This is a genomic window from Nitrincola alkalisediminis (genome assembly GCF_009821115.1).
Classification (GTDB): Bacteria; Pseudomonadota; Gammaproteobacteria; order Pseudomonadales; family Balneatricaceae; genus Nitrincola; species Nitrincola alkalisediminis.
The window spans coordinates 230687-288357 of the sequence record NZ_VYTY01000003.1 but is presented as its reverse complement, the minus strand read 5'-3'; the positions used below and the strand labels follow the sequence as shown (position 1 = coordinate 288357).

Below are 57671 nucleotides of genomic sequence, written 5' to 3'. Positions count from 1 at the left end.
ACTCACCGTGTACCAACGTTAGGCAAGCGCTAATCATCGTTTCTCGCTTGCACTTCAGTTGGCACCTTAGTGTGCCGACTGGAGTGCGACTTTGATGCTACAATAAATGCATGAGCACCTCAGAGCAGCGTGAATGGATACCCAATATCATTCTAGGACAGGATTATGACCGTCGTTATATCGATGATCCTATCCATTATGACGCCTTAGAGAATTTGGCCGTTTTTTTTGGCCGAGATATGCCCGTACACCGTCATGCCCAATATCTCCAACTGCACTATATTGACCGCGGTGACCTCTGTTTCCATATCGATGATAAAATATACCAAGCACAAGGTCCTGCCTTGGTCTTAACTCCACCTTCGGTCCCTCATTCATTTTTAACCCGTGACGATGCCTGTGGTCATGTACTCACCTTGCATCAATCCTTACTCTGGCAATTGCTTAAATCGGGTGTGAAACATGAATACGAGCATGAAGTCTGTATCTCTTTTAACGACTTAAATGAACAAGAGACGCGACATTGGCACACGCTGGTTGAAACCCTGGAGAATATTCGAGATGAATGGCAACAAAGCGATCCTTCCCGGGATTTGGCGTTGCAAACGCTGGTGATCTTGCTGCTGATTACGGTCAGCAGACTGACTCAAGCACGCGCTCAAAGCACCTCGGTCAACGTGAATATTGATGATCTACAAAGCTTTCGGATGTTTTCAAACTTAATACAAGATCATTATCGTGAACACTGGCAACTCACCGAGTACACTCGCAGCCTCGGCCTTTCAGAGAGTCGCCTACACCTCATTTGCCGCCGGATAGCCAATCGCTCCCCTAAGAAAATCATTCACGATCATTTAATTCAAGAGGCCAAACGATTACTGACCTTCAGTGACCTTTCCTGTAGCGATATCGGCTATCAATTAGGATTCAGTGATCCTGCGTATTTTGCGCGTTTTTTTAAACGCCATACGGGTGTGACAAGTCAGCAGTTTCGTCAGCAACAGCGTTAACTCCAGCAACATTCCTTAAAACGCATCCATTCAAGCATGAAAATGCGAGGGTACAGAAACCTAAATTTTTAAGTTCTGCTCCCTCGTTATTTCCGCGACTATACAGAAAAACCAGATAGATACCGCTCAGCCTGTTCACAAGCGCGACGAATCAGCTCAGGTGCCAGTTCACGAGCTGTATCCGTTTCCTGACGGCTGCGAATCCAACCTAAATAGGTGCACCCTCTCGCTGTTAGAAACAACTCCATGTGGCTCAAGTCCTCATCTGACAACACACGTTTCTGCCGATAGCCATCAATCAACGCTTGCTTAACCACCGGGTAACAAGCCTCTTCCTGAATAAAATACAAGGCTGTTGCCAGCTCAAACATATGCCAGCCAAACCCCGCATCATCAAAGTCAATCAGATGTAAGCGATTGTTTTCTGCCATGAGATTTTCTGGCACAAAGTCGGCATGAATCAAGCCATAGCGCTCAGGAGAGCGGTCATGCTTCGACAGTTCGGTGCTGAGTCGATCACGCACACGTTCCAACAACTGCCGCTGTGAATCATTCAGTAACTCAAGCTCCCAGAAACGCCCCCAGAAAGGCGCATGCCCCACTAGCCCATCATGATCCCATGCATGACGTTCAAACCCTTCTGGTAGCGTCCAATTACTGGACTGATTATGCAGTTCAGCAGCGGTACGCCCTAAGCTCGTATAAATCTCAGCGATGCGTTCAATGTCATCACCAACACCCTCCTCCATGGACCCCAACGGCACGCCATTGACCCATTCAAACAGGTCAATAGTACGAGGTTCGATGATCTTATCCGTGGTTTCACTGACGAATAGGCGTCCATCGACTGTTGGAAGTACCCTCGGCACAGCCATGCCACTTTCAAGCAGTGCAGAAATCCACTCCAGCTCGGAACGAAGGGATGCTTCGCTATGATAGCCTTGCCGATGAATACGCAGGGCGTAGGCTTGTCCAGCGTCGGTCGTCACTTTATACACCGCATTTTCGCGGTACTTCACCAAGGACAACTTGCTGCTACTCAACGCCCAGTGATCCAGGGATTTATGTGCCAATGCCAACAAGTATTCGTGTTGTTGCTCCGGGGCCAGATTTTCAAATGAATTCATACAACCTCCTGACAAGCAACCTGAGTCAATACTTCATCCAGCGTGTGCAGCAACATATCCGCGTGCTCTATCTGGAAAGGCATGGGGGGGCGCAACTTGAGAATGGCGCCATGTACCCCCGTGGTGCTGATCAGCACCCCCTTGTCACGCATCAAATTAATAACACTGCGTGCCTTAGCCTTCGCGGGTGTTTTCAAGACCCTGTCTTGTACCAACTCAACGCCAAAGAACATGCCCAGGTCACGGACCTCGCCAATGAGTTCGTGTCGTTGCTGCAGTTTCCGCAGCCCTTCAGTTACATAGGCTCCAGTGGTTACGGCGTTCTGCATCAAATTGTCGTTTTCCAATGCATCAAGCACGGCCATACCCACCGCACAGGAAACGGGCGAGCCGCCGAAGGTGTTGAAGTACATGGCTTCTTTGCTGAAGGCTTCAATCATGTCAGGGCGTGCCACCACTCCAGCCAGAGGATGGCCGTTGCCCATTGGTTTTCCCATGGTGACAATATCGGGCGTGACGTCGTACCACTGGTGAGCCCAAAAATGCTTACCGCTGCGACCAAATCCTGCCTGAACTTCATCGGCAATGAACACGCCTCCCGCTTGACGCACCTTCGCCACGGCTTTCTCCAGAAAGCCCTTAGGTACATTGAGCAAGCCTTCATTGGCAAAGTCAGGGCACACCAAAATGCCAGCCACTTGCACGCCCTCGGCGTGAAACTCATCAATGGCTTGTTGAACCTGATCGGCATAGGCTTGCGCCAGATCATCCCCTTCAAGTCCATTGAGCGGTCGATAGGAATCTGGGATCGGGAAAGACTTAACGCGCTTAGTGGTGCGCGATTCTGGCATAAAGCCCGTTCCTATCTCCGCAACCGCTTCAGTGTTCCCATGGTAGGCAAAGTTGGTCACGATAATTCCCTGCGCCCCGGTGCAAAAGCGCGCCATACGCAACGCCAGCTCGTTGGCCTCACTGCCGGTGCAGGTTAGCATGGCCATCTCTAGCCCTTCATTGAAGGTGCCAGTCAGGCGTTCCAAATAATCAACAATGTTGTTATGCAAGTAACGCGTGTGAACATTGAGGGTCGACGCCTGGCGGCTCATCGCCTCCACTACGCGAGGATTGCAGTGCCCCACATGAGGGACATTGTTGTACACGTCTAAGTAGCGCTTCCCCTCTTGATCCCAGAGCCAGACGCCCTCACCACGTACCAATTGCAGAGGTCTCTCATAAAATAGCGGGGAGTGCTGCCCCATAACACGATATCTTCTGGAAAGAAGATCCTGAACCTGATTGCTGGCCATATCGATACCCGCCTCCTCAGCTTAAATTTCATCGACTGATTCAGCGGTTAGTATTTGGTTTTCAGGCGTGAAACGGCATCCATCAAAAGATGGGGATCAACGATTCAGGTCAGCCATGATCTTGGCAACCAGCTCACTGCGAGCACGCACACCGGTCTTCTGGAAAATATGATGAAGATGGGTTTTAACCGTCGCCAACCCCAGTGAGAGCAAACTGGCAATATCTTTGTTGCCACTCCCGCGCAGAACACACTCCAACACATCCAGTTCACGATCGGTCAACGCATATTTTGTCGCGATACTTTTCCGTTCCTGATCCCTTTGCGGCATGTAAATGGCGTTCAGAGAAAACTCAATAAACGGCTGTATTTTTTGCAGCAATTGCAATTCCTCACGCGAAAAATTACCCATAGTCTCTTCACGTAAAATACTAATACCCGCAAGAATTTTTCCATCTTGGCGAAAAAACATATCGACGACATAGCGGTGGTTATAGGGCACCATAAATTTTTGGTAGTAGAGTGTTTTTTTAAGAAAATGTGGTGCAATACGCGAATCAAGCGTGACTAAGGTTTCATCACTATCGGCAAAACGTTCGGGGTTGAGAGGGTCAAGGGCACCGTACTCGGTACGATAGTCTTTTTCAATATCAGGCGTCAGATTATAGAGTAAGGCGTTGCTGTGCTGCATATTGGGATTAACGAGAAAAAAAGCCAAACCACTCGAAGCCACTAATCGGCTAATTAAAGCCAGCGCCTCGTGCTGGAAGGGATGTGCCCCCTTTAGTTCATTTATTAGCATCATATTCTGTCTCAATAGAATGTATGGCAGGCATTGGCTTAACGTCAGAGGCAATAACCAAGCCACTGAGTCTCGGGGAATCGCTATCCTAGCCTCCTGCACAGTGACAGACAGCCTGATAAAACCTCACGCTAAAAAGGCTCCCTGACGGGAGCCAAAAGTCACTTATCCGTTAAGCAGTGACCAGGGGGAAATAAACGATTACTTATGTCGATTGATAACCTGAAGCTGGGTGTACTCAAGAAGCCCTTCCACTCCAAACTCAACTCCCACGCCAGACAGTTTGCAGCCACCAAAAGGGATATGTGGCAGTACTTCTGCGTGTTTGTTGATCCAAACCGTGCCACATTCCAACTGACAAGCAACCATCTCGGCCAACTCAAGATCAGAACCCCATACCGAGCCTCCCAGACCATACTCACAGCTATTCGCCATGCGCACCGCTTCGTCTATCTCTGAGTAGGAGATAAGGGGCAACACCGGGCCAAACTGCTCTTCATCGACAAGGCGTACACCCTTCGAAACATTGGATACGATGGTTGGTGGATAAAAATACCCTGGCTCTGAGCTGGCTTCACCACCACAAATAATATGTCCCCCATTGCGACGAGCGTCCTCCACTAGCTCCGAAACCAACCGATACTGTCTGGCATTTTGCACAGGGCCAAAGGTTGTTGCAGGATTAAGTCCGTTTCCAACGACTTGCTGTGAAGCAAGATCTGCCAAAGCCTTACCCATTTCTTCATACTGACTTTCGTGGACATAGAGTCGCTTAATGGCCGCACAGGTTTGCCCCATGTTCAGAAATGCGGTGTTAAAAATGCTCTCTGCAACTTGATTGATATCCGTATCCGGAAGAACAATGGCCGCATCATTGCCACCGAGCTCAAGTGTTAATCGCTTGAGTGTATTGGCAGAATTAGACAGGATACGCTGGCCCGTCGGGGTCGACCCTGTGAAGATCACTTTATTGATGTCGATGTGGCGACTGATGGCATTGCCAATGTCGGCCTCACCCAGCACAACGTTTACAACCCCTTTAGGCAGCACTTCGTTGATAATCTGTACAAGTCGCAGCGTATTTAACGGCGTCAAACCAGAGGGTTTGGAAACAACCGTATTGCCCGCGCGCAGTGCAGGCATGATATGCCAGATCGCGATCATTAAGGGCCAGTTCCAAGGGGTGATCGAGGCAACAACGCCAAGCGGTTTTCTGTGCGCTGTCGTGTATCGGGTATCGCTATTCTCGAAAACCTGCTCTGGGATGTCCAGCTCAGCAGTATAGCGTGTCCAACCCACTGCAGCTCCGACTTCTATCTGTGCAAGAGCTAAAGGCTTACCCTGTTCCTGCACGATAATACTCGCCAGCTCATCTGCATGTTGCTCCAGATGATCCGCAATCTCGTGCAGGAGACGTTTACGCTCAGCATCCGGTGTCTGACGCCAAGTAGAGTAAGCCCTTTTCGCCGCCGCAACGGCTTGGTCAAGTTGTTCAGTACTGGCCATATTGCACTGGCAAATAATGTCTTCGGTCGCTGGATTGATGACTGAGAAGGGCTCTCCAGTACCGATGAGGGGCATACCATCAATTAGCATTGTTTTTATATTTATCATATGTATTTCCTATGAATTAAGACAAGAGACCGTCGTCTCTTGTCACCTGTTGATGTAATCGTGGTATCAGAATGGAACTACGACAACAAATTGGCCATAGACGTTGGTCTTTTTACCACCGATCTGACTCGTATTGCTGTTGTCTGGGGAGTAAACACCGATCAACGGGCTCACGATCAGATTTGGGGTAATGACCCATTCTGCATAGAGATTGATTTCTTGAGCATCATTGGCACCGCTACCCGCCTTGTCCTTAAAGTCAAAATATAGGGCACCCACGCTTAACATTTCAGTCGGTGACGCTTTGATGCCTATGTGATGCACATCAGCACCTGAGTTAAATGGACCGGCATAGTTGGCCGCAACCTCACCTTGAAACCATGTCCCATACCCACGGTTAAATCCGAAAAACAGAGGATCAAACCCCGTGTCAAAAGAGGAGTATCGGTAATTCACGCTGGGTGACCAAGGCAGGTCTGCAAAGGTCCAACCTGCTTCAACATACCAAGCATCTGCACTTGCAGAATTATCTCCTTGATCCTGGGTCACGAACTCACCCGATAAGAACAGATTCTCAACACCTGCATTACCTTGATAGCGCAGACTGACAGTTTCTTGCCCATCTCGTGCAGTTGAACCAAATGCATCAAGCCCTTTGATATAGCTGACACCAAAAATCCCTTCAGGAATCACATACTCCGTGTTGATACCCGCAAGTTCCATCTTGGACTGAGCAAGGTTATCGGACTTCAGCCAAAACAGATCAGCCCGAACGCCTTCGTCACCACCAACACGAACAATGGCCGTCCGATCAAAGGCCTGGCGACCCGCTAGCCAATAGGCACCGCCACGGTTCAGCTCTGGATCGAGTCCATCACCTAAATTCAGCGCATCTCCGTTAATAAGAAAACCATCACCGATGGAGAAACTCTGACGCCCGAAGGAAATATCCAGCCCATCTTGACCGAGAGCAGGGAATAAATCCCCAGAACGCCATCCTAGGTAAGCATCTTCCAAATCGGTCTTAGACTCCTTACCGGAGGTCAAGCCAGCAGCATCACCGTCACCCCAGGTTGCGGTACTGACTAGGTTCAGACCACCGTATACGGAGGCATTGCTTCCGCTATAGGCATGCTGGCCCGAAAAACCGTATTTGATATAGCCTTCCTGCCAATCTGAACCGCCTCCTTTGCTATTTGGCTGGTAGTTTTTTTTGCTAGAGAACACACCAAAAACAGCCTCGATATCTAAGTTTAATTCTGTGCCATTTTCACTATAGAGAGTATGCGCAGTAGCAGAACCTGACGCCAAGGCAATCGCCGAGCCAAGCAAAACTGCCGTTAAAGAAGGTTTCATATTTTTTGTCATCGGTTTATTCCTCAGCATGACTAGAGACAAGTATTTTTTATTTTCAAACGGATAATTAGGCGATTAGGATTGATGCTTCTCCTGTTTAGATTCCCGATGCTGGCTCCAAGCGTACACACCGATTGAGAGTAGAATCATAATGAACAAGGTCAGGCTAATGGGTCGTTGCAAGAAGATGGTAATATCTCCACCCGCTACGCCTAGAGCCTGTTGGGTTCTAGCCAAGAACAGCGGGCCCAAAACAAGGCCTAAAACAATGGGTACCGCAGGTATATTGTTGCGTTTTAATACATAACCGAAAATTGCAAAGCCCAGCGCAATTAAACAGTCACTGAATTGGAAGTTCTGGCTGTAACTCCCAATAAAACCCAGCACCAAAATAAAAGCGCCAATGAACCGACCGCGAATACGGGTCAGGTTAACAATCCACTTAGTCGCAAAGGTCAGGTAGGTGAATGCCACGACATTCATTAGCAGCAGTGAAATGTACAGACCGGATATAAACTCAGGCCGTTCGACAAACAACGTGGGACCCGGAATGTAGTTGTGCACCATAAAGACAGCCAGCATCATCGCCATCAAGGCATCTGCTGGAATCCCGAAAGCCAATAAGGGCACCATAACCGATCCTGTGACCGCATTATTGGATGTTTCCGTCGCAATGAGTCCCTCAGGTGCGCCATTGCCAAATTGCTCAGGTGTTTTAGAAAACTTCTGTGCCAGGGTGTATGAAAAGAACTGTGAACCAAATTCACCAACACCGGGTAACAATCCCATAACCACACCCAGCGCAGCCGAGCGAATTACCGTAACTTTGTGTTTTAACAGATCAAATACACCTGAAAAAATACCGCTTCCTGTCAACTTTGTGACCTGCGCATCATTGCCTCTTTGCGACAGCAGTATGAACGCTTGAGACATCGCAAACAGGCCAATAACAGCAGGCACCAAAGGGATACCGGACAGCAACCAGCTTTGTCCGAAGGTGTATACTTGTGTGCTATAGGAGAGGTTCAATCCAATGGTGCCCAGAAAAATGCCCAAACCCAGCATCATGGCCGCTTCAACCACATGTTTACGGTGAGCCAGCACAACAAAGACCATCCCCAAAGCCGCCAACATGGCAAACTCAGCGGAACCAAACTTGCGTGCAATCTGTGATAAAGTCGGTGCCAACATCACCAGAGAGAAGACACTAATCAGGCCACCAACAAAGGACGATGTATAGGCAATAGACAGGGCTCTTCGCGCTTCCCCGCGTTTGGCCATGGGGTAACCGTCATACGTGGTGAGCACCGCGACGGGTGTACCAGGAGTATTCAATAAAATAGCGGGGATCGCACCTCCGTACCAAGCGCCGCCATAAACACCCAACAGCAGCGACACACCCGCCAAGGGCTCCATCGAGAAACTGATAGGGAGTAGGATCGCCATGACACCTGCGGGTTCAAGTCCTGGAATAGAACCAATCGTCACACCGATGAGTGCCCCAATGATGATGGCGACGATCACATCAAACGTCGCAATTTCATTCAAGCCTAACAATATTGCATCCATAGTGATCAAACCTCTCAGAGATAGCGATTGGCAAAATCTGCCAAATGATCGGGTAAGAGTGAGTACAGCCACACATCAGGCAACCATACAGAAACAGCCACACGGAAGATGAGCACCAGCGCAATTAGAGTCGCAATCGTGGCGAGCACCCACGTCCGATTAAACAGCCGAGACAGCCATAGCAGCACCGTTACAAAAATGAACGTGGCAGGGACAAAACCAATAATGGATAGCGATTTAATATAGAGGTAAAACAGCACGGAGGAGATGAGCGCCGTTCGATAGCTATCAAGTATGGCAACCAGACTATCAAGAGGATTCTGTCGGAACACAGTACTGCGCCACACATTGCCATCACCACGTGAGAGCTGAATCACTCTAAAAGCGGAAAAAATGGCTAAGATACCCAGACCCAATAATGAGCCCATCATGGGTTGCGTATACCACCCTCGTCTGGTGTCTACCCAAGCGGCTTGCTCAGGTATTAGCATGAGCAGCACGACAGAGAGGATAAGCAAGATCCAATAAATATCGGCTTTGACAAGAGGTTTATTAGACACAGTGGTATCTCTTTTCGGATAATCGATTAATCAAAACGTCAGGAGATGAAGACGACCCGAATAAAAGGCCGTCCCCCTTACTCGAAACTACTTGTTCATGTACTCAAGCAACTCTTTGGTATTTTCGAAATCCTTGGCCACCAACTCTTCTGCCTCACGTCCGCCAATCCAGTAGATACCGGCACCGGTCGTGTTGCTGATATCTCGAACTCGATCCGAATTCAAAGCCGCTTGCGCAATGTCGGCAATTTTCTCTTTCACGCTCTCCGGTGTACCCGCCTTCACAAACAAGCCATTCCATGTCGTTTGAGTGATGCCTGTCTGCTCAGCAAGGGTGGCAATCTCGGGCGCTATACTTAGGCGTTCATGGGTTAATGAGGTCAGGATTTTGACCTCACCCGACGATAAGCAGGACAGAATCAACTGAGTTGTGGTGTTGATGATGGTCGCATCACCGGTTGCAAGCGTTGCACAGTTATTTTCATCAAAGGCAGCATCGCTGGCGATACGAATCCCTTGCTGTTCTGCAGCCTTGAAGGTAATTGCTGTTGGTAAGGCTTGATAGCCGAAATGCCCAAGGGAGATGTTATTTTCTTTGGAGTATTCCGCGAGTTCTGCCAGATTGTTATAGGGCGCATCGGCATTCGCTGCGATGACAAAGGGATAATCAAGGAAAATACCCACAGGTTCAAAGGTGTTCTGGTCGTAAGGCGCATTACCGGAATGAATGTGTGTTGTTAAAATATCGGCAACGAAGGAACCCACCATTTGACCGTCGGCTCGGGCTCTCGATACATCCAACGCCCCCACAATGCCACCACCTCCGGGCTTGTTAATAACAGATGCGGGAACGCCTGTTTGTTTATGCATTTCGTCTGCGATCATGCGCGTCACTATGTCTTCCAAATCACCCGGTGGCCAAGGTACAACAAAGCTGACCGGGCGCTTTGGATAATCGGCCACGGCCGATACAGAAGCCAAAAGCGGTGAGATTGCCAGTGTAGCAACGAACAGGGTTTTAGTTATTTTCTTCATCGTGTTACCTCGTAATTGATAGATTGACTGGTGCTATTCACTTCCCTTTCAGAGGAACGATCAGCACGGGTATGGATGTTTGTTGAATGACTTTTTGTGTCGTAGACCCAAGAAATATGCGCGATGCGGTGGAGCCTCCACGATCCCCCATCACAATTAAGTCGGCATTTTGATTTCGAGCAACGTCTACAATGACTGTGTCAGGTTTTCCGATCCTTACCTCAATTTGAGGTGCCTGCTTCAGTTTGATATCACTCGGTATTTCACTTTCCAGAAAATCTGAAATGCGTTGTTCGATTTTGGCTCGGTATTGATCCATGAGCTGACGGGTGTGTTTCAACTGGGCCTGAGAAATCAGATAATCCCGAATCATCGCATCGGCATCTGTAACCGGTGGTTCAATGGCATGCAAAAAAATGATATGCGCTTCATTTCGAACGGCTTGCTCTACAGCCATTCGAAATGCAGGGCGGCTGCCTTCCGCGATGTCAGATGCATAAACGATGGTTCTTACTTTCGGTAGCATACTGTCTTGCCCTCTTTTGCATCGTAGCGTGATTCATTACAAAAGAATTACGCTACTCTCACTATCAACCATAAGGTTGATAGTCCACTCTTTGCCGATTTCCGGCCTGTTCATATCCAAAACACCTTAACAACGTCGAGCGTTCTAACGCGTTCACAGCCGACTAAATCGGTAAGGTGCTGGATCAATAATGGGTTGAACACCGCTCACTAAATCAGCGGCCAACTGACCGGCGGCGGGACCTGTCCCAAAACCATGTCCTGAAAACCCTGTGGCCACGAAAAGACCGGGAAGGGCATTAATACGGTCAATCACCGGATTGGAGTCGGGTGTGACATCAAGCAAACCCGCCCAGGCTTCCTCAATTTTGGCTTCATCAAATGCAGGCCAAGCGGTTTTCAGGTTATTCAGTGCATCTTGATTTAGTTCATGATTGGGGAGTGGATCGTTGGTGCGAACCTGCTCAAAGGGTGTCTGAGCATCAGACGTCCAGCGCCTCTTCATCTTCAAATCATTCATAAATGCCCGCCCGAAACCGATCTTCAGAAAACTCCGTTGAGTTCGCAGTTGATCCAGATAACGGTGGCCGATCAGCAAATGATCCAGCGTGACTGGCGCATCAAGCTTGCCTCGCTGGGTGATGATGTAGCCACCATCCTGATGCTTGCGGAACGAAAAGTTGGGGCCACCCACGGCAATATCCGTTGGGCCTTTCATCGGCTGGGTGCGCAGTACAGAGCAAATCAACGGCAGAGTCGGCAATGAAATCCCCAAATTAGCGAGAAAACGACGAGACCAAGCACCTCCGGCCAACAGTACCTGTTCGCAGCGAATTTCACCCTTTTCCGTGACGACACCCGATACAGCTCCGGCTGACATAGTCAGGGTGCGAACCGCGCAGTTCTGTATCAGAATTGCGCCCTTTTTCATCGCGGCATTGGCAATAGCACTGGTGGTAATCGCAGGTTCAGCGTAACCATCTGACGGGGTATAGATCCCCCCGACCCAAGCCCCCTTGCCACCCGGAACCAACTGATCTATTCCAGCGGGTGAAAGAAGCTTGGAATCCAGCTCTAGAGGATGGACGGACTCATGCCAAGCCTCATACATCGCCATCTGTTCTTGCGTTCGTGCCAGGAACATGATGCCCGCCTGACGATACCCCACAGAGCGACCAATGCGCTCTGGCATCTGCGCCCACAGACGGTCAGCGGCCTGCGCCATCGGAACATCGCCCGCATGACGACTGGTTTTGCGAATCCATCCTAAATTGCGGGATGATTGCTCAGCGGCAATCTGGCCTTTTTCGAGTAGAACCACGGGGATATTGCGCTCGGCCAGTGCCAAAGCGGCAGTTACACCCACAATTCCCCCGCCAATTATCACCACCTGTGTCGTGACGGGCTGTTCATCTGATGTATTAACGCGTTCCAGTGCTTTTGTCATTGCAGTTGCCCTGATGCCTGTACAACGAGGCTAGCCTTGGACGGCGACCTCGATAGAGAGTATTAAGCGATGGTGATTTCTTCGACGTCGGCTTTTGACGCACCGCGATACGCGGTAACTTCAAGCTCAACCTTATAAACGTTCGAACCCAGTGGTGGGCAGGTAACGGTTGTTGCCGGGTTAATACCACGGAACTTGCTGCCAATGAATTCCATAACCTTTGGGGTGTCTTCTGGGTACTGGATGAAAACGCGTGACATCACAACGTCCGCCAGCGAGGCATCAACGGCCGCCAGTGCTCTTTCTATATTTCTAAATACCTGCTCCGTCTGCTCAATCACGTCCTCCGGAATTTCTTGGGTATCTGGGTTACGACCCGCCGTGTTGGACACGTGGATTAAGTTATCCACAGCGACGACGCGAGAATAACTCGCAATCTCTTCAAACTTGGAGCCTGTTTTAACTTTGATGATCTTGGTCATGGGTTTAATCCTAAAAATATCAACTTAATCAATTAGATTCGATGAAACTGCTTTATTTTTGAGCATCAGCGAAGGACCGGGGTGTCCCATAGATTCAAGGGAACTCCAATGTTTTTCTCACAGGCTGTGCGATAAATTTTGGTGGCCCAAGCCACATCTTCCACTGGCATGCCCCCCACCGACATGATGATGATTTCATCGTCGTTTTGACGGGCTGGCGCATCTCCGGCGAGAATCGCACCTAAGTCCTCAAGCTCATCGCTGGACATTAAGCCGTCTTCAATCATGTCCATGAAGCGCATACCCACTAAGGGGATATAATTGTGGGCAGGTTTAGGCACCTCCTCATACCAGGCTTTATAAAGCCCGATACTGTCCATTACCTTACGAACACCTGGACCGCTCATGCCATCATCGAGGCTGCAACTGGCGGGCATTGCTAAGTAAGCACCCGGCTTGACCCATTCACGTTTAACAATTGGATACTTGGAGGGATCACCGACTTCACCCGAATTGCAGTAGGTGACAATATCGGAGCCACGAACTACCTCTTCGTTGCTATCAACGACTTCAATCTGGGTGATTTGCGGGTATTCCTGTTCGACCCAGGCGATAAAGTTGTCTAGGCTCTGCTTACCGCGCCCTTTGATCTTAATCGTGTCAATACTGGGGCGAACGGCCATAAACGATGCAACCGAGGTTTTCCCCATCACACCGGGGCCGAGCAGGCCAATCACCTTAGCGTCTTTGCGTGCCAAGTGTCGCGCCCCCACACCCGGAATCGCACCGGTACGGTAAGCTGACAACAAGTTGGCTGACATATACGCCAAAGGGGCACCTGTATCGATGTCGCTTAAAATAAACATCAAAATCGAGCGAGGCAGGCCTTTTTCACGGTTAGCAATATTAGAGCCGTACCATTTAACACCACAGGTCTGAAAATCGCCGCCTAAATACGCAGGCATCGCCATCAGACGTCTATCGGCCGTCGGCTTGGGCATCGTTGCAAAGGGTGAGTTCTCTGGAAAGGTAATCATCGCGCCATGGGAGTCGCTGTTCGGCCCGGCCATCCGATAATCACCCTTGTGAAGCAGGATAAACATTTCTTCCATCGTATCCACGCAAGCGGACATATCCGTCACGCCCGCTTTGATCATGTCCGGTTCAGAAAGATAAATAAAATCAATTTTTGTATTTATAGACATTGAATCACCCGTAACTTTATATCGCGACTATGGTCTTTAGCGCCGTTTTGTCAGGTCATGATTTGGTAATCATTCCGTCACTTTTCTCGATAGTATCCCTGCCCGTCGAACGCGTATTGAATATTTACGACATTTGATCAAAAGGACTGAATTATTTTGGAATGATTATTGCTTGATTTATTTCAAATGAACCTTACTTGGTAGTTAATATGTTAAGTGTTCCTGTTAGTAACAACTCACATGTTTCGTTTAGTAACAAAATATCAGGCGCATACGTTGAGCAACCCTGGTTTGTATTAACCTCGTCGAAACACTATGACCTTGCAATTAGTAAGGATAAGATCATTTCCCAATGCTATGCATTCGAAGCGGATCATTCTGGGGGTCCGACCTTTGCGATTCCTGATGGATGTATTGATATACTGTTTGATTGTGATCAAATTAATCCTGAAGCGAAGGTCTGTGGTTCGACACTGGAGGCACGTAATGCTGAATTAAAACATCAACATAGATATTTTGGCGTGCGTTATAAGCTTGGCGTTATACCCGGTTTTCTAGGCGTTTCTGCAGATGAACTTGTGAACTGCGAGGTAAATCTTTTAGATATTATGCCAAAACTTGAGTCAGCCTTTGCACAAATTGTGAGTGAGGGTAATTTTAATAACCAAGTTGAGTTATTCAGGCGCTGTTATGAGGGTAAAACACCGAGAACTCCCTCTCCTCTCACCTTAGAAACCATTAAAATCATCTGCGAGAACAAGGGTGCTCTGCGCATCGGACAGTTAGAAGCCCTGACTGGCTACACCTGTCGCACACTGCAGCGACAGTTTCAAAGTGATATGGGCATGTCACCAAAAACCTTTAGTCGGATTGTACGCTGCCAGTTTGCCGTCCATGAGATCAACTGCCATGACGGCATAGCCTTTTCAGATCTTGCATCGGATCTTGGCTTCAGCGATCAGCCACATTTTTTACGTGAATTCAAAAAGTGCGTTTCAGCCACACCTGCCAATTATCAACGACACGTACAGCAGAGTGCTTACATGCAACGGATACGCTGTGCTTGAACCAAAAAAGTGCAATCAATCAAATTTTGCACACAAATACAGCCAATTTATAGAAGAGTGCATTTAATAAACGCGCTTTATAGAAACATATCCATAGACTTTTTCAATTTCAATTAAAATCACAAAAGTAAATTTTTATTAAAAGTGATATTCTCTATAAAATCACTCACCAAATCATATAAAATGTATACCTCACACATAACCTGTATTTAATAAGTGTACATTTTAATGCTCAAATACGAAGAATCCTTACCGCTCAAATTGCTGAAAGCCCGTGAAGCAACCATGAACTTTTTCCGCCCGGTGCTTTTGGACATTTCATTGACTGAACAACAATGGCGAATTATTCGTGCGCTCGCTGAACATAAAGAGCTTGAATCCAAACAGTTAGCTGACCTATGTTGCATTCTAAGTCCCAGTCTTACGGGTATCATTAGTCGCTTAGAACAACAAGGCTACACCCAGCGACGTCGGTCAAATGAAGACCAACGGCGTATTTTAATTAGCCTAACCGAAAAAGCAGAAACCATGTTTAAGCGCGTGACCCCGTTACTGGAAGCGCGATATCAAGAAATCACAGAGCAATACACTCAAGAGAATCTTGACCTGCTCTATGAGCTTCTGAACAAACTCACACAAATTAAACCGGTCAGTGAAGGATCAAAAACAGAATGAGTAACAGCCCTGAGTAGACCCCAAATGGATCTCATGTTTGCCAGCCTAGCTGCTGAAAACACCCAGCAGCTGGCTAGATATGAGGTGAACTATTCACTCCCCAAGGGTACGACAAACACTGGGCGTTTTGAGTGCGTGAGTGTTTTAGCCGCTGTAGACCCAAGTAGAATTTGATTGAGCGCCGAATGCTTGCGGGTCCCCATCACAATGACATCGGCATCTATTTCGTCCGCAACCTTTAGAATCACCTTCCAAGGTGTACCTTCCTCGACTCTGACGTCAACCTGAGCAATATTCAAACGATCATCGGCTTCTAGCTCTTGCTGACAGAATCGCTCCAAGCGCACAGCAACCTTGTCACGGAGTTTTTCAACCCCCTCTTTTAAAAAACCCTCGATATCGTCTTTTTCCATCATATTACTGAGCACACTCTTTGCCGTAGCGGAGACCGCCTCAATCACATGCAAGTAAGTCAGCTGGGCATCATAATGATTGCAAAGACTAACCGCGGCGCGAAAAGCAGGTCGTGAGCCCTGCTCTAGATCTGACACATAGAGTATTTTGCGAAAATTCGACAGCATGAAACCTCCTGTTATCGGTATAACAATGTTGGCAGGAACAATGAGATCTGCACCACAAAAATGATGAGCAGTAATCGCAAAATATCAGCGACCCAGAAGGGACCTACGCCTTTAAAGATTGTGCTGGTTTTTACGTCTCTTAACACAGCACTCAACACGAACACGTTCATTCCAACAGGCGGCGTAATGAGGCTAATCTCAATCGCGATCACCACCACAATCCCAAACCAAACCAGATCGTAGCCCAATGCAGCAACCAGCGGATAGAAAATCGGGATCGTTAACAGCATCATCGATAAACTCTCGAACACCATGCCCAAGATCAGGTAAATCCCTACAATGACAAGAATGACGACAATCGGCTGAACATCTAAGGAATTAACAAAGCTCAGCAGAATATCAGGAAGGCCTGCGCGGTTGATAAAGTCCGAGAAAATGAGCGCGCCTATCACCACAACCAACAGCATGACAGAGGTACGCGCCGTATCCGTTAAGGTATCAAAAAGGCTGCTCCAAGTCAGTGACTTGCGCATTAACGCAATGACAAACGCACCGCCGGCTCCAATACCCGCCGCTTCGGTGGGGGTAAAGATACCGAGGTAAATCCCTCCCATAACAATGACAAATAGCGCTAACACACCCAACACACCGCGCAAGGCGATCAAGCGTTCACGCCAAGGCGTCCGATCACCTGCAGGGCCTGCACTTGGGTTACGCCAAACCACATATTGCACAGCGCCCAAGTAAAAGAGTATGGCAATAAAACCGGGTATAAAGCCAGCCGCGAAAAGCTCACGAATACTGGTTTCCGTCAGCAAACCGTAGACCACCAGGATGACACTGGGTGGAATCAGAATGCCCAAAGACCCACCCGCGGCAATGGTCGCGGTCGCCAATGAGTCACTATAGCCATACTTACGCATCGATGGCATGGCCACCTTACTCATGGTTGCCGATGTCGCCAGACTGGAACCACTGATCGCAGAAAAGCCACCACAGGCCACAACCGTCGCCATGGCCAGTCCACCTTTTTTATGCCCTAAAAAGGCATTTGACGCCTGATACAGCTCCTGCGAAAGACCCGAGCGCATTACCAGATTTCCCATCAGGATAAACAGGGGAATCACCGACAGACTATAGTTTTGCACCGTCGAGACAACTCGGTTTGCAGCCATCGACATGGGCCCCGTCCAACGAAACGTATCCCAATTATCCCAGGATAATCCCATCATCACAGCAAAGCCGAAGAAACCAACCAACCCCATCGCAAAGGCAATCGGCATCCTCACCACGATAATTAATAACAGCAGAACAACAAAGCCGATAAGTATAACGGACATAAAAAACTACCTGTGATAGAGACTAGTTGGATTTATCTTGAAAGAAGATTCGATAAACACCGTAGGTGATCATGCCCAATGCCGTCGCCCAACTCATGATGGCGATATACTGCACGATATAACCACTGGATATGCCCAAGAACTCTGTCACTTCACCTCGACGAATCGAACGTTCGCCCAATTGATAAATGCGATGCCCAAGATAATAAAATGAACCTGAGATCACGATGGCAGACAAAAGTGATAAGCACTTAACCACAAAGGTGCTCAGATAACGGTCCAACAAATCGACAACAATATGGCCTCCTCTCCAGGTCACCACAGGCATCGCTGCAAAGATTAAGATGGCCATGCCGATTTCAGTCAATTCAATTGAACCCGGCAAGGGTTTATTGAACACATATCGGCCCACCACATCGACACAGGTAATCAACATCAAGACCATTAACATTACAGCGGCGATTAATTCGAGTAGAAAGGCCAACCAACGGATTGGCCCCTTCTCGTCATAATGTGCCTTTAACCAGGCTACAAATGACATGTGTCTCTCCTACCTAGTTTTGCTCAGCATATTCAAGCGCCAGGCGTCTCAAATCGGCCAACGCAGCGGCCGCATCGACGCCAGCACGTTGAACACTGGCGACCCATGCGTCATCCATGCCTTGAATCAACTGGTTAAATTCCTGCACCATCGGATGATTTTCATCCAACTCGATAACATTCACCCCTTTCTCACGCGCATAGGCAATACCATCAATATCGGCCTGGTCCCACTCTTTACCCGCCATTGCTGACAGCTTAAGACCCGACACACTGCGAATAGCATCCGCATCACGTGGCTCAAGTTGCTCCATAAACTCTGGATCGATGAACATCGCAAAACTGCCTAGATACAGGCCACCTGGAAAGAGGGTTAAATTAGGTGCCACCTCATCCAAACGCAATGAGCGCTGCTCTTGGGCTGGCATAAAGACACCGTCAATAACACCCTGCTGTAACATCTCATAGACACGAGGTCCAGGTGCCGCAACAGCCGTCACTTCCATACGCTCACCCAGCGCAGATTGAACACCACCCCCAATGCGTATACGTTTATTGCGTAAATCACGTAGGCTGTTAATTGGCTCACGGGTGTGCAACTGGCCGGGTCCATGCGTAATCAACGCAAGTAACTCAAGGCCTTCATACTCATTCGCCTTTGCAAAATGCGTCTCATGAACCTGCCATAATGCCGCCGAAGCTGCCTCGGCATTTACACCCATGCCAGGTTGCTCAACCGCCATAGGCAGGGTGAAACGTCCAGGCAAGTAGCCGTGGAAGCTCCATCCGGCGTTAATTACGCCATCCTCCACTAGGTCATAATAGGCGGCTGGATTACCAAGATCATGCTCAATTCGCACCGTTACTCGCCCTTCTGTCGCTTCCTCGACCCAAGCGCCCCAAGTCGGCAAGACAACGGCATTCATGGGATTGCTGGGGGGCATCCACGTGCCGACGACCAGGGTAGTAGACGCGGTTGCAAGTGATGCCCCGACCATACCAACGATGAATAGAGAGGCAGCTGTTAGACGTTTAATTTTAGTTGGGAGTGATTTCATAGTATGTCTCCAATTGTTTTTATTGTATTGCATGTCTTGAGGTTAGTAAGAACGTTTAAGACACAGTCAAAATTCAATTACCTGATGTACAATTTTTGTTTATACGGTTTGTACTTAGATCACCCTCTTGAGTATAAGTACACGTAAAAACCTTATTTTCAATGGCGTTCAACAAGAACAAACACTCAATTACTTTTAAAAAGGGCATGAATATTGTTTTTGTTATATTTTAAAACAGGATCAAGTTCCGTCATCTCGAAGGAGATCTGGCAATAGCTTTCGTTCGTGATCGGCTCCATCCAGCGACACAAGATCTCAAATACCTGATCTGCCACTTGCTGCTTCAGAGTCATGTCTCGCCCGTGACCTATCTTGAGTGTTAGGTTTATGAAGGCGAAATCTGATCGACCGTCCGCCACACGAAAGTCATCACAACGGATGGCACGACTGCGCACTCCCCCTAAAGGAAATGCCCCCGTAGACACCACATACTCATGCAACTCTTTAAACAAGGGTTGAAAGTCCAACCGATGATGCAAGTTGCCTGAATATTCAACGATAAAATGTGGCACTGAAACACCTCGCACACTGTCATCTTTCTTAAAAAATGTTTAACAATTATTCAATCGCAAACTAAATCAAATTTAATTAATATATTAAGTGATGTCAACGCTACTAAAATCTAGTTTTAATTTTTAATGAGCTTTTTTTCACGTGTCAGTAACAATGCCAGAAAGGAACCACACCCCAAAAGACCGATGACCCAACCCATTACCCACGGGGTTCCATCGTGTAATCCACTCACTAATCCGCTGGCCAAGGCACCGATTCCAAATTGAGTCGCCACGGCTATTCCGGCGGCGGCACCGGCTTGTTCAGGAAAACGTGACAAGAGACTCGCCATGCAGTTTGCGCCCAATACACCCGTGACACTGACAAAACTGAATAACGCCAGCACAATTAACGTCAGCCCACCAATATCGAATAACGTGGCGCAAAACAGCACTAAACCTGAAACCGCAGCCTGGCTTGCACCTAGCCACAATAATCGCTGTGTTCCCCACTGCCCGACGTAACGCGCATTCAAACTGACCAGCAGGATAATTCCCCCAACATTCATGCTAAACAGCCAGGCGTAAGCCTGAGGCGACACACCAAAGTAATCAATGTACACAAATGGGGAAGCCGTTATGAAGGCAAACATGCCCGCAAAGGTTAACGACATGCACAAGATGTACCCCACCGCGACGGGCTGTAGCAAAATGTTTCCATAGGCTTTATAGACAGCGGAAAAGCTCGTACCACGAGAGCTACCATGATGGGTTTCGGGTATTTTCCAGATACAAAAGACCAATACAACCAATGCAAAGATAAACAGCACCCCAAAAAGCGCGCGCCAACCTGCCAGCAAGATCAAATACCCGCCGACCAATGGCGCAATGAGCGTTGCAATCATTGTGACTAAATGCATGAGGGATAAGACTCGCGCCGCCTCACTGATTGGAAACAAATCTCGAACAATCGCTCTTGCCAAGACAGACGCCGAAGCCGCCCCCAAGGCTTGCAAAAAGCGAAATGCAATCAGCCACTGTGCTGAGCTTGCCAAGATACATGCCACACTGGCAACGAGATAAAGGCTAATACCAACCAATAAAAGCGGCCTACGCCCTAACTTGTCCGATAAAGGACCGTAGACAAGCATCCCTACAAACAGCCCAATCAAAAAGCTGCTGATGGTCAACTGAATCTCGCTTTGCACCGCACCAAGATCATCAGCGATCAAGGGCAAACTGGGCAAATACATATCAATTGACAGAGGCCCAAACGCAACCAGCGCAGCCAGCAGCACAATCAACCGATGAGGACGTGATACAGTGACCATCTAGAATCTACCTTCCTATTAAAGACGTCCAGCCGTTGCACCAGCAGCATCCGCAACAGAGGCCTGAGGTCCCGGCACTTCATCTCCCGCGACCGGTGACACAGGAAAGATTGCATTGATTTGCCCCGTTCCCGAACTACCAAAATAGGGTGAAACCACCTCTACTTTTTGATCATAGCGTGACCAGCCCAACGCCCCTAATAACATGGCGGTATCGTGCATAAAGCCTTCCCCATGGCCTTTAACCGCATACTCAGGGAGCATGGCACAAAAATCTGCCCACTCACCGGCTTCCCACATACGCACCACATCATGATCCAATCGCTCTAAAAACGGGCTCCAGACCTTCGTTGAAAAACTGGGTGCTTGGCCGTTCTGCGCAAAACGGTGAGATAACGAGCCACTGGCCAAAATTGCCACGGTACCGTCGTAGTGTTTCTCTATCGCTTGTCTAAGCGCCCAACCTAAACGCGCACTGTCATTCAAGTAGTGGGCCATGCACATCGCCGAAATGGAGACCACTTTAAAATGCTGATCTTCATTCATATAGCGCATGGGAACCAACGTGCCGTACTCTGGATCAAGCGACGTATTGGCATGCGCAAGTGTTTCAACGCCTTGTGCATTGCACTCATCCGCAATCAACTGACCTAGCTGTGGATTACCGCTGAACTCAAACTCCATATTGGAAATGAAATGGGGTAACTCATTGCTGGTGTAGGTGCCTTTGAAATGTGCACCGCAATTAATATGATAGGCGGCGTTAACCAGCCAGTGAGTATCAAACACCACCAGCGTATCAACCCCCAGCTCTCGGCAACGGCGACCAATTTCTTTATGGCCATCGATGGCGGCTTGCCGAAACCCCTTTTGAGGCCCATCTAACTCTGAAAGGTACATGGACGGTACATGCGTGATTTTAGCCGCCAATGCCAGCTTACCCATAACTTACACCTCATTACTCATCATTATATTGTTTTGCTGATCGACACTGTGACCAACTGTAAACCTGTGCTGCCATTGCCAGTAACGCGGTCAATAGGATTGCAGCGAAAATCCAAACAGGATCAAAACGAATTAACCAAGAAGCGCTCTGCGCCACCATTGAGCCCACCAATAACTGAATAAACCCCATCATGCCTGAAGCCGCACCTGTCGAACCTGCGCTGCTGCTGATTGCCGCCGTTTGTGCAACCGGTTGACTCAACCCTCTGCCCAAGATCATCAGGGCCATAGGCAAAAACAACGTAGGCAAACTCAACCCCTGCACGCAGTAAAAAATCAACAAGAGCAAGGCACCCAACACAGCCAGTCCATTTCCAATGACGATGAGTCCATCAAGATCAATATGGTGCGCCAGCCGTGTCGACATAAAACTGCCCAACAAAAACGCAAGCGACACCGTCAAAAACCAAAATCCATAATCAGCAGACGTTCCGCCAAGGCTTTCGACAACAAGATAGGGTGCGCTACCAATAAATAGATAAAATCCGCACGCTAAGGCTGTTGTCGTGAGGACATATCCTCGATACGCCACTGACTTAAGAAGTCCCTTATAAGACTGCAGTACTGAAAAAAGGCTAAGGCTGGAACGTCGCTCTGCACAGGTTTCAGGTAAATACCATAAGGCAATCAACCAAACAGTGCCTCCCATCGCAATCGATAGATAAAAGACAGACTGCCAACCACTCCATAGATTGAGCACGCCACCCAAAGCAGGTGCCAAGGTTTGGGCTAAGGCAATGGCCATCACAAGATAGCCCATTCGACCTGCAGCCCCTTGGCGTCCATACACATCCAATAAAACAGTGCGAGCCAAGGCCATGGCTGCACTCCCTCCCAATGCCTGGAGTATGCGACCTACAATCAGTGCCTCGACCGTCCCAGCCAATGCGGCGATGCCACTGCCCAGCACATGCAATCCAAAACCAACCAGAATCACTGGACGTCGACCAAAGTAATCCCCTAACTGACCACTGATCAACTGCCCAAATGCAAGGGTCAGTAGGTAAAGGGTAAACGTCAACTGCATGACACCCGCATCAACCCCCAACATCCGCGCCGCATCCGGCATTGCGGGTAGAAAGGCATTCAAGGCGAGTGGACTCGCCGTTGCCATTAAAATCAGCAAGGCCGATGCTGGCGGTGTCAGCATGGTCGAACTATAACGGATTTCGGATGACAAGAAGGCGTAACTCAGTCATGTCCTCTATGGCGTACCGTACCCCTTCACGGCCCAACCCACTGTCTTTTACACCCCCGTAGGGCATGTGATCCACTCGCCAAGAAGGAACATCACCAATGACAACGCCCCCCACCTCTAACTCATCCCAAGCTTTTTGAATTTTGTAAATATCGCGGGTAAAAATTCCAGCTTGCAATCCAAAAGCGGAGTTATTGACCTCCTGTAATGCCGCATCAAAATCCTTAAAGCGAGACAAAATCGCAACAGGTCCAAAGGCCTCTTGGGTGTTCACATCGAGAGAGGGATCGACATTTTCAAGTAAGGTCGCTTGCAGCATTGCCCCCTGACGTTCGCCACCCGCTAAGAGCGTCGCACCGTTTGAGGTGGCATCCAGCACCCAATTATGCAAACGTATCGCCTCTTTCTCAGAAATCATCGGGCCTATAAAGGTTTGCTCGTCTTTTGGGTCGCCAGACGGCAGCGCTTTAACCGCCGCCGTTAATTTATCACGCACCTCATCATAATGATCCTCGTGCACTAAGATACGCTGCACACTGATACAACTTTGACCGGATTGATAATAGGCACCAAACACGATTCGGCTAACCGCATCGTCCAGATTCGCTCCTTGATCTACAATGCACGCAGCATTGCCACCTAACTCCAGGACCACCGGTTTTTTACCGGCTTTAGCCTTAAGCTGCCAACCCACCTCGGGTGAACCAGTAAAGCTGAGTAACTTAAGGCGATCATCTGTCGTGAAAAGATCGGCACCATCACGATGGCAAGGCAAAATCGAAAAGGCACCTTTCGGCAAGTCCGTTTCCGCTAACACCTCTCCAATAATAATCGCACCAATCGGTGTTAAGCTCGCAGGCTTCAGCACAAACGGACAACCAGCCGCGATTGCAGGCGCGACTTTGTGTGCCGCAAGATTAAGCGGGAAGTTAAATGGAGATATAAACGAACAAGGACCGATAGGCACACGCTTCCACATTCCCGTATAGCCCTCGGCTCGGGGGGTAATGTCCATAGGAATCACCTCACCACCGATCCGAACCGCCTCTTCTGCTGCGATCTTAAACGTATCGATTAAGCGAGTGACCTCTCCTCGTGCATCCTTGATCGGCTTTCCAGCCTCAACACACAAAGCCTGAGCCAACTCCTCTGCCCGCTCTTGAAAGCGTTTAACACAGTGGTTCAAAATGGATTGACGCTTCCACGAAGGTAGCTTGCGCATCGGCTCTGTTGCTTGTTCAGCCGCAGCAATCGCTTGATCGATCACCGCAGCATCGGCAATCGCGACACGTGTTGCCACCTCACCTGTGAATTTATCGTAAACAATCAAATCCTGGTTGGGGGTTTGGGGCTCATTCGCAAGATAAAAGGGGTAATGTGCTCGCAACATCGCGATGTAATCTCCAGTAATTAGCTTTGCCGTTAATCGTTATCTAACGGCTAAAAAATTCATTTCAGATGACAGGAAAGACGACATTGGCCTGACCCGTTCCAGAGCTAGGGAAATACTCGCCAATCAGCTCACCTTTTCCAGAGTAGCGATCCCAGCCTAAGGCACCGAAGAGCATCGCGGTATCATGCATTCCCCCTTCGCCAGAACAGAACTGCGCATATTCAGGTAGCATTTTAAGGAAGGTGGAAATATCCCCCTGCTGCCAAAGCTCTAGAACACGCAAATCAACTTGCCGATTGAACTCACGAGAAATGGTGAAGGTACCGTTATTCTCGGCATAGAGTTCGTTTTCCCAGATTTTGTGAGATAACGATCCTGATGCCAGCAGCAGCACTTTTCGGTCACTGGCTTCAACGGCTTCGCGAATGGCCTCACCCAGTGTTTTGGAGTCTTGCAGACTGTGAACCGTGCACCAAGCCGCAATTGAAATAATGGGCATGTCACCTGGCTGCATAAAGTGCATTGGAACCAAGGTTCCGTACTCTAAATCCAATGTTTCAACCTGATGAGAAAGCGTGTGCACACCTTTTTCGGTTGCTCGAGCAGCGATGGCATCACCGAGTTCCGGATCACCGCGATATGCATAGTCCAGATTTTGGATAAAATGTGGAAACTCGTGGCTGGTGTAACGCCCTTTGAATACAGGATTACTGTTAATATGAAAGCCTGCATTCACTAACCAATGTGTATCCAACACAATCACCGTGTCCGCACCTTTTTCACGTGCTCGACGCATGATTTCTTTGTGTCCATCAATGGCTTGCTGTCGACACCCCTGGAGTTTTCCGGGTTGTTCAGAGAGGAGCATGGTTGGAACATGAGTGACCTTAGCTGCTAAAACGATTTCGCCCATGGCAAGTACCTTTTTAGTTTTTATTTAGTATAAAGGAATTTATTTAACATATTAAGTATTAAAAATCCTAGTACATATGAAAGAGGCTGTCAATCGTATAACGGCTAAGCATTGAGTCATGTCAAAAATAATTAAAACCCAAATAATTGCTTAAAAAATGTTCCTAGTCGTTTGATTTTAAATCATTTAAAAACCCGAAAACCCTAATAACACACGCAACAAAACAGAAAAGTACCATAAATAAATAATTTATTACCTTTCTGCTAAGGAGTACTTTTGCCCATAATCTAACCCAGTTAACGCATTTAGCTTAATAGCGACCTCATTAAAATAAGTGATAAAGTACAGAGGCTTCTGACTCATGACACAACACAATCCTATGCTTAAAAAATTAAACGAAATTTTGCCCGCCATTCGAGAGAACGCCCCTCTTGCGGTTAAACTTCGCCAAGTTCCTAAAGAAAATGTCGACATGCTTCATGGGATTGGACTCAACCGAGCATTTCTTCCTAAGGCCTATGGGGGTCTTGAGATGTCACTTCCTGAGTTCACCGACTGTATAGCGGCTCTTGCTGGTGCATGCTGTTCAACCGCTTGGGCCTACAGCCTTTTGTGCACCCATAACCACCAAATGTCGATGTTTAGCAAACAAGCACAAGATGAGTTCTGGGGAACGAATCCTGACGCTGTTGCATCCAGCAGCATTGCTCCTTTCGGTAAGCATGAAGAAACTGAAGGTGGCATTATTTTTACAGGCGATATGAAATGGAGTTCGGGCGTTGATCATGCAGACTGGATTATCGTCGGCTTCCTTCGCACTAAATCCGATGGTGCTAAGGTGTATAGCTTTGCTGTCATCCCTCGCAGCGACTTTACCATTATCGACGACTGGTATTCGGTCGGCATGCAGGGCAGTGGTACAAAAACGGCCCACATTGATGGTGTCTTTGTGCCCGAACATCGCATACAAGCAGCAATCGATATGATGGAAGGCCGTCACGTTGGGCGCGATCTCTATCCTGATAGTAAAATTTATCACACCCCTTACCGCCCATACTTTGCATGTGGCTTTGCCGCCATGAGCCTTGGCGTTGCGGAGCGGATGATCGACGTTTACAAAGAACTCACTCAAAACCGTGTTAGAGCCTACACGGGTGCCGCTGTCCGTGAGTCCATCCCCCCGATTCTGCGCATTGCTGAATCCTATCAACAAGTTGCGGCTGCACGTGCTTTTCTGGAAAAAACCTGGCAAGAACACAAAGAGTATGGCGAGCGCCACGAATATCCTACCCGCTATGTGTTGGCGCATTGGCGAACCAATCAGGCCTATGCAATCAAGATGTGCGTTGAAGCCGTCAATCGCCTGTGGGCAGTGATGGGCGCATCCAACTGGTATGAAGATCGTGAGTCTCAGCGCCTCTGGCATGAGTCGAACATGACCGCTGCACACGCCTACACTGATTATGATGTCTGCGCTCAAATCCTCGGTCGTGAATTACTGGGACTCGAGCCAGATCCATCCTTACTCTAATCATTTTCAAGTCACTGGGCTGTGATTCAATACGCCCAGTGAACTCCACACTCTTCGTGTTAGGCCAAAGGTTATCTTATGAGCACACTCTCAACCGAATTCGACCCCAAAGCGTTTCGTCGCGCATTAGGCAATTTTGCGACAGGGGTTACTGTGATCACAGCCACCGCTTCTGATGGTAGTCGTGCAGGCGTCACCGCCAATAGCTTCAACTCTGTCTCACTCGACCCACCCCTTATTCTATGGAGCATCAGTAAAAACTCTGGCAGCTATTCAGTCTTCGAAAAAGCCAGCCACTTTGCCGTTAACATCCTTGCGGCCGATCAAATACACCTTTCCAATCACTTTGCACGCCCAAGTGACGATAAGTTTAAAGACATTCAGTTTGCATTGGGTTTAGGGGATGCTGCCATTCTGCCAGACACCTCTGCTTGCTTTCAGTGTGAGCAGTATCAAACCCTGGATGGAGGAGATCACTGGATTCTCGTAGGAAAAGTGGTGTCCTTCGTCGATACCGGTCGTGCGCCTTTGGTGTATCACGGTGGGGCCTATTCTGCTGTCATCCCCCATGCAGGATCTAAGCCCGAAAAAACATCGGCATCGGATGCGGCGCAAAGCAAAAATGAGCAACGCTTGGCGGACAACCTCTACTACCAAATGCTCCAAGCCGTAAAACGCTATCAAGCGGACTATCAACCTTTACAATTGGCAACGGGGCTGCGCACAATCGAGGCACGTATGCTTTTAACACTAAACGATTTCGGAACCCTCTCTACACAAGAGCTCGAAGATCGTATTGGCATGCCCGACAGCGATTTAAACGTTGCCGTTGATACGCTGTGCCGTAAAGGCTGGTTAGTACGCGAAGGAAATCAGCTCAGCATTAATCCGAATGGAGTCGAACAAGCTGAAACGCTCTGGCGTATCGCGAATGATCGACAACAAGCGGTATTTGGTCAATTCTCAGACGAAGAAATTGCCATCTTTCGTAAAGTCTTGAGTGCGATCTAAATCGCTTGAAGGAAGCGATATGGCTAGCGCCGTGATACCTGCTCAATGGATGCATGAGTAGGTTAACAACACCCAACGTCGGAACGCTCTTGCGATGAACGCGACTGGAAACTAACCTGCATCTGGGTTATAAAGCTCAGATCAGGTTTTTTACGGGTTCATTCTATGCAAAGGAAGCGCATGACGCATCAGGTTTATTCGTTGGGTTTCGTTTTACTGGCCTGCTTATCTGCCACAACCTTGCACGCTCAAATCCTGCATTACACGGATGATAAGGGGCGTCGTATTTATGTGGATAACATCAGCAAAGTTCCCCAGCAGTATCGCAACCAACTCGAAGTTCGCGGCACTCAACTGACGCCAGAACGCCGTAATGAGCTGGATCTAAAGCGCCAAGAGCAGCAAAATATTCAGCAACTGCAACAGCATCTACGACAGCTCGATCAGGCCATTTCCGCATTGCACACACCACTGACCATGCGTGGCAATTCGGTAATGCTCCCCGTTAAAGTCACCTTACAGGGCCGCACGGCCAATACCTTAATGATTCTGGATACGGGCGCCTCTTCAACCGTATTTCATCGCGATAAATTATCCCGATTACCCATTGATGCACGTCCCTCTGGGTATGCGCAGGTCGCCAGTGGTGATCTGATTGAAACCTTTTCAGCACGCTTTGATCTGATTGAAATCGGCCCCTATCGGATTGATGGACCTCGCGCCAGCATCATAGACTTCCAAGGAGCTGGCGCTCATGATGGTTTATTGGGCATGGATTTTCTGCGGCGGGTCGATTACCGCATCGACTTTGACGCCTCACAGATCATCTGGGACCCCACCCGCATTGCCGAACTCAAACAACAGCGGGTGGACCTGGAAGCGGCCATCGTTGCACTGACGGACGCCACTCAAACGCCGGAGTAGCGCAGCTACTCTGGCGTTTACCTGCCACACTCCAAGGCTAATGCCTTTGCAGCACCGAAATCCGTTTTGCCGGAACCCAGTTTCGGCAGTGCAGCCACCCGACACCACTGATCCGGTATTGCCAGATTGTTCAGGCCACTTTTTATTAATGCCTGCTTGAGCGAATCGGTGTCCAGCTCCACATCGTGCAGCGCCACCAGTTTTTCACCCTTTTTAGCGTCGGAAACGGCGACAACGATCACCTCAACATCAGGGTCTTCAAGTAAGTGGCTAATGGCCTGTTCAGTTTGAGCTAGGCTAATCATTTCACCCGCGATTTTGGCAAAACGGGAATAGCGGTCGACAATAAACAGAAAACCATCACTGTCGATATAGCCTTTATCACCCGTCACGTACCAACGCGTCCCCTTGATATTTTTGATCACCGAGTCGGTCTTGTCCGGATTATTCAGGTACCCCTGCATCACTTGGACACCCCCAATCAGAATCATCCCCGCCTCTCCCGTTGGCAACTCTTCAAAGGTTTCGGGATCCACCACTCTGCAACTGGTGCCAGGCAAGGGCATTCCGACTGAGCCGGGCTTCTGGCCACGCTGCACTTGCCAGCGCTCACTTTCAATTTTGTCTGGCAGATTAACGCTGGCAACGGGCGTGGTTTCCGTCGCGCCATAGCCTTCGTAAAGTGGCTTACTGAACTTAAGCGTAAAGCTATTGCGCACGTCTTCATTCAGCTTCTCTGCACCGGCCACCACCAGTCGCAAGCTGCTTAACATTAAGGGATGTATTTTGCTATTGCGGTTATAAAGCCGTAAGAAGGTCGAGGTTCCAAATAGAATCGTTGCTTGATAACGGGCAATGGCCTGGGCACTCGCCACCACATCCGTCGGATCAGGATGGCACACCACGGGCACACTTTCGATCAAGGGCATAAACTGCGTAATGGTTAAGCCAAAGGCATGAAACAAGGGCAGATTCGCCATGACAATGTCCTGCTCCTCGGTATTCAGCACCTCCGCTGTTTGTTTCACATTGGCCATGATGTTTTTATGGCTCAGACACACCCCTTTGGGCGCACCTTCGCTGCCACTAGAGAACAATATTGCAGCCGTGGCATCGCTGTTATGCGCACGGGAATGCAGCCAACACAGCAACCACGCGGGTAATACAGTCACACTCACCAAGGTCAATAGTTTTTCAACAAGACTGACCTTCTCAAACGCATCTTCGAGATACACAACCTTCAGACGATTCAGCAAAGTCTCCAAATGTATACCACGGCCTTCCAGCTTCTTCATAAAACGACGTGACGTATACAGGGTGCGGATGTCTGCTTGAGTCACCGCGGCCTCTAGCGCGGCAAGGCTCGCGGTATAGTTCAGATTAACCAGCGTTTTGCCTCGCAACAAGGCCGCCATATTCGCCAACATGCCACCGGCACTGCTTGGCAGCAGCAGGCCTAGGTTTTGCTCAGGGCTGTGCCGCTTGATTCGACGTGCCAAAACAATCGAACCTGTTAGAGCTTGGTAACCCGACAGATCACGCCCACTCACGACGTCGGCAATGGCTAAACGACGCCCTGTCCGCTTGGCTGAGTGTATCCAGGCTTTGGACACAGTCGGCAAGGTTTCGACATAGGCTTCCCAAGAGGATATTGATAAATCGAACACTCTCCGCTTAAGCACATCGGCCGTCGTTGTCGCTGGCAAGGGTGCGCCAAAGGCCACAATTAGATCGCGACGAGTCAAGCGCAGGGAGTTGTTTTTAAGATGGCTGGACGAACGCGAGAATTGGCTACCCCACAAACCGCGCAGATAAAAGGGCAAAATCACCACATCTGACGTGACATCTATGCACGCACGTTCGTAACCACGACGAAAATCCCCCAAATGCCCTGTGCGACTAATCGTGCCTTCGGGAAAGAGACAGACCACTTCACCTTTATTTAACGCATCGCTGACGGTCTTCAATGCATTGCGACTGCTCACACCCTGCTCAATCGGAATACAACCAAATAAATCGAACAACCAAGTGAGGTACCAGCGTTCGTAAATACTGCGCAACATCACAAAACGCACGGGGCGTGGACTGACCAGTTGCACAATCGCCCAATCCACCCAACTGATATGATTACCCAACAACAAAACGCCACCCTGTGCAGGCATATGCTCCAACCCTTGCACCGCCACCTTGTAACGGCGCGACATCACCCAACTGAGCACACAGCGGGTCAAGCTTTGCGGCAGTTGGTAAATGGTGTAAAAACAGCCCACCAGTGCCACAATCGCAATCAGCTCTAACAATGCTTTGCTGCTCAAACCCAACAGCGAGAAGGCCACCGTCAGCAGTAAAAAGCTGAGCATCACCACCGTCTGAACCCAATTGTTCGCCGCGAGTGTCCGGCCCATTTCAGACTCATCGGCATGAAACTGGATCAAGGCATTTAAAGGCACGATAAAAATCCCCCCCATGAATCCGATAAACAGAAAGGTCAATGCAGCGGCCATCAGTGTTTCGGTAAATGGCAGGTACAACAAGCCCATTGCAATACCAAGCGCGCCCAGCGGTAATAGCCCTGTCTCGATATAATCACGCGAAAAGCGACCCGCAAACACAGACCCCAATGCAATCCCCACGCCAGAGCAGGCTAGAATGCCCTGCACGAAGATCGTATTGGTCAAAAACATTTCCTCTTTAGCGAAGGCAGGGAAAGCCGCCAGCATCACCTGTCCCACCCCCCAAAACGTCGCCAAGCCAATCACCGACAAGCGAATCACCTTGCTTCTAACCAACGGCTGCAAGTCTTTGCCAAACAATCGACCGCTCAGGTATTTTTTTGTCTCGAAGGTCGTGGTCACACCCGTTGCTGGCTGCGTTGGCAGCCGATACATCATGACCAACTCAATCACACTGTTCAGCACCAACAGCCAACCAATGGGCGCGATTGCGCGCAGGATATCGGCTTCGGATAAGCTGCCAGCGGGGTACCAAAGTTCGAACAGAATGGAGAACGCAAAAATACCGACCAGAATGGCGCAGATGGATAATGCAGACACAAGACCATTGGCTTCGCCTAAATGCTCCTTACCAAACAGCTCACGAATATAGCCATACTTAGCCGGTGAATAGACAGCCGACTGAGCCGCCAGCAAAAAGGTCATGGCGAAGGCCGCCCAGAACCACCCCATATAGTAACAAGCGGTAATACCCAAGGTGATTGCCACCGCCGCCCAAGCGGATGCCTGCATTATGGACGTCTTGCGATACTTGTCGGACAAAAACCCGGCTGGACTGAGCAATAAAATAAACGGTAAAAGGATCAAGCCGTTAACAACTGCAATCAAGATGACCTGCAGTGGGCCATCGTAGAGTTTGAACACCGTATTCTGAATAATAATCTTGTGGCCCAAATCCACAAAGGCGTTGAGAAACACCGCCACGAGAAAGGGAATGGCTCCTGCGAAATGTCTGAGTTTAAGCATGACTCTGGTCCTTTACGAGTTATCAGATGTGACGGCAATTGTATCCTTAGGGATCAAAATAGAAACCTTCATATTCATTGTGTTATTATTTTCGTCTTAAGGTATCGTATGATAATACTTTTTACCGATTCCATTAGGATTCACTATGCCGCAAACCACTGCCCTCCTCTCTGCCCTCAAGCAACGCCTGCGCGCCAACGGCGTAACCTATGCCGATGTCGCCCACGCATTGGGCCTGAGCGAAGCCTCGATCAAGCGCCTATTTGCTCAGCAGGGCTTCACCCTCGCACGTCTTGAACAAGTATGCACCCTCGCCAATACCGACCTTGCTGAACTGGTGCAAAGCATGCTACTCCAGCAACGCCAAGTTGAACAACTGAGTGAAGAACAAGAAGCCGAAATCGCCTCAGACGTCTTGCTGTTGATGGTAACCGTCAGTGTCATTAATGGCTTCAGCTACGACGACCTGCTCAGCCACTTCCGCCTAACCCCAGCCGAATGCATCCAAAAGCTCGCCCAGCTTGATCGACTCAAGCTGATCGACCTTCATCCTGGCAACCGCATCAAACTGCGCATTGCCCCCAACTTCCGCTGGAAACCCGACGGCCCGATACAACGTTTCTTTTTACAGTATGTGCAAAAGGACTTTTTTGACTCCCGTTTTGACGAAAAATCTGAAAAGCTCATGGTACTCAATGGCTTGCTTAGCCATACCAGCAACGCAGAAATGCAGGAAAAAATTGATCGCCTTAGCATGGAATTTAACGAGCGGCTAAAAAAAGACAGGCACTTGCCCATGACTGACAAACACGGCACCACCATGGTGATTGCATTAAGGCAGTGGGGCTACAGTCTGTTTGATGAGTATATGAAATAAGCTGGCTGGGATGGGGGGCTTAGTCTATAAGGTTGAAGATGATGACCGTTCACCCTCCAGTTGATGCCATACCCGTAGAATAATAATGACACTTAGGTGTTATATGCGTGGTACCGCCGTCAGTCGTATAAAGAATGGATCGGTTCAAAAAACCTATCAGTTATCAGTTGTTAATTCAGCTAGAAACAATGAATTTCAAATAAATTAACACACACTAATACATTGATTTTTTTATAAAAATTCAAAAAAATTAAAAAATAAAAATATTTTGTAAGGAAAAGTGATTTCGTGCAACTCACCTATGAGCGCTAAACGCTCTAATCAATAAACACATCGAGGTGAAACATGAAGACAACTACTAAAACTCTGCTTTCTGCAACAGGCGCTGCTCTAATCGGTTTAGGTATGGCTGCTTCTGCTTCTGCTGCAAATCCATTTGCGACCGAAGTCTTAACCCAAGGGTACACGCAAGTTTCTCAATATGGTTCAACTGAAGCTAAATGTGGTGAGGCCAAATGTGGTGAAGCCAAGTGCGGTGAAGAAAAAATTGAAGAAGCTAAATGTGGCGAAGGTAAATGTGGCGGCTAATCTAGGCGGCTTAGGTTCGCCCATGGATCGGGCTCCTTTTCTTTTCTGATTGAATTCGATTTCGGTTTAAGTGACCTTAAGGAGATAGTTAATGAAAACGACCGATCAAGTAGGCCTTGGTTTCCGTCGAGAGCACCTTAAGGCAATCACTCCTGGCGAGAAAGTATCCGTTGATTTTTTTGAGGTTGCCCCCGAAAACTGGATGAACATTGGTGGTCGGTTAGCCAAAAATTTTCGTGAATTTACCGAGCGTTACCGCTTTTATACCCACGGTTTATCGCTTTCATTAGGAAGTCCTGCGCCATTGGATATGGATTTCGTCAAACAAATTAAACGTTTTTTAGACGATCACAAGATAGACGTCTACAGCGAGCATCTTAGCGCTTGCAGTGATGACGGTCATCTTTATGATCTTATGCCGATTCCCTTTACGGAAGACGCCGTGTATTGGGTAGCTGAACGAATTAAACAGGTCATGGATTGTTTAGAAAGGCCTTTTTATGTAGAAAACGTGTCCTATTACGCACAAATACATCAACAAATGTCTGAACTTGAGTTTACTCAAGCCATACTAGATGAAGCCAACTGTCAGCTTCTACTTGATGTAAATAATGTCTATGTGAATAGTGTTAATCATCGCTATGACGCTAAAGCGTTCATTCAGGGAATTGATCCCGACAGGATTGGCTATCTTCATATAGCCGGTCATCATCAGGAAGCTGAAGATTTAATTATTGATACCCATGGCGCTGCCGTTTCCGATCCTGTTTGGCAATTATTACATGTGGTGTACCACCATGCAGGCTTAAAACCCACATTATTGGAGCGTGACTTTAACCTTCCGCCACTAGCTGATCTTTATAAAGAAACTGATATTATTAAATCGATACAGTTGTCAGGTGGTTACCATGCTGCAGCATAACCCACCAGCGTACGCTGAACATTTGCTTAAATTAACGCATGCAATTCGCAACCCAGAAGAGGTTTCGCTCGAAATCGAGCCTCGCAGACTGGAGGTCTATCAACGTCTCTTTTTCAATAATATTAATAATTTTGTCAGCAGTGCATTTCCTGTCTTTAAACAGATAGTGTCTGATGAGTGGTGGTTAAATGAGATTCGCGGATTTATGTCCAATTATCGCTGTCAGTCACCAAGGTTTTACGATATTGCTGAACAGTTTTTGGATTATCTGCAAAGTGATGTTAGACCTAGCACTGAGCAGGATCCCCCTTTTATGCATGAGCTGATGCGTTACGAATGGCTAGAGCTATTTCTTGAATTAGCAGATGCAGAATTTGATGGTGGGGAAACTCCGCAACTTAATTATGGTATAAACTTATCCCCTTTAAGTTTACTTGAAGCTTACAGCTATCCTGTTCACTTAATTAATCGAGATAACCAGCCGACTGAACCCAGTCTACACCCTACGTTCTTGTTAGTGTATCGAAACCGAAATGACAAAATAGTTTTTGAACATCTTAATCCGTTTAGTGCCCATCTATTTGCACTAATATCGGACCAACCAGAAACAGCACTTGAAAATCATCTACAACAGATAGCCATTCAATTTGGGCTTGAGCCCAATCAGCATTTTCTGAATCAGGGTCTTTCTCTAGTGCAAGGTTGGCATGATCGAGATGTACTCAGCAGAGCTAGAGGAGAGTCGTCATGATAAGTACACTGATAAGTCATTCTCGCAAAGTGATGAACTGCTTACGGCATCTCGATGGCTTAGCGCCTTTGTTAATGCGTCTTTACCTAGCACCTGTCATGATGCAAGCCGGATGGATGAAGTTGGCTAATTTTGAAAGTACGGTGAATTGGTTTGGAAATCCTGATTGGGGATTAGGGCTACCTTTTCCTGAATTGATGGTCATTCTAGCCGGTGGTGCTGAACTAATCGGTGGTTTATTACTGATCCCAGGATTGGCGGTACGTTGGTTTAGTGTTCCTTTAATGGTAACCATGCTGGTCGCCGCCCTGACTGTGCATTGGCAAAATGGCTGGCTAGCCATTGCTGACGCCTCAAGTTGGCTGGCAAACGATAGAGTTCACGCCTCAACCGAGCAACTGCAACGTGGCCGAGAAATTTTAAGAACACATGGAAACTTTAGTTGGTTAACTCAAAACGGAAATTTCGTCATCTTGAATAATGGTGTCGAATTTGCGGCCACCTATTTTATTATGTTTTTGACACTTTTTTACACGGGTGCAGGACGCTACGTAAGCTTAGATTATTGGATTAAATATCATTACTATAAAGAGAAGTCACTTCATGAGTAGCACTGTTATGAATCCTAGCGAAATATTTGATACCAGCCATCAGGAGGCTTCTATAAGGGACTATACACAACGCCTAAATAATATAAGACCAAGACTGTTGGCTTTTGCTCGACTACAAATGAGCGATAAATCTTTTGCTGAAGATTTAGTTCAAGAAACACTAATAACGGCTTGGGAAAAGCTACATGATTTCAGAGGTGAGTCACGTTTTGAAACTTGGGTATTTGGTATATTACGTTATAAGTTACTCGATGAAATACGTCGTAAAACCCGTATTGCTAGTTTCCAATTTTCTTCAGATGACCTTCCAGAAATCGATATGCTTTTTAAAGATAATGAGCAATGGACTGACGAAGCCGCGCCATCAACCTGGACAACACCTGATGACTCTTTAGAAAATGATCATTTTTGGCAGGTTTTTGATATTTGTGTATATCATCTACCCGAAAAAACAGCGCGTGTTTTTACCCTGAGAGAATTAATGGGCCTTGAAACAGATGAAATATGTGATTCATTAAACATCAGTGAAGATAACTGCTGGACAATTTTACATAGAGCACGTGTAAAACTAAGAAGCTGTTTAGAACGCAGCTGGTTTTCGCAAGGAGAAATAAAATGAAATCTATGTACTCCTGTAAACATGCAACGACTCTAATGTCTAAAAAGCTAGAGACTCGATTAAGTTTCAGAGAGTGGGTTTGGCTTTACACTCATCTTGCGTTATGCGCGAACTGTCGCCGTTGCTATCGCCAATTTAAACTACTAGATAAGGCAAATAAGAGTAGACGGGCATTTATGCAAAATATTGCTGCCTCCCAGGCTTCGCATATAACACCTAAATCGTGATCTTAGAAACTTCAAAGGCCCTTGGTGCCGAATTTATAAAAAGGAAATATTCATGAAAAAGACTCTGCTCTCCACCACCATCTTTGCCTTGCTCTGCGCTCCTGCCTTCGCCCATGATATCAAAGTCACCGGCTATGCGCTGAGCAGTGACGGCACCAGTCTTGTCTCTTTGCCTGGTCTGACCGAGGTCGGCGAGACAATCACCTTATCCAGCAGCTTGGCCGCAATTGCCTATCGTCCTGTGACGGGCGAACTGATCGGTATAGCACCGAATGCGGCTGTCTACACCATCGATCCAGCAACTGGCGCGCTGACAGCGACCGATAACCTAAAAGGCGATAATGTTGGAATCACCGAAGGTGCAATGGTTGGTTTCGACTTCAACAACAGCATTGATGCGATCCGCATTGTGGCAACCGACGGGTCGAACCATGTCTATTTCCCCTCAGGGTTCGGTGATAATGACGAACGTGCCAATTCAGTACGCCGTTTCACCGATTTGTTCTATGCCCAAGGTGACAAAAACGAAGGCGCTATCCCTGCTGTTTTTGCAAGCGCCTATACCAATGCAATCAAGGGTAAGACCGCATCCGAGACCGTACAATATGTGCTAGATGCAGAAACCAACACACTGCTGAATCTTGCCAATAACGCTGGGTCGCTGACCACCGTTGCTGCTCTAACACTGGATGGTAAAGCAGTGGATATCAGTGCAATGGGTGATATGGAAATCGTCTCGCCTGCAGAGGGCACGAATATGGCATATGCCATGCTGATGATGCAAGGTGCCAACACTTCTGGTGTTTACTCCATTGATCTGGCAACAGGTGAACTCACTCTGCGAGCCAATCTGGGCGAGATGGGCTTTAAAGGTTTTGCTGCTATGTTGGATGATTAAGCACTCGCAAAAGTAAGATGGGCCTGAACCCATCTTACCAGCTCAACTTTTTGTACTTTATCTAAACTTAATTTCTTGTCAAGATGCCACAAATGATAAGAATTCTGCATAGCCAACCAATTTTCTAAGGTTCTACACAAAGCTTTAGACAGACGAAGTGCCATTTCTGGGCTTATTCCACTTTGGCCGTTCATGTTCAACTACCATACTGGTGCTACTTCTTGAGATTACAGTATCCGTGACAAAAAAATCTCTTTAGCAGTTTTACGACACTTACTTATTGAAAAAAACACTATCAACAAAGGTAAATTAATGGTTCATTATGCGTTCTTTTTGAGTGATCATTTGTGGCAGATCATTTAATATTGGGTACTTACTCGCATGCTCCATAAGTATTTTCATCGTTGTATTGATTAAGTATGTTCGTTTTCAACAAATACAATATTTTTCACTTTGAAATGCAACTCATTTTTCAGTCATGAAAACACTACATTTTAAAATAAATCAGCTATAAAAATATAACCGGAGATACCTGATTGCTGAATCATCGAGCTCTTGCATGTTTAAACGAGGTTGTGAAGAGGGGGTCTATTCGAAAGGCCGCAGCTTATCTTCATATAGATGCATCGGCGTTAAGTCGTCATATTAAAAGTCTTGAGGATACTCTAGGAGTTACTCTTTGTGAACGCTATGGCAATGGAATGCGGCCAACAGATGCAGGACGTTTACTTGTAAAGCATTACCACATTCAACGAAGTGCCGAAGAAGTTCTTCTTTCTCAGATAATGGCAATTAAAGGCTTGGCTAGTGGTGAAGTTAGAATCGCAGTCGGAGAAGGGTTTCTAAGCGATCTAATCGCTGCCCCTCTACAATCATTTATGGCTGCATTTGAAGGAATTGAGATTGAAGTTCGTATGGCGGGCGTGAATGAAGCCATTGCGCTTTTAAAGGAGATGGAAGTTAATATTGCCCTACTCTATGCTCCGCCAGTTGATCCGATGCTGACCTGTCACGTGGAAACATGCCAACCACTCGACCTGATCGTACCTCCCAAACATCCTCTTTTATTACTCGACAGGCCTATTCATCTCAGTGATCTACAAGGCTTACCTTTAGGATTGATGGACAACCCCTTTGGAATGCGTCAAATGGTCAATATGGTTGCACAACAAGAGCGCGTTCATCTGCATGCTCGTTTACATACCAACTCAGTGACAGTTTTGAAAAACTTTGTACGCTCAGGTATTGGCATTACCTTTATGCCAGAGCTCACTGTTGCCGCAGAACTGCAACGCGGCGAAATCCATGCACTGCCAATGTCACACAGTATTCTTAATGACGCCCGCGCCCAAATCGTCAGTCTGGCAGGCCATGAACTGACACTTTCGGCCAAGGCTTGTGTTGCACACTTGCGTCAAGGCATGCACTTTTTTCGTGCAGATGCACCGCGTCTCAGCTGCCAGAAAGCGTTGACTTAATAACAACACTTACCGTATTGCATAGTCAACATATCAACTCCTAAGATCAGTCTAACCGGTCAATCGGCTATTCTGAATAAAAACAATGGAGATAATTATGTTGAAACTTAAAACGTTTTCCTTAAAGGCACTTACGGCAAGCTGTATACTGTGTGCCGCCACCTTAGGAAACTATGCTATAGCCACCACAAGCATTAACCTCAGCTACAACGGAGCGCCAGATCCGGATAAAAATGCTGTGCATGTTTTTGCAACTCATCTGAAGTCACTAGTGGCAGAAAAGACTAATGGACAGATCGAGTTGGTACTCTATCCAAACAGTATGCTTGGTACTGAGGAAGAGCGCATGGAGCAAACTATGACATCACCAAGCTTGAACATAGCCTCGTTTGCTGGCGTATCGCCTCTGGTTGATGAGGTTTTCGTCAGCGCCACACCTTTCCTATTCGAAAACTTCGATTCGGCTCGAGCATTCTTCGATGAAGGTCAGTATTGGCAAGCGATTTCAGCCAAACTTAAAGAACGTGCTGGCATCGATATGCTGGCTGTCGTCGAAGAAGGCGGATTCTTAGCATTCACCAACAACAAGCGCCCAATCCACTCCCCCTCTGATTTCGAAGGGCTACGCTTCCGCGCTATGGATCCAAGCCAAGTTGCACTATATGAAGCATTTGGTGCTTCCGGAACTCCCATTCCTTGGACTGAAGTCTATATGTCACTTCGTACTGGTGTCGCAGACGGCCAAATGAATCCTCCTATGTACATAATCTTAGGTAGCCTTTACGAAGTACAGCAATACCTAACTCTTGCTAACATAAAGTATTCAATGCAGTTTTTAGTTGGCAATAGCACTCTGATGGAAAACTTTGACGAGACCACTCGTGCAGCCTTCTTAGAGGCTGTTAAAGAAGCGACCATTGCCGCTCGTATTCACAACGAAGCACAGGTCGAGTCGCGCATTGTTTATTTAGCTGATAAAGGCATGGAAGTGATCCGTCCTACTGGAGAAAACATGGAAGCCTTCCGCAGTATCGGTCAACCTGCTTTCCTAAAGTGGCTGAATGAGCGCGGTATTGATCCGCAGATAATTGAGATGGCCCTAGAAGATGCTAAAGCACTCGCCAAGTAAAGTCTGACTTTATAAATACGAGCAGCACTAGGTGCTGCTCCTGCCTATTTGAGATAGAAACCCCATGAACTGGTTACGATTACAGACACTTTCGTGGTTGCAACGCACGACACTCTTTGTAGCAAGTGCGCTATTGCTATCCAATATAATGATTATTCTCTATGCCGTGGTACTACGCTATCTTGTAGGAGGCGCACCGATCTGGACCGATGAGGCTACACGTTTCCTAATCATCGGCTGTACCTTGCTGGCGGCAGGAGCAGTGTGGGTTGAAGGTGGTCATATGCGTATCTCCTTGCTGGAGACACGACTCTCAAAACGCCTATCTCAGGTTTTAGTCACCTATCAATGGCTGTTAACTATGGGTATAGCTGTGTGCGCGGCGCTATTCAGCTACCGCTATGCGATGTCTGTCGGCATGTTCAAAACCCCCGGACTGGGGATCAGCCGCACTTGGCCACTATTGTCAATGCCCATCGGCTTTGGATTGCTGGCTGTGCAGGTATTACTGCATGGTCCTAAACGTCTGCCCGTGATGTCGGAGACATCAGCAATGACTCTGGTAATGCTACTTGTTTTCCTAGCCCATGTAGTCTTAGGACTTCCCTTATTTTTGGCCCTTCTGACCACTGCCGTAGTGGGATTTATGTTTGTTGACCCCAGCATGATCGGACGTATCATGCCACAACAGTTTTTTGGTGGTATTAACGTATTTTCCCTGATGGCAATTCCTCTGTTTATTCTGGCGGGTAACCTGATGAATGCAAGTGGCCTGACCGAGCGACTGATGCGTCTGGCAAAACTGCTGGTGGGCCACTTACGTGGCGGTGTCGGCCACGTGAATGTCGTCTCCAGCATTTTTTTTGCTGGTGTAAATGGCTCGGCGGTAGCTGACACCTCAGCACTGGGTTCATTGCTGGTACCAGCGATGAAAAAAGAAGGGTACTCTACCGCGTTTGCAGCGGGACTTACCGCAGGCAGCTCATTGATCGGCCCGATTATTCCGCCCAGTATTTTCATGATCCTCTATGCCTCGTTGACGAACACCTCTGTTGGTAGTCTGTTCCTAGCAGGTGTTATTCCCGGCCTGATTCTGGGTATCGCCTTCATGGGATTAAATGCTTGGTATGCGTGGAAGCACCAACTCAAGAAGCAAGGGGGATTTCCACCGTTAAAACTGCTTGCAGTGGCAACACTGGGTGCCATGCCCGCGCTGGTCGCGCCCTTTATCATCGTGGCAGGCATCGTCATGGGTATCGTAACACCGACAGAATCCGGCGCACTGACAGCTGCCTATGTGGCGCTGTGTGGCATGCTGCTGGGGCAACTCAGCCTGCGAGCGTTATGGCAGGCGATCAAGGACACGGCTCGCCTGACATCGGCTATTTTTCTGATCATGGCAGCCTCAGCCACTATTAGCTGGCTACTCTCCTACGCACAGGTACCTGCTCAGTTTGTTGAGCTGCTAGCACCCTATGTGGATAAGCCAGTTATGATTCTGCTGATACTCAGCCTGATCACCTTTATCACTGGCATGTTCATGGAAGAGGTATCTGCATTGATGCTGTTAACGCCTATTTTTGCCCCGATTGCCATGATGGCGGGCATCGACCCCGTACATCTGGGCATCATCATTACTCTAAACATTACGATTGCCTTGATTACACCACCAATGGGGGCCTGTGTATTTGTCGCTGCAGCTGTCAGCCGTATCGAAATCGTCGAGCTTTTCAAGACTATCTGGCCCTTTGTGCTGACCGCCATTCTGGTTCTGGTCTTGCTGATACTATTCCCGGCACTGACGCTCTGGCTGCCTAACACACTCGGATAAACGGATATTGAACACTATGAAATTGTTACACAACGAACGCTTGCTAGAACCCATTCCTCACCAGACGGAGCCTGACTGGAACCAAGTCAGCCGGATTCCGATTCAGGAGTGTGCCGAACCACTGGTGCCTTTATCTCTGGCACCAGCACCGATCAAGGTGTTTCCTGCCTATAATCGACTGGGCACACCAGGTGCAGTAGCGGACTGTTTTATCCGCGAGGGTGTCTACCGCCGCCTGCTGGAGGCGGCTCGCTCGCTACCTAATGGCCTCAGTCTGGTAATTCTGGATGGCTGGCGACCTTGGCGGGTACAGCAATATCTGTTTGACAGCCTGTATGAGACCATGCACCACCAACACCCTGACGCCAGCGAGTCTGATTTGATCGCAATGACACGCGAGTTTGTTTCAATTGCAAGCCGTGATCCACAGGCTCCCAGCCCTCATCTAACAGGCGGAGCCGTCGATGTCACACTCTGTGATGCAGATGGTCTAATGCTAAACATGGGTACACGATTTGATGAAGCTTCACCTGCTTCCCATACAAACTACTTTGAAAAACCATCAGAAGGTTCAGAAAACCTACTCATTCGAGATCGACGACGCCTTCTATTTAACAGCATGTGTCAACAAGGTTTTACCAATCTTCCTAGCGAGTGGTGGCATTATGATTTTGGTGATCAACTGTGGGCTAGCTATTCTGAGGCACCTATTGCAATCTACGGTCCCTCAGAATTCAACCTAAAAAGCTAATTTAGTATACAAAAAAATAAATTGGTTAATGTAAACTATTTTTGAGTCCATGAGCCGCAATCCTTTAAATATACAAATTAATGTGGCTCGCTTTATCCCTTATCTAAATATGGCCTGAATCAGTGACTTAAGGACAATTATCAATTACAGGGTGTGAAAATCCGAAACACAAGCGCTTGATAGATCGTTTAAAACACAAAGGTATTCAATTTAGAGCTCAAATCAGTAAACGCGGTAATGGTTAGTTCAGCTCACAGACTCAGGTATATGAAATAAAAGAAGCAGGCTGGGTTGGTGCGGCTTAGTCTATAAGGTTGAAGATGATGACCTGATTATTCTTGTCCTGGCTGTTAGAAAACGTGATCGAAAGGATGCGTATTTAACAGCTGAAAGAGTTCTCGATAAATGATTTATTTTAGAGAGAACAGCTATTAGTGTGCAATTAATCTATCTTCTGTTACGTCGTCTTTAAGTCTGAAAGTCGCGAACTCCATACCGCCGATGCTGTTAATTTTGCCATTATTGATCATACGAGTGTCTCAGTTATTGGTTGCGTGCTAACTGTAAGGCTTTGCTACTGACAACATTGTGTCACTAGCGTTTCATACTTTTGAATTAAATGTATGCCGTCAAAGAAACGTGCTCAGGCAAAGAAGCTACATGTTCACTCAACTCCAATTGGGTTATGCGGTCTATTCTAAGATCTCTGTAGTCACCGCGAAGTTCGCACCAACAGCCTAGTGTCCATTTTCCTCCCCAATAGAATAGCCCTAAAGGATATACGGTTCTGGTCGTCACTACCTCTGAAAGCGAGTGATAGTCTATATTCAGCCAGTGCCTAGCCACTATAGCCGAATGAATCTTACCCCACAGAAGATATACCGCAGATTCACGGTGACTTGCTGGCACCCTAACCACTCTATCTTCGTTGCTAGACATCATACGTGATCCATTCGGTAAAGCCGCTTCAATTTTAGACAGTAAAGAACGCGCGGAAGCAGCAAGACTTTTTCCAGTCAAAGACGCAGTGAAGCTTACTCCGGTGATCAGTGCTTCCAACTCATCCGGCGACAATTGTAAAGGTGGTAACTCGAATCCTTCAGACAAGCGATATCCAACACCCGGTTCGCCATAAACAGGTATTCCAGATATAGACAAATCATCAACATAGCGATAAATGGTTCTTTCAGACACCATTAATTTCTCAGCCAACTGCTTGGCAGTAAGTGGCTGGTGTCTACGCAGGATATTGGTTAACTGAAAAAGCCTATCTGATTTTCGCACGCTCTCCCTCCAGCTCATGCCACACCCGTAGAATAATAATGACACTGAGGTGTTATATGCGTGGCTCCTTGTTTGCCACTGATCGATCTTTGGCTAACTCAATAACAGCATGCCCCAATTGAACTAATGTCCCAAAGTTTGGCGTCGTTTCGGGCTTCAATGAACGGTATGCACTAGTGCGGCTTTTTATGCCGGCTTTTGCAATGACTTGACCATGACCAAACTGTTCAACATAAGAGCGAATGACCGCTTGTAGAATGTCTGGGCGGCCTTCCATCATAGACTCCCATGATGCTTGTTTGATAACAGCTTCCATTTCTTGAACATTAAAACTTGACTCAACAGACGTTTGTGAGCCTGTTGTAATGTCACGAAGTGTCGCCGCAGAGAGCTCATTACCACTCCAGTTTAAAGATCCATCGCCAGTCAAAGAAAATCGTTTAAAATCCTTAACCTCTGAAAATGGCGCTTTTGTAAAGTACTCCGCCAAGTCGGCGTGACCTTGGAAACCGTCATTGAACGTCAGCTCTAATGTATGACCTGATACAAAATCAACATCTATGACTTTTAACATACATCACCTAACTTACCTGGGTTTTCACCTTTCACCGCTTTGTTCCACATAGCCATTAGTTGTTCGCTATGCATTTGTATGTGGTTTTCAGCACGTTTTCGTTGCTTATTGGGTAAATACCCCTCTAAACACTCGCCCGTTTCAATAGCAATAATTAACTCATAACTGCCGTACTTAACGTGAAGATGAGGCAATTTATGCTGCTTGTTATCAAAGAAATACAAGCAAAATGAAAGACCTAAAAGAGCATCAATTTCTGGCATAGCTGACTCTAGTTCATCCTTGTAAAGAGACTATAGCAATGTATCTTAAAAGAGACAATATGCATAAACATACAAAGCGAGCCTTTGGTACGACTGCTGGATGGCTTTGATACTCATTAAGCCCTCCCAATAGCTTAGGCTGATTGACTAGAACAGCTCATTGCCATCTTGTTTCAAATAAACTTATTTTCTTCCAAGCTTTTGAACACTCATGTCCACGAGCCTTCGGACATATCATCCCTTGGATTCAGCAGATCCATAGGTTTCAGTTGCGACCTGCTTAGTACTCGGGTGAGCTGGCAGAACAGTCGGCGAAAACCACTGTACCGTCACCATACCCACCAGCACAAAGATGACGCCTACCATACGCCCAATGCTAATCTCCCTCTCGGGCAGATTCATCCAGCCGTGATAGTCCAACAGCAGTGACGTAATCAGTTGCCCTGCAATGACACATACTATAAAGCTGGTCGCCCCGACGCGCGGTACCAAGATCAGTGCAGATGAAATGTAGATAACTCCTGCCACACCGCCCAGCCAAGCCCAAGCAGGTAGCTGCCTGATGGCCACCAGAGCAGGAGCTTGTGCCTGCATGGCAAGCACGATAGGTATAACGACGAATATGCTCACAACAAGCGAAACCAAGGTCGCCCAAAGAGGGTGGCCTAACGCTCGACCCAATTCAGCATTACTGCCAGCTTGTAAAGGCACCAAAGCACCCGCGATAACCGCCACAGCCGCAAGCGCCACCAACGTAAAAGGTGAATTCATAACAAAACTCCTGAGACATCGTAAAAGGTCTTTTATCTTGTATAATTCATATTACGAATTCAAATTCCATTTTTTATTTATTTATATTCGCATTATGAATAAATTAAGACGTATCGATCTCAACCTATTGGTCACCCTGCACGCACTATTGGTGGAAAAACACGTATCGCGTGCAGCACAACGCTTACATAAAAGCCAACCAGCCGTCAGCCATGCACTCGCCAACCTGCGAATCATCTTTGACGACCCTCTGTTGGTTCGACGAACAGGTAAGCTGGAACTCACCTCACGCGCCAATGAATTGCTACCACCCTTAACAGAAGCGCTGCATCAGCTCGGCATGCTGATTAAACAGCCAGCCTTTGACCCCGCCCAAGCGAAACGGGTGTTTCGGCTTGCCATGTCGGACTATGGATCTCGTGTGATACTACCTGGCCTAGTTCGGATACTCAGATCAAACGCTCCAGGGATTGACCTACAAGTCGTTCAGGCTAGCCGCACCTCGATGCTGACAGGTGTCCAAGATGGGGATATCGACATGGCTTTTGGTGTTTTTCATTCGCCTTTGTCCGATGAGCTACGTACACATACGCTATTCATCGAGCACTTCGTTTGCGCTGCAGATAGAAATACGCTCCCTAAAGAGGGCGGTCTTGAGAAAACAGAATGGCTCAGGCGGCCACATGTTCTGGTTGCCATGCAAAGTAGCGAAAGCAATGAGATAGAGAACACCTTGCATCGAGAAGGAGTGACCCGTCGAGTCGCCATGACCCTACCCCACTGGGGAGTGGCTAGCCGTGTGGTAGAAAACACGGACTTAATCTTGACGGCTGCTCGGCGCAGCTTTGATCTATTTTTGGAGGACTCACCACTGCAGCTTTTTACGCCCCCCTACCCCATTGATCCTTTTGAATTCAGCATGGCCTGGCACTCACGACGGGAGAGCGATGCCGGACACAACTGGATGAGACGCGCGATTATTGAAATGCTTCGAGAAGATGGGACAAAAGAGCCGGATGAATGAACATTTGCCCTACCAACGAAAGCCTGTTCAGTATGCATTTCTAACTCTTTGATGGCTTGTTTATGCATCCGGCTCCGACCAAACAGCATATTCGTTTCCATTTGGATCGGTAAAGTGAAACCTCCTGCCACCTGGAAAATCGAATATATCCTGAACCACCTTGCCACCTGACGATATGACTTTCTTAACCGTTTCTTCAAGCTCCGAGCTATACAGAACAACCAGTACACTACCGTGCTCGGGTGAGCATACTTTGTCAGATTTATAAAAGCCCCCATCTATACCAGCATTCTCAATTGCCACATACTCGGGGCCATAGTCGATGAATGACCATCCAAAAGCAGAAGTAAAGAACGCTTTTGTTGCTTCAAGATCCCTTGACGGAATCTCGACATAGTTGATTTTTCCAGTTTCCTTCATGTCGCTCTCCTGTATGAATAACGAGCCTGTTGAAAAACCTAATTCTGATGAGCTACTCTACTATAACCCTTTGTATATTATCAATTTTTAACTAATGACTTCAGTCAACAATCACTTATTAACTCTGTACTTTCAGCCTTTACTTTTATAAGTTAGTTAACCACCATTTACATCTGGTTGTAATCATAAAGCTTGAACTTTGTCACCCTGAAGTCTCCGTTTCCTGAAAGTCTTTTCAAAGCATAGACGGAGAGGTTTTCCTATAGCCTAAACACTGCGTTAAAGGACCGAAGCTGCGTAGCAGTGAAGATCTCCGTGCGCAAGCAAACGAGTTTCAACATTTTGTTATGAGTTTTGATTGAAAAACTCATAGGCATTTAAAACATTAATACCACTCTTAATGACTCTATTATAGAATTTTTTATCATTGGTAACCAACGTAAAACCTTTGCTTTTCACAACTTCACCGATCAGTGCATCTTTCCATGGCGGAGTCTTCGCATTACCAAGTAAATTTTCACAGTCTTTCGAAACCGTATCAATCCAAGGCTGCTCATCATCCCATTTTAAATCATCTATCCACCCCCCCGATTCGAGTAACAATTTCTCTGGGTTAACCTCAGTAATTATAGCTTCAAGTTGTTTTCGCCTCACAGCGTCGGGAGTATTATATATTTCACTAATCTGGACATTAGTAATATATATATTATTGGATAAAGGAAGATTTATAACTTCGATTCCGTTATCCAATATGTAATCAAATACATTGCTATCTAGTATGTAGTTCATAAATTACTTCTCATAACGAGCATGTCGGATTAGACATTTTGAAATCAAAATCCCCAGTATCAACAGCCTGCCCTTTTCTATAATCTTTATTTACCGCCCAAATCGATGACCTAAATCACCTATTCGAACAACCTACACTCAATAACTTATGGACTAAAGATTACTTTATCCGCAACTCTTAAGTTTTACCTCATTGTTGCCCCTGCTCGATATTGTGCACAATGCAGCTCATTAACAACTGCGAATTGACCTTGGTTTTGCCTCTTAAGGTGAATCGATTCAGTCCCTTGTTGCTTTCCAGATTGCCAAACGCTGGTTCTACTGTGCCTAAGCGCTGACTGTAAATATGCTGTCCCATCGGGCTGTCTATCTTTTGCTTCATTTTCTCAATAAACCCCGGTGCAGCCTTGCGATCACTCAGTGCAAAGCTCACTTGGCGTCCATCCGTTTGATTCACTCGGCGCAAACACTGATGCTTTAATGGGCAATCTCGGCAATTCTGGCGGTAGCCTTGGAAGCTAATCATGTCTTGGTCGGCAATCTTACCCTTAAAGCGTTTCCACATCGGCTTACCCGCCGGACAACGGCAGGTTTCAGTCACAGGATCATAATCAAAGTCAGCAGGTGTAAAGCGCTTCGCTACTTGACCACCACGCTCTTTACGGTGTTGAGCCTTGGCTTCATTGAAAGTGATAGATTCTGCAAATATTGGATCAAGCTTACGGAACTGATTATCTGCGATATCAGTGATATAGCCTTTAACTGGAGTACCCCGTTGACCGTACCGCTCAGGTGCCGTTGTTAAGTGTTTTTTTATCTTGGCTGAAACCTTTTCAAGCTTCACGATCTGGGCACGTTCACGGTCGGTGACCTCAATGGGTTGATCCTGTTGATCACCCGTTTGATGCGCTTTTAGCATTCGCTCTACGGAGCGATCAATCTTGGCTTTCTTACGATTCAACTCCGCATGTGTGCCACTCCACTCCTTGGCAGCGTTCGAGGGCATCTTGCAGCCATCAATCGCGAACATCTCCCGTCCGATTAGATTTAAGCTATCACACACCATTAGAACGTGTGTGAACAAGGGTGCAATCACCTCATCCATTCGAGAGATGAAATCGGCTAAAGTGCTGTGATGGGGTTGGCTGTCAGCTGACAGTGCCATGAATAGGACATTCTCACGGCAGGCTTGGAGCAGTAAAGCGGCGGAAAATCGGTCGCTGTGCAGCCGATTGTTAAAGCCTGCCTAGCCAGTACTGCGGACGTCGCTGGTCATGGGCAACAGCCAGGACTTGAAAACCATTAGACTTTTCTCGGTAAACAACAGATAGCGGAAATCTGTGAAGGGGTGCTCTACGGATATCTGGCGGCAACTCAATTTGCCAGGCTTTTGGTGACTCGCCGACTAAATTGGCCAGGGCCTCAAATTCCTCTATGAAGGTGCCACCCAATCCCGGAACTTTTGATTCGTAATAGCCAACCGATTCCAGGAACTCGGCTTCCGCTGCCGGGTGAAAAGAATAGTTCATTTGATGAGTGCTCTAGCCTTCCTAATGACATCCTCACCGGACACAGCCTGAACTGTGCCATTATCGAGCTCTTCGCCTCTACGCCGGGCCTCAAGCAACCAATCGGATCTGAGCTCTTCTTCTGACGGAGACTCTAGGCTCAATACCAGTCGCTGGATTAATTGGGCTCGCTCCTTTTTAGGAAGGTGGAGAGCCTCGTCTTCAATTTTCTGGAGATTCATGGAGGGATCCTCTCGTTCGTGTATCGCTCAATTTTGACACGGATGGGGACTAGGAGCAACGACTCGGTTTTTCGCTTTTTCCGATGCTTGATGCCTCCATACTTTCGATCCGCCAATAGCTCTAACAAAGACTCTTGACTTGCACGAAACAACAATCGTGTAAATAAAGCCTCGTTGTAACGCCATAGCGCTAGATACTCATGTGGTAAAGTATCCTCCAGCAACCTGTCTCCAGTGATGATCAGTGCTCCGGCAATCATGCTGAATGATGTTTTTGATCAATGGAAATCCTATATTGGCGACTATGATCCTCTAGTGGCGAATCCCCCCGACTGTATTACAGGCTTGACTGCAGAGACATCCACATTATGCCTGCAAGAAAATTTAAGCCGACTTAACACACGTCTCGATGAAATTTTAATACTATCAAGTACCATCAAGCTCACCATGTATCGCGACAATCCTTCACCTGAAGGTGAAAATCATACTGAGGATTATGATCATATCTATGCCCTTGATACGTTAACTCAAACTTGGAAAACGGCGGTTCATTTTCAATGCCAGTTTGAAAGCCTGGATTATCATTTTTCAGAAGACTACCCAGTTAAACAGCTACAGTGCCTTGAACACTACACATATAATTTTTTAACGCACCTTCTCATGTCTTTAGAGCTATGTTGTAGAGCTGAGCTAGCTAAAAAACTTTCCGCCACGACGGCTGAAAATGACTTGTTTCCACCCTTCGATTTTCGACGCACACTACTGCCCAAAGAGTTTCTTGCAAACTTGACGTCTGGCCAGCTGGAACTCTACTCATGCAGTGAAATAAACGGCAGATGGATGCGTGAAATCTGCTATATCGAGGTTAGACAGTTGTTGGAAGAAGACGTGAAAAATCTCACGAACCAACTGGCATCCACCTACAGCCAAAAACGAAAAGCTGCATTTGTCATTTTCGGGATGGACTCAACGTGGCGTGCCGCCGCCTTATCTGAATGTGAGTTTTCATCTAACGAAGTTTTCTCTTAAACCTTAAATGTATAGTTTGAGGGCACCCTGTTCTAGAGGGGTGGTGGTGCCGCTGCTGGGAGACCGTCTGCCGCCAGGACGGCGGCAGTCGAGCGGTCAGGGATGACGCAAAGCGTGTCTCTCGGCAGCGGTATCACCACCCCAGAAGGCACCCAGGCACACTACCCATGCTCCCCAACCCAATGCTTCGCAATATCAACCCGACGTGTCACCCACACCCCTTCATGCGCTTGAACGTGGTCTAAAAACCGTTGCAGAGCTTTAAAGCGCCCTGGACGTCCAACCAAACGACAATGCAAACCAACAGACATCATCTTCGGAGCATACGCCCCTTCGGCATACAGCACATCGAAGCTATCGCGCAAGTAATTGAAGAACTCCTCACCATCGGCAAAGCCTTGTGGCGACGAAAAGCGCATATCATTACAGTCCAGTGTATACGGAATGATCAGATGCTTTTTCGACTCACCTGAACTCGTTTGCACCTCCGTCCAAAACGGCAAGTCATCACCATAGTAATCCGAGTCGTAAAGAAACCCACCCTCTTCAACAAGAAGACGACGCGTGTTCGGTGAGTCACGCCCAGTGTACCAGCCCAAAGGCGCTTCGCCCGTTAGGGATTTTAGAATAGCAATGGCTTCTTGCAGGTGTTCGCGTTCTTGATCTTCAGGCATATGTTGATAATGAATCCAACGCAAACCATGGCAACAAATATCATGACCTAGACGCTGGAACTCAGCACACAGATCAGGATGACGCTGCAAAGCCATGGCCACCCCGAAAATGGTCATCGGCAGTTGGCGTTGTTCAAACTCTCGCAGAATGCGCCAAACCCCAGCACGCGATCCATATTCATAGATGGACTCCATGCTCATGTGGCGCTCTGGATAAGGGCTTGCACCTGCGATTTCCGACAGAAAGGTCTCCGCATGGGCATCGCCATGCAACACCGACATCTCCCCACCCTCTTCGTAGTTGAGTACAAAATTCAGGGCTAAGCGCGCGCCATTGGGCCACTTGGGATCTGGCGGCGTGGCACCATAACCAATCAAATCACGTGGGTAACCTGTATTCGTCATAGCGTTCCTTCCTCTTTTTCCTGAAAAGGATGTGCAATCCACCAAGCATCGGCATCATCAAAAAACACTTCATCACAATTGGGCAACTGCCCTTGTCGATCAACTATCAGCAACTGATCATCATCCTCTAATGTGATTAAGGGATGATGCCAAACGCCCGCATGGTAATTAACGCCCTGACGACCATCACTCAAAAACAAACGCATGGCGCTAGGATCTGGGGCATCTGCTGGAGGTGCCACCAAAATCAAAAAGGGCTTGCGCTGTAGCGGGATAAAAGCCTGAGATCCCTGAGGATGCCGCTCCAGCAGTTTTACTTGCAAAGGAAAACGATCCGCCACGGGTTTACGAAAAATACTGATAATGGCACGTCCATCGTCAGCGCCAGTGTTCACTGTCGCGAGTGAATGGTATCGCTCAGTAGAGCCACTGTTAATCAGAAAAAAGTCTTTATCCTCGGTGCTGATCACATCGCCAAAAGGCGCGAAGTGTTCAGCAGTGAGCGGCGTCAGCGTCAGGTGTTTCATGCTCAACCTCGATACACACGTCCGAGGATGCGCAAACGACTCACGCCACCGTCCGGGAAAATATTAAGACGCAAATGGGTAATGGGGCCTAAGTCGTTCAGCTCAAGACTGAACTCATGCTCTTGGTGCATTTGCAGTTTTTGAGAAGGCAAAAGCTCTTTCCAGTACAGGCTTTGGGTCTCGATTTGGCTTTCCGTTCCACCTTTGACATACGCCGCCTGGATTGAGCAACTGTCTGGGTAGTTGCCTTTAAAATGCAGCGTATCCACGATGATTTTTTCAACCACACCGGGATGGCCCAAGGACAGAATCGCCCAGTCATAACCAGGCGTGCGACGGCGTGCGGTTTCCCAGCCATCACCCATGTTAACGCCCCGCCCCGGATTAATCAGATTGCTGATGGTGCCGTAATGTTCATCCGAACAGGCAAGCGCACGCCCACCATTTAAAGCGGCCGCTAAGTCAATCTGCTCATCATCAGCAACGTCGGACCAGTCTCGGTAAGGCATACCGTACACACGCAAGCGCGCAACACCACCATCTGGATAAATGTTAAAACGCAGGTGCGTCCAAGGTTGATCCTGATGGGAGGTGTCATGAAAATGATGACTGTTCCCTTGCAGATCCACGGCAGGCAGAATCGGTGTCCAATGCGTTTGCGCAGTGGGGTCACCATCGGCACAAAAACAGGCTTCGAGCGAGGCCGAAGGCGGATAGTTACCGGTAAAATACGAAGTATCAATATCCACCCCGCGAATAAAGCCCGGTACTCCTAAGCGAATAATCGCATGGTCATAGCCTTCAAAGCGTTTACGACGACTTTCCCAACCGTCCATCCATTTACCATTGTCGTCAAACACCCCTTCTTTCCATACCGGTGGCTCGGGTTGTAGCATTCGGTTTACATCGGCGAACCAATCATCGGTAACAAAGATAGCTTGAGTTCCCAAACGGGCATCGGCTAGGTTAATCGTGCGCTTATAAGGATTGCTTGTGGTCTGCATACATCTATCTCGAAAATTAGTTCAGGGTTAAATCCAGTTCTTGAAGGCTGTCATAGAGGCGGTTAATTTCCTCAATCCGCTGACGACCATGGCGCAATTGTTGGTGCAACAAAGCGTTGGTGATAAAGCTCACAAGGCTCATGGGCAAGGCATAGCTGTCAAAAGCAGACACACTATCCAGTGGTATTTCTAGACACCAGGTCGCCTGTGAGTGGTCCAACCCGCTTTGTGTTTCCGTGATCAGCAGGACCGGAATGGCCAAGCTTTTTAAACGGTTGAGCAGCATTGGAAATTGCGCGGGACGGCGATGAAATCCAATCAAGATAATCAGATCCTGATCGGTTAGATCGGCTAAATCCTCTGCTAAGGTTTGTCCAGCTTGTGGCAGTAGTTGAATATCGGGTCGCACTTGAATCAGCTGTTGTCGCCAGTGCATGGCGACTGGGTAACTGTTGCGAAAACCAATTAACACTACTCGCCGGGCTTGCTCGAATTTGCTCAGTATGGCATCCAGCGGCCAAAGTTTGGCTTGCTGGTTTAACCGCGACAGATTTTTCGACTCAAGGCGAAAATGCCGATCAAGCAAGGTGGTGCCAGACTCAGAAGCTCCGCTTGGTAAGGGCACGCCAGATTGACGCAGCACCCGGACTTCATCGCGCATCGCTTTAAAACTATCGTATCCCAAGCGCCGGAATAGACGGCTCACTGTTGCTTTAGACGTTTGACAGGCCTCACTCAGCTCCACCGAGTTATAGGTGGCCAAATCATCTAAATGATCCAGAATAAAGCTGGCCACTCGTCGCTCACTGGGTGACAAGTCTTCATACTCTTTGCGAATCACATCGGTAATTTGGCGCACAACACACATCCTTTGGAGTTAAAATCGTATTAAAACTTTAGTTGCAAAAATAAACAAAACTGTAACAAACGTTACATTAGAAAGCCATAATTTGTCAACACGACGACCCTGTCCTGATTGCCTATTTAAGGCACATATGCACACCCAGCGCCCACTTTGTATAAGCCTGAGCCAGTGGTCATGCATTGCTCAGATGACATGACCAGACCGGCATGGCCAAGGGGTGTCTGGTTAAAGCACAGCGTTAATAAAGCTTCTTAATTCGGGCGTGCTTGGATTGGCAAACACCTCAGCAGAGGGGCCGGTTTCCCACACTTTTCCTTGGTGCATAAACACCACCCGATCACCGACATCTCGCGCAAAATTCATTTCATGCGTGACCAGTACGAGCGTCATCCCTTCGGCTGCCAGTTCCTCCAGTACTTTAAGCACTTCCCCTACCAGCTCTGGGTCCAACGCCGAGGTAATTTCATCGCACAACAGAACTTTCGGTGACATGGCCAAGGCCCTTGCAATCGCAACGCGCTGTTGTTGCCCCCCGGATAGCTTGTCTGGGTATTGGTCAAACTTCTCGGCCAAGCCCACTTTTGTTAGCTTATCCAGTGCCATTTTGCGTGCGTCTTCGGCTGACTGTTTGAGCACCAGTTTTGGCGCCAGCATCACGTTCTCGCCAACGGTTAAGTGTGGAAAAAGATTGAAGCTTTGAAACACCATGCCGACACTTCGTGCCAACGCACGCACCTGACGCTCATCACTGCTGACCTCTTTGTTGTCAAGAATGATGGCTCCCTCTTGGTAGGCTTCTAATCCGTTCATACAACGCAACAGTGTACTTTTACCCGAACCACTGCGTCCGATAATCGAAACCACTTCACCCGCTTGAATCTTTAAGTCAACGCCTTTAAGGACATGCAAGTCACCGTAGTATTTATGGACTTTATCAATATTAACGAGCGCCATTGAATTTTTTCTCCAAACGTTGACTGACCAAAGATAGGGGGTAGCAGAGTAAGAAATAAATAAGCGCTACCATGGCAAAGATTTTAAACGGCTCAAACGTCGCGTTATTCAACATCGTTCCGGCCTTGGTCAACTCAACAAAGCCAATGATTGATGCTAATGCAGTGCCTTTAATCACTTGCACTGAAAAGCCAACCGTCGGTGCCAAGGCCACTCGAATCGCTTGAGGCAAAATAATGTTTTTGAGCGTTTGCGTGAAGCTCAAGCCTAAGCAACGTGATGCCTCCCACTGCCCCTTAGGCAACGTATCGATACACCCCCTCCAGATTTCAGTTAAGAAGGCGCTGGTAAAGAGCGTGAGGGCAATGGCAGCTGCCGCCCAAGCGGAGATATCAAACCCCATCAGAGACAAGCCAAAAAACACCAAGAAAAGTTGCATCAACAGAGGCGTCCCCTGAAACACCTCAACGTATAAGCGCACAAACCAATGTAAGGCTCGACGGCGCGTCAATCGCATGGCTGTCAACAGCAAGCCAACCAAACCGCCACCAATAAAGGCCGTGAGTGAGAGCAAAACCGTCCAGCGTGCCGCTAAGAGTAAGTTGCGCAGCAAATCCCAATTACTAAATTCAATCATGAGGATCTCCTGTGACGAAACAAATACCGTCCCAACGCATCAAACGCCTGACGCATGAGAATCGCAAGCACCAGATACATGGCAGCCACCACTAAGTACACTTCAAAGCTTCGGAAGTTGCGGGACTGAATTAAGTTGGCTGCATAGGTCAAATCCATCACCGAAATCTGTGACACCACCGCCGATCCCAGCATCACGATAATGCATTGACTGGTCAGCGCTGGGTAAATCTTTTCAAACGCAGGAATCAACACCACACGAAAGAAGGCTTGCTGTGGGCTTAAACCCAATACTTTTGCCGCTTCAACTTGTCCCTTGGGTGTTGCGGCCAGGCCCGCTCGAATAATTTCGGTGGAATAGGCACCAAGATTAATCAGCATTGCAATTAACCCCGCTTCCCATGCTGACAGCTTGATTCCCAGTGCAGGTAAGCCAAAGAAAATAAAAAACAACTGTACAATAAAGGGGGTATTGCGGATGAGTTCGACGTACATACCAATCATCCCCCGTAATAGATTGCCACCGTAGTGCCGACCCGCCGCCCCGGCGGTGCCTATTGCCACACCGCCCAGTGTGGCATAGACCGTCAGCTCAACGGTGACCCATAAACCCTTCAAGAGTTGATCTGTATAGGGCAATAGGTCACTGAAATTGAGCATTATTCTACCTCAGCTACCAAAACCTTCAGGCAGAGGTGCCTTCAGCCACGTTTCAGAGATTTGATTTAACGTGCCGTCTTCAAAGGCTTTTGCAATGATCTCATTCACCTTGGCTTGCAGCTCAGCTTCACCTTTTTTCAGACCGATATAGCAAGGTGAGTCACGCAGCATAAACTTAGGCACAGGCGCTTGGTTTGGACGGCGCTCTGCAATTTCAGTCGCAACAAGGTTACCCGTTGCGATCAACTGCACTTGGCCAGACAAGTAAGCCGACAGGGTTGTGTTGTTGTCTTCAAAGCGTTGCAGCGTCGCGCTGGCTGGAATCACTTTTTCTAACTCCATGTCTTCAACAGCACCACGGGTCACACCCACAGTTTTACCTGCCAGATCCTCGGGGTTGCTGACGGCAATGTCCGCGTTTCCGAACACACCCAAGAAGAACGGAGCATAGGCATGACTGAAATCAATCGCGCGCTCACGCTCTTCATTCTTACCCAAGCTGGAAATGACGAGGTCAGCACGACCTGTTTGTAAATAGGGGATACGGTTGGCGCTGGTGACGGTAATCAATTCAACAGACACACCCATTTGTTCCGCAATGTAGTTCGCCATATCGATGTCGTAGCCACGTGGCTTCAGATCAGTTCCCACCGATCCAAAGGGTGGAAAGTCTTGCGGCACCGCTACTCTTAATACACCCCGCTCTTCTATTTCAGCCAACAGGTTAG

General features: G+C 47.8%; 62 protein-coding genes and 1 pseudogene (2 of these 63 running past the window's edge). 21 read left to right on the top strand and 42 right to left on the bottom strand.

What is annotated here, in order from left to right; genetic code table 11:
• Positions 1–33 carry the end of a 5-carboxymethyl-2-hydroxymuconate semialdehyde dehydrogenase gene (gene hpaE, locus F5971_RS06800; RefSeq protein WP_036507951.1) on the top strand. The gene continues 1503 nt to the left of window position 1, outside the view, so only the last 33 of its 1536 coding nucleotides appear in the window; its start codon lies off the left edge, out of view; the stop codon is at positions 31–33.
• A 77-nt stretch (positions 34–110) separates the two neighbouring features.
• Positions 111–1010, top strand: a complete 900-nt coding sequence (hpaA, locus tag F5971_RS06795; protein ID WP_036507948.1) for a 4-hydroxyphenylacetate catabolism regulatory protein HpaA — start codon at positions 111–113, stop codon at positions 1008–1010.
• 98 nt (positions 1011–1108) lie between these two features.
• On the opposite strand, the gene F5971_RS06790 is transcribed toward hpaA, so the two are convergent.
• From F5971_RS06790 to F5971_RS06735, 12 genes are all read right to left on the bottom strand, one after another.
• Positions 1109–2137 (bottom strand): phosphotransferase enzyme family protein, encoded by a 1029-nt coding sequence (locus tag F5971_RS06790; RefSeq protein WP_193494519.1) that lies wholly within the window; start codon positions 2135–2137, stop codon positions 1109–1111.
• Positions 2134–3441: an aspartate aminotransferase family protein gene (locus F5971_RS06785; protein WP_193494518.1), complete on the bottom strand. Its 1308-nt coding sequence runs from the start codon at positions 3439–3441 to the stop codon at positions 2134–2136. The genes F5971_RS06790 and F5971_RS06785 overlap by 4 nt, the downstream gene beginning before the upstream one ends.
• Positions 3442–3537: 96 nt before the next feature.
• Positions 3538–4245 (bottom strand): response regulator transcription factor, encoded by a 708-nt coding sequence (locus tag F5971_RS06780; protein ID WP_246187776.1) that lies wholly within the window; start codon positions 4243–4245, stop codon positions 3538–3540.
• 198 nt (positions 4246–4443) lie between these two features.
• Complete coding sequence (locus tag F5971_RS06775) at positions 4444–5856, bottom strand: aldehyde dehydrogenase family protein (protein ID WP_246187775.1); 1413 nt, start codon at positions 5854–5856, stop codon at positions 4444–4446.
• Positions 5857–5922: 66 nt separating this feature from the next.
• Positions 5923–7224 carry an alginate export family protein gene (locus F5971_RS06770; protein ID WP_193494517.1) on the bottom strand — a complete coding sequence of 434 codons (1302 nt, stop codon included), beginning with the start codon at positions 7222–7224 and terminating at the stop codon, positions 5923–5925.
• Between the two features lie 63 nt (positions 7225–7287).
• A complete protein-coding gene (locus F5971_RS06765) occupies positions 7288–8781 on the bottom strand; it encodes a tripartite tricarboxylate transporter permease (protein ID WP_193494516.1) in 1494 nt (497 codons plus the stop codon).
• 14 nt (positions 8782–8795) lie between these two features.
• Complete coding sequence (locus tag F5971_RS06760) at positions 8796–9341, bottom strand: hypothetical protein (protein WP_193494515.1); 546 nt, start codon at positions 9339–9341, stop codon at positions 8796–8798.
• Positions 9342–9428: 87 nt separating this feature from the next.
• Positions 9429–10376: a tripartite tricarboxylate transporter substrate binding protein gene (locus tag F5971_RS06755; RefSeq protein ID WP_036507931.1), complete on the bottom strand. Its 948-nt coding sequence runs from the start codon at positions 10374–10376 to the stop codon at positions 9429–9431.
• Positions 10377–10413: 37 nt separating this feature from the next.
• A complete protein-coding gene (locus F5971_RS06750) occupies positions 10414–10902 on the bottom strand; it encodes a universal stress protein (protein WP_193494514.1) in 489 nt (162 codons plus the stop codon).
• Positions 10903–11055: 153 nt separating this feature from the next.
• The gene (locus F5971_RS06745; protein WP_193494513.1) at positions 11056–12348 is read right to left on the bottom strand and encodes an NAD(P)/FAD-dependent oxidoreductase; all 1293 of its coding nucleotides are present in this window, start codon (positions 12346–12348) and stop codon (positions 11056–11058) included.
• A gap of 62 nt (positions 12349–12410) precedes the next feature.
• Positions 12411–12830, bottom strand: coding sequence for a RidA family protein (locus tag F5971_RS06740; RefSeq protein WP_036507922.1), 420 nt, complete (start codon positions 12828–12830; stop codon positions 12411–12413).
• 65 nt (positions 12831–12895) lie between these two features.
• A complete protein-coding gene (locus tag F5971_RS06735) occupies positions 12896–14035 on the bottom strand; it encodes an ornithine cyclodeaminase family protein (RefSeq protein WP_193494512.1) in 1140 nt (379 codons plus the stop codon).
• A 209-nt stretch (positions 14036–14244) separates the two neighbouring features.
• On the opposite strand from F5971_RS06735, the gene F5971_RS06730 reads away from it, so the two are divergent.
• Both F5971_RS06730 and hpaR read left to right on the top strand, forming a co-directional pair.
• On the top strand, positions 14245–15102 hold the full coding sequence (locus tag F5971_RS06730) for a helix-turn-helix domain-containing protein (protein ID WP_193494511.1): 858 nt from the start codon (positions 14245–14247) through the stop codon (positions 15100–15102).
• 228 nt (positions 15103–15330) lie between these two features.
• Positions 15331–15777 carry a homoprotocatechuate degradation operon regulator HpaR gene (gene hpaR, locus F5971_RS06725; protein ID WP_036507917.1) on the top strand — a complete coding sequence of 149 codons (447 nt, stop codon included), beginning with the start codon at positions 15331–15333 and terminating at the stop codon, positions 15775–15777.
• Positions 15778–15866: 89 nt separating this feature from the next.
• Here the strand turns inward: hpaR and F5971_RS06720 are convergent, their stop codons facing one another.
• The 10 genes from F5971_RS06720 to hpaD (F5971_RS06675) all read right to left on the bottom strand — a co-directional run bounded on the left by F5971_RS06720 (position 15867) and on the right by hpaD (F5971_RS06675) (position 25687).
• On the bottom strand, positions 15867–16358 hold the full coding sequence (locus tag F5971_RS06720) for a universal stress protein (RefSeq protein WP_036507912.1): 492 nt from the start codon (positions 16356–16358) through the stop codon (positions 15867–15869).
• 11 nt (positions 16359–16369) lie between these two features.
• On the bottom strand, positions 16370–17698 hold the full coding sequence (locus tag F5971_RS06715; protein WP_036507907.1) for a TRAP transporter large permease: 1329 nt from the start codon (positions 17696–17698) through the stop codon (positions 16370–16372).
• Between the two features lie 22 nt (positions 17699–17720).
• Complete coding sequence (locus F5971_RS06710) at positions 17721–18239, bottom strand: TRAP transporter small permease (protein WP_193494510.1); 519 nt, start codon at positions 18237–18239, stop codon at positions 17721–17723.
• Between the two features lie 13 nt (positions 18240–18252).
• Positions 18253–19296 (bottom strand): TRAP transporter substrate-binding protein, encoded by a 1044-nt coding sequence (locus F5971_RS06705; protein ID WP_036507904.1) that lies wholly within the window; start codon positions 19294–19296, stop codon positions 18253–18255.
• A 185-nt stretch (positions 19297–19481) separates the two neighbouring features.
• Entirely contained in the window at positions 19482–19868 is a 387-nt protein-coding gene (locus tag F5971_RS06700; RefSeq protein ID WP_036507901.1) for a 5-carboxymethyl-2-hydroxymuconate Delta-isomerase, read from the bottom strand.
• Positions 19869–19984: 116 nt separating this feature from the next.
• A complete protein-coding gene (locus F5971_RS06695; RefSeq protein ID WP_193494509.1) occupies positions 19985–21178 on the bottom strand; it encodes a Bcr/CflA family multidrug efflux MFS transporter in 1194 nt (397 codons plus the stop codon).
• Between the two features lie 18 nt (positions 21179–21196).
• The gene (hpaD, locus tag F5971_RS06690; RefSeq protein WP_193494508.1) at positions 21197–22123 is read right to left on the bottom strand and encodes a 3,4-dihydroxyphenylacetate 2,3-dioxygenase; all 927 of its coding nucleotides are present in this window, start codon (positions 22121–22123) and stop codon (positions 21197–21199) included.
• Positions 22124–22136: 13 nt separating this feature from the next.
• Complete coding sequence (locus F5971_RS06685; RefSeq protein WP_246187774.1) at positions 22137–23363, bottom strand: Bcr/CflA family efflux MFS transporter; 1227 nt, start codon at positions 23361–23363, stop codon at positions 22137–22139.
• On the bottom strand, positions 23341–24771 hold the full coding sequence (locus F5971_RS06680; protein ID WP_193494507.1) for an aldehyde dehydrogenase family protein: 1431 nt from the start codon (positions 24769–24771) through the stop codon (positions 23341–23343). The genes F5971_RS06685 and F5971_RS06680 overlap by 23 nt, the downstream gene beginning before the upstream one ends.
• A 64-nt stretch (positions 24772–24835) precedes the next feature.
• Positions 24836–25687 (bottom strand): 3,4-dihydroxyphenylacetate 2,3-dioxygenase, encoded by an 852-nt coding sequence (gene hpaD / locus F5971_RS06675; RefSeq protein WP_036507890.1) that lies wholly within the window; start codon positions 25685–25687, stop codon positions 24836–24838.
• Between the two features lie 361 nt (positions 25688–26048).
• Between hpaD (F5971_RS06675) and F5971_RS06670 the strand changes: the two genes are divergently transcribed.
• From F5971_RS06670 to F5971_RS06660, 3 genes are all read left to right on the top strand, one after another.
• Positions 26049–27218, top strand: coding sequence for a p-hydroxyphenylacetate 3-hydroxylase oxygenase component (locus tag F5971_RS06670; protein ID WP_036507887.1), 1170 nt, complete (start codon positions 26049–26051; stop codon positions 27216–27218).
• Positions 27219–27296: 78 nt separating this feature from the next.
• The gene (locus F5971_RS06665) at positions 27297–28229 is read left to right on the top strand and encodes a p-hydroxyphenylacetate 3-hydroxylase reductase component (protein WP_193494506.1); all 933 of its coding nucleotides are present in this window, start codon (positions 27297–27299) and stop codon (positions 28227–28229) included.
• Between the two features lie 180 nt (positions 28230–28409).
• On the top strand, positions 28410–29153 hold the full coding sequence (locus F5971_RS06660) for a retropepsin-like aspartic protease family protein (protein WP_193494505.1): 744 nt from the start codon (positions 28410–28412) through the stop codon (positions 29151–29153).
• Between the two features lie 17 nt (positions 29154–29170).
• On the opposite strand, the gene F5971_RS06655 is transcribed toward F5971_RS06660, so the two are convergent.
• The gene (locus F5971_RS06655; RefSeq protein WP_193494504.1) at positions 29171–32632 is read right to left on the bottom strand and encodes an acyl-[ACP]--phospholipid O-acyltransferase; all 3462 of its coding nucleotides are present in this window, start codon (positions 32630–32632) and stop codon (positions 29171–29173) included.
• A 145-nt stretch (positions 32633–32777) separates the two neighbouring features.
• Between F5971_RS06655 and F5971_RS06650 the strand changes: the two genes are divergently transcribed.
• From F5971_RS06650 to F5971_RS06620, 8 genes are all read left to right on the top strand, one after another.
• Positions 32778–33509 (top strand): helix-turn-helix domain-containing protein, encoded by a 732-nt coding sequence (locus tag F5971_RS06650; protein WP_193494503.1) that lies wholly within the window; start codon positions 32778–32780, stop codon positions 33507–33509.
• A gap of 345 nt (positions 33510–33854) precedes the next feature.
• Positions 33855–34097 carry an HvfA family oxazolone/thioamide-modified RiPP metallophore gene (locus F5971_RS06645; RefSeq protein WP_193494502.1) on the top strand — a complete coding sequence of 81 codons (243 nt, stop codon included), beginning with the start codon at positions 33855–33857 and terminating at the stop codon, positions 34095–34097.
• A 91-nt stretch (positions 34098–34188) separates the two neighbouring features.
• Positions 34189–35019: an HvfB family MNIO-type RiPP peptide maturase gene (locus tag F5971_RS06640; protein WP_193494501.1), complete on the top strand. Its 831-nt coding sequence runs from the start codon at positions 34189–34191 to the stop codon at positions 35017–35019.
• Positions 35006–35770, top strand: coding sequence for an HvfC family RiPP maturation protein (locus tag F5971_RS06635; protein ID WP_193494500.1), 765 nt, complete (start codon positions 35006–35008; stop codon positions 35768–35770). Before F5971_RS06640 ends, F5971_RS06635 begins: the two co-directional genes overlap by 14 nt.
• A complete protein-coding gene (locus F5971_RS06630; protein WP_193494499.1) occupies positions 35767–36381 on the top strand; it encodes an HvfX family Cu-binding RiPP maturation protein in 615 nt (204 codons plus the stop codon). The genes F5971_RS06635 and F5971_RS06630 overlap by 4 nt, the downstream gene beginning before the upstream one ends.
• Positions 36374–37000, top strand: a complete 627-nt coding sequence (locus tag F5971_RS06625; RefSeq protein WP_237748498.1) for a sigma-70 family RNA polymerase sigma factor — start codon at positions 36374–36376, stop codon at positions 36998–37000. The genes F5971_RS06630 and F5971_RS06625 overlap by 8 nt, the downstream gene beginning before the upstream one ends.
• A complete protein-coding gene (locus F5971_RS18865; protein ID WP_081763705.1) occupies positions 36997–37227 on the top strand; it encodes an anti-sigma factor family protein in 231 nt (76 codons plus the stop codon). The genes F5971_RS06625 and F5971_RS18865 overlap by 4 nt, the downstream gene beginning before the upstream one ends.
• A gap of 52 nt (positions 37228–37279) precedes the next feature.
• On the top strand, positions 37280–38125 hold the full coding sequence (locus F5971_RS06620; protein ID WP_193494498.1) for a DUF4394 domain-containing protein: 846 nt from the start codon (positions 37280–37282) through the stop codon (positions 38123–38125).
• Here F5971_RS06620 and F5971_RS18400 read toward each other — a convergent pair.
• Positions 38122–38319, bottom strand: coding sequence for a helix-turn-helix domain-containing protein (locus F5971_RS18400; protein WP_246187773.1), 198 nt, complete (start codon positions 38317–38319; stop codon positions 38122–38124). The two genes, F5971_RS06620 and F5971_RS18400, sit on opposite strands and share 4 nt — an antisense overlap.
• Before the next feature lie 342 nt (positions 38320–38661).
• On the opposite strand from F5971_RS18400, the gene F5971_RS06615 reads away from it, so the two are divergent.
• The 4 genes from F5971_RS06615 to F5971_RS06600 all read left to right on the top strand — a co-directional run bounded on the left by F5971_RS06615 (position 38662) and on the right by F5971_RS06600 (position 43314).
• On the top strand, positions 38662–39603 hold the full coding sequence (locus tag F5971_RS06615; RefSeq protein ID WP_193494497.1) for a LysR family transcriptional regulator: 942 nt from the start codon (positions 38662–38664) through the stop codon (positions 39601–39603).
• Positions 39604–39700: 97 nt separating this feature from the next.
• Entirely contained in the window at positions 39701–40732 is a 1032-nt protein-coding gene (gene dctP, locus F5971_RS06610) for a TRAP transporter substrate-binding protein DctP (RefSeq protein ID WP_223116279.1), read from the top strand.
• A 64-nt stretch (positions 40733–40796) separates the two neighbouring features.
• The gene (locus F5971_RS06605) at positions 40797–42563 is read left to right on the top strand and encodes a TRAP transporter large permease subunit (RefSeq protein ID WP_193494495.1); all 1767 of its coding nucleotides are present in this window, start codon (positions 40797–40799) and stop codon (positions 42561–42563) included.
• 16 nt (positions 42564–42579) lie between these two features.
• The gene (locus tag F5971_RS06600; RefSeq protein ID WP_193494494.1) at positions 42580–43314 is read left to right on the top strand and encodes a M15 family metallopeptidase; all 735 of its coding nucleotides are present in this window, start codon (positions 42580–42582) and stop codon (positions 43312–43314) included.
• Between the two features lie 615 nt (positions 43315–43929).
• Here the strand turns inward: F5971_RS06600 and F5971_RS06595 are convergent.
• The 4 genes from F5971_RS06595 to F5971_RS06580 all read right to left on the bottom strand — a co-directional run bounded on the left by F5971_RS06595 (position 43930) and on the right by F5971_RS06580 (position 46206).
• Positions 43930–44598, bottom strand: a complete 669-nt coding sequence (locus tag F5971_RS06595) for a helix-turn-helix transcriptional regulator (protein WP_223116278.1) — start codon at positions 44596–44598, stop codon at positions 43930–43932.
• A gap of 52 nt (positions 44599–44650) precedes the next feature.
• On the bottom strand, positions 44651–45172 hold the full coding sequence (gene dhiA, locus F5971_RS06590) for a type II toxin-antitoxin system antitoxin DhiA (RefSeq protein ID WP_193494492.1): 522 nt from the start codon (positions 45170–45172) through the stop codon (positions 44651–44653).
• Complete coding sequence (gene dhiT, locus F5971_RS06585) at positions 45166–45435, bottom strand: type II toxin-antitoxin system toxin DhiT (protein ID WP_193494491.1); 270 nt, start codon at positions 45433–45435, stop codon at positions 45166–45168. Before dhiT ends, dhiA begins: the two co-directional genes overlap by 7 nt.
• A 234-nt stretch (positions 45436–45669) precedes the next feature.
• A complete protein-coding gene (locus F5971_RS06580; RefSeq protein WP_193494490.1) occupies positions 45670–46206 on the bottom strand; it encodes a DMT family transporter in 537 nt (178 codons plus the stop codon).
• Between the two features lie 94 nt (positions 46207–46300).
• Here F5971_RS06580 and F5971_RS06575 point away from each other — a divergent pair, with 94 nt between their 5' ends.
• The gene (locus tag F5971_RS06575) at positions 46301–47230 is read left to right on the top strand and encodes a LysR family transcriptional regulator (RefSeq protein WP_193494489.1); all 930 of its coding nucleotides are present in this window, start codon (positions 46301–46303) and stop codon (positions 47228–47230) included.
• 60 nt (positions 47231–47290) lie between these two features.
• Here F5971_RS06575 and F5971_RS06570 read toward each other — a convergent pair whose 3' ends face one another.
• From F5971_RS06570 to F5971_RS18805, 6 genes and pseudogenes are all read right to left on the bottom strand, one after another.
• The gene (locus F5971_RS06570; RefSeq protein ID WP_193494488.1) at positions 47291–47650 is read right to left on the bottom strand and encodes a VOC family protein; all 360 of its coding nucleotides are present in this window, start codon (positions 47648–47650) and stop codon (positions 47291–47293) included.
• 345 nt (positions 47651–47995) lie between these two features.
• A complete protein-coding gene (locus tag F5971_RS06565; protein WP_193494487.1) occupies positions 47996–48439 on the bottom strand; it encodes a type II toxin-antitoxin system VapC family toxin in 444 nt (147 codons plus the stop codon).
• Between the two features lie 190 nt (positions 48440–48629).
• Positions 48630–49604, bottom strand: coding sequence for a transposase (locus F5971_RS06560; RefSeq protein ID WP_193494486.1), 975 nt, complete (start codon positions 49602–49604; stop codon positions 48630–48632).
• A gap of 70 nt (positions 49605–49674) precedes the next feature.
• Positions 49675–49968 (bottom strand): type II toxin-antitoxin system RelE/ParE family toxin, encoded by a 294-nt coding sequence (locus F5971_RS06555; RefSeq protein ID WP_193494485.1) that lies wholly within the window; start codon positions 49966–49968, stop codon positions 49675–49677.
• A complete protein-coding gene (locus F5971_RS06550) occupies positions 49965–50189 on the bottom strand; it encodes an addiction module protein (protein ID WP_036507850.1) in 225 nt (74 codons plus the stop codon). The genes F5971_RS06555 and F5971_RS06550 overlap by 4 nt, the downstream gene beginning before the upstream one ends.
• An 86-nt stretch (positions 50190–50275) precedes the next feature.
• Positions 50276–50401, bottom strand: a pseudogene (locus tag F5971_RS18805) (IS91 family transposase); the annotation flags it as partial.
• Positions 50402–50447: 46 nt separating this feature from the next.
• Here F5971_RS18805 and F5971_RS06545 point away from each other — a divergent pair.
• Entirely contained in the window at positions 50448–51218 is a 771-nt protein-coding gene (locus F5971_RS06545) for a hypothetical protein (protein ID WP_036507846.1), read from the top strand.
• A 161-nt stretch (positions 51219–51379) separates the two neighbouring features.
• Here F5971_RS06545 and puuE read toward each other — a convergent pair whose 3' ends face one another.
• The 8 genes from puuE to F5971_RS06505 form a co-directional block, all read right to left on the bottom strand.
• Entirely contained in the window at positions 51380–52297 is a 918-nt protein-coding gene (gene puuE, locus F5971_RS06540) for an allantoinase PuuE (RefSeq protein WP_112158228.1), read from the bottom strand.
• Positions 52294–52824, bottom strand: coding sequence for an ureidoglycolate lyase (locus F5971_RS06535; RefSeq protein WP_036507845.1), 531 nt, complete (start codon positions 52822–52824; stop codon positions 52294–52296). The genes puuE and F5971_RS06535 overlap by 4 nt, the downstream gene beginning before the upstream one ends.
• 2 nt (positions 52825–52826) lie before the next feature.
• A complete protein-coding gene (gene alc / locus F5971_RS06530) occupies positions 52827–53828 on the bottom strand; it encodes an allantoicase (RefSeq protein ID WP_036507842.1) in 1002 nt (333 codons plus the stop codon).
• 16 nt (positions 53829–53844) lie between these two features.
• The gene (locus F5971_RS06525; RefSeq protein WP_036507839.1) at positions 53845–54687 is read right to left on the bottom strand and encodes a MurR/RpiR family transcriptional regulator; all 843 of its coding nucleotides are present in this window, start codon (positions 54685–54687) and stop codon (positions 53845–53847) included.
• 231 nt (positions 54688–54918) lie between these two features.
• A complete protein-coding gene (locus F5971_RS06520) occupies positions 54919–55647 on the bottom strand; it encodes an amino acid ABC transporter ATP-binding protein (protein ID WP_036507836.1) in 729 nt (242 codons plus the stop codon).
• Entirely contained in the window at positions 55634–56284 is a 651-nt protein-coding gene (locus F5971_RS06515; protein ID WP_193494484.1) for an amino acid ABC transporter permease, read from the bottom strand. The genes F5971_RS06520 and F5971_RS06515 overlap by 14 nt, the downstream gene beginning before the upstream one ends.
• The gene (locus F5971_RS06510; protein WP_036507830.1) at positions 56281–56943 is read right to left on the bottom strand and encodes an amino acid ABC transporter permease; all 663 of its coding nucleotides are present in this window, start codon (positions 56941–56943) and stop codon (positions 56281–56283) included. The genes F5971_RS06515 and F5971_RS06510 overlap by 4 nt, the downstream gene beginning before the upstream one ends.
• Positions 56944–56952: 9 nt before the next feature.
• Positions 56953–57671: the 3' portion of a transporter substrate-binding domain-containing protein gene (locus tag F5971_RS06505; RefSeq protein WP_193494483.1), read on the bottom strand. 85 nt of this gene lie beyond the right edge of the window; only the last 719 of its 804 coding nucleotides appear in the window; its start codon lies off the right edge, out of view; the stop codon is at positions 56953–56955.

Excerpts from the sequence above, each read along its gene's own strand:
- dhiT (WP_193494491.1), bottom strand. The coding sequence starts at position 45,435 with ATGCCAGAAATTGATGCTCTTTTAGGTCTTTCATTTTGCTTGTATTTC.
- F5971_RS06790 (WP_193494519.1), bottom strand. The coding sequence starts at position 2,137 with ATGAATTCATTTGAAAATCTGGCCCCGGAGCAACAACACGAATACTTG.
- F5971_RS06600 (WP_193494494.1), top strand. The coding sequence starts at position 42,580 with ATGAAATTGTTACACAACGAACGCTTGCTAGAACCCATTCCTCACCAG.
- F5971_RS06745 (WP_193494513.1), bottom strand. The coding sequence starts at position 12,348 with ATGACAAAAGCACTGGAACGCGTTAATACATCAGATGAACAGCCCGTC.
- F5971_RS06605 (WP_193494495.1), top strand. The coding sequence starts at position 40,797 with ATGAACTGGTTACGATTACAGACACTTTCGTGGTTGCAACGCACGACA.
- F5971_RS06555 (WP_193494485.1), bottom strand. The coding sequence starts at position 49,968 with ATGAACTATTCTTTTCACCCGGCAGCGGAAGCCGAGTTCCTGGAATCG.
- F5971_RS06535 (WP_036507845.1), bottom strand. The coding sequence starts at position 52,824 with ATGAAACACCTGACGCTGACGCCGCTCACTGCTGAACACTTCGCGCCT.
- F5971_RS06785 (WP_193494518.1), bottom strand. The coding sequence starts at position 3,441 with ATGGCCAGCAATCAGGTTCAGGATCTTCTTTCCAGAAGATATCGTGTT.
- F5971_RS06730 (WP_193494511.1), top strand. The coding sequence starts at position 14,245 with ATGTTAAGTGTTCCTGTTAGTAACAACTCACATGTTTCGTTTAGTAAC.
- F5971_RS06560 (WP_193494486.1), bottom strand. The coding sequence starts at position 49,604 with ATGGCACTGTCAGCTGACAGCCAACCCCATCACAGCACTTTAGCCGAT.
- F5971_RS06740 (WP_036507922.1), bottom strand. The coding sequence starts at position 12,830 with ATGACCAAGATCATCAAAGTTAAAACAGGCTCCAAGTTTGAAGAGATT.
- F5971_RS06665 (WP_193494506.1), top strand. The coding sequence starts at position 27,297 with ATGAGCACACTCTCAACCGAATTCGACCCCAAAGCGTTTCGTCGCGCA.
- F5971_RS06620 (WP_193494498.1), top strand. The coding sequence starts at position 37,280 with ATGAAAAAGACTCTGCTCTCCACCACCATCTTTGCCTTGCTCTGCGCT.
- F5971_RS06550 (WP_036507850.1), bottom strand. The coding sequence starts at position 50,189 with ATGAATCTCCAGAAAATTGAAGACGAGGCTCTCCACCTTCCTAAAAAG.
- F5971_RS06735 (WP_193494512.1), bottom strand. The coding sequence starts at position 14,035 with ATGTCTATAAATACAAAAATTGATTTTATTTATCTTTCTGAACCGGAC.
- F5971_RS06645 (WP_193494502.1), top strand. The coding sequence starts at position 33,855 with ATGAAGACAACTACTAAAACTCTGCTTTCTGCAACAGGCGCTGCTCTA.
- puuE (WP_112158228.1), bottom strand. The coding sequence starts at position 52,297 with ATGACGAATACAGGTTACCCACGTGATTTGATTGGTTATGGTGCCACG.
- F5971_RS06650 (WP_193494503.1), top strand. The coding sequence starts at position 32,778 with ATGCCGCAAACCACTGCCCTCCTCTCTGCCCTCAAGCAACGCCTGCGC.
- F5971_RS06565 (WP_193494487.1), bottom strand. The coding sequence starts at position 48,439 with ATGAACTACATACTAGATAGCAATGTATTTGATTACATATTGGATAAC.
- hpaR (WP_036507917.1), top strand. The coding sequence starts at position 15,331 with ATGCTCAAATACGAAGAATCCTTACCGCTCAAATTGCTGAAAGCCCGT.
- alc (WP_036507842.1), bottom strand. The coding sequence starts at position 53,828 with ATGCAGACCACAAGCAATCCTTATAAGCGCACGATTAACCTAGCCGAT.
- F5971_RS06705 (WP_036507904.1), bottom strand. The coding sequence starts at position 19,296 with ATGAAATCACTCCCAACTAAAATTAAACGTCTAACAGCTGCCTCTCTA.
- F5971_RS06670 (WP_036507887.1), top strand. The coding sequence starts at position 26,049 with ATGACACAACACAATCCTATGCTTAAAAAATTAAACGAAATTTTGCCC.
- F5971_RS06515 (WP_193494484.1), bottom strand. The coding sequence starts at position 56,284 with ATGATTGAATTTAGTAATTGGGATTTGCTGCGCAACTTACTCTTAGCG.
- F5971_RS06640 (WP_193494501.1), top strand. The coding sequence starts at position 34,189 with ATGAAAACGACCGATCAAGTAGGCCTTGGTTTCCGTCGAGAGCACCTT.
- F5971_RS06575 (WP_193494489.1), top strand. The coding sequence starts at position 46,301 with ATGAATAAATTAAGACGTATCGATCTCAACCTATTGGTCACCCTGCAC.
- F5971_RS06780 (WP_246187776.1), bottom strand. The coding sequence starts at position 4,245 with ATGATGCTAATAAATGAACTAAAGGGGGCACATCCCTTCCAGCACGAG.
- hpaA (WP_036507948.1), top strand. The coding sequence starts at position 111 with ATGAGCACCTCAGAGCAGCGTGAATGGATACCCAATATCATTCTAGGA.
- F5971_RS18400 (WP_246187773.1), bottom strand. The coding sequence starts at position 38,319 with ATGAACGGCCAAAGTGGAATAAGCCCAGAAATGGCACTTCGTCTGTCT.
- F5971_RS06545 (WP_036507846.1), top strand. The coding sequence starts at position 50,448 with ATGCTGAATGATGTTTTTGATCAATGGAAATCCTATATTGGCGACTAT.
- F5971_RS06510 (WP_036507830.1), bottom strand. The coding sequence starts at position 56,943 with ATGCTCAATTTCAGTGACCTATTGCCCTATACAGATCAACTCTTGAAG.
- F5971_RS06770 (WP_193494517.1), bottom strand. The coding sequence starts at position 7,224 with ATGACAAAAAATATGAAACCTTCTTTAACGGCAGTTTTGCTTGGCTCG.
- F5971_RS06660 (WP_193494505.1), top strand. The coding sequence starts at position 28,410 with ATGACGCATCAGGTTTATTCGTTGGGTTTCGTTTTACTGGCCTGCTTA.
- F5971_RS06580 (WP_193494490.1), bottom strand. The coding sequence starts at position 46,206 with ATGAATTCACCTTTTACGTTGGTGGCGCTTGCGGCTGTGGCGGTTATC.
- F5971_RS06570 (WP_193494488.1), bottom strand. The coding sequence starts at position 47,650 with ATGAAGGAAACTGGAAAAATCAACTATGTCGAGATTCCGTCAAGGGAT.
- F5971_RS06655 (WP_193494504.1), bottom strand. The coding sequence starts at position 32,632 with ATGCTTAAACTCAGACATTTCGCAGGAGCCATTCCCTTTCTCGTGGCG.
- F5971_RS06625 (WP_237748498.1), top strand. The coding sequence starts at position 36,374 with ATGAGTAGCACTGTTATGAATCCTAGCGAAATATTTGATACCAGCCAT.
- dctP (WP_223116279.1), top strand. The coding sequence starts at position 39,701 with ATGTTGAAACTTAAAACGTTTTCCTTAAAGGCACTTACGGCAAGCTGT.
- F5971_RS06775 (WP_246187775.1), bottom strand. The coding sequence starts at position 5,856 with ATGATAAATATAAAAACAATGCTAATTGATGGTATGCCCCTCATCGGT.
- F5971_RS06635 (WP_193494500.1), top strand. The coding sequence starts at position 35,006 with ATGCTGCAGCATAACCCACCAGCGTACGCTGAACATTTGCTTAAATTA.
- F5971_RS06715 (WP_036507907.1), bottom strand. The coding sequence starts at position 17,698 with ATGTCCGTTATACTTATCGGCTTTGTTGTTCTGCTGTTATTAATTATC.
- F5971_RS06765 (WP_193494516.1), bottom strand. The coding sequence starts at position 8,781 with ATGGATGCAATATTGTTAGGCTTGAATGAAATTGCGACGTTTGATGTG.
- F5971_RS06630 (WP_193494499.1), top strand. The coding sequence starts at position 35,767 with ATGATAAGTACACTGATAAGTCATTCTCGCAAAGTGATGAACTGCTTA.
- F5971_RS06520 (WP_036507836.1), bottom strand. The coding sequence starts at position 55,647 with ATGGCGCTCGTTAATATTGATAAAGTCCATAAATACTACGGTGACTTG.
- hpaD (WP_036507890.1), bottom strand. The coding sequence starts at position 25,687 with ATGGGCGAAATCGTTTTAGCAGCTAAGGTCACTCATGTTCCAACCATG.
- F5971_RS06720 (WP_036507912.1), bottom strand. The coding sequence starts at position 16,358 with ATGCTGTCGAATTTTCGCAAAATACTCTATGTGTCAGATCTAGAGCAG.
- F5971_RS06680 (WP_193494507.1), bottom strand. The coding sequence starts at position 24,771 with ATGTTGCGAGCACATTACCCCTTTTATCTTGCGAATGAGCCCCAAACC.
- F5971_RS06710 (WP_193494510.1), bottom strand. The coding sequence starts at position 18,239 with ATGTCATTTGTAGCCTGGTTAAAGGCACATTATGACGAGAAGGGGCCA.
- F5971_RS18865 (WP_081763705.1), top strand. The coding sequence starts at position 36,997 with ATGAAATCTATGTACTCCTGTAAACATGCAACGACTCTAATGTCTAAA.
- F5971_RS06755 (WP_036507931.1), bottom strand. The coding sequence starts at position 10,376 with ATGAAGAAAATAACTAAAACCCTGTTCGTTGCTACACTGGCAATCTCA.
- F5971_RS06695 (WP_193494509.1), bottom strand. The coding sequence starts at position 21,178 with ATGGTCACTGTATCACGTCCTCATCGGTTGATTGTGCTGCTGGCTGCG.
- dhiA (WP_193494492.1), bottom strand. The coding sequence starts at position 45,172 with ATGTTAAAAGTCATAGATGTTGATTTTGTATCAGGTCATACATTAGAG.
- hpaD (WP_193494508.1), bottom strand. The coding sequence starts at position 22,123 with ATGGGTAAGCTGGCATTGGCGGCTAAAATCACGCATGTACCGTCCATG.
- F5971_RS06750 (WP_193494514.1), bottom strand. The coding sequence starts at position 10,902 with ATGCTACCGAAAGTAAGAACCATCGTTTATGCATCTGACATCGCGGAA.